Below are 55906 nucleotides of genomic sequence, written 5' to 3' on the forward strand. Positions count from 1 at the left end.
GTGCACTGTCGCCCCGGCGAGCCCACTGCCGTCCTCGGCGTCGAGAACCATCCCGGTCACGGTGGTTGTCGTGCCACCTTCCGGATCGGGCATCGGATCCGGTGGCGGGATGGCCGCACTGGGGGTGCTGGTGAGCGCGAGGCTCAGGGTGACTATGACCGCGGCGAAGGCGGCGATCAGCTTCGAGTTCCGGCGTCCGTTGACGGAATGCGTGTGCATGGGCGTCGACGCTAGCAACGCAAGTCCCAGATCGCAAGCATCGATTTTTTCGTTGTACGTCCCGGCTTGGAACCTTCTATCGTTGCTATATCAACGCTTGTGGGCATTAACCCGTGAAGTACGTACAACGTTACGCAACTTCTGGTTCGCCGGGGTGGAACAATGAGGCGGTGAGATCGTCAAGGCCGTCGCAGATCGGCGTGCGAGAGGTCGCGAACCTGGCCCGCGTATCGCCGACCACCGTGTCGAACGTGCTCTCCGGGAACCGGCCGGTGAGCGCGATCACGAAGGATCGCGTCCAGTGGGCTATCGAGGAGCTCGACTACCGCCCCAACCACTCCGCCCGCAACCTGCGGCTGCAGCGGTCGGGAATCATCGCCCTCGCGCTTCCTGAGGTGCGTGTGCCCTACTTTGCCGAGCTCGTGCACGACCTCGCCCGGGCCGCGCGTGACCGCGGCTATCGGGTGCTGGTCGAGCAGACGGAGGGCCACACGGAGTCGGAGAACGCCGTCATGCACGGACTAGATCGCGGCATGGTGGATGGCATCATCTTCAGCCCGCTCGGGATCACGCGCGAGACCTTCGAGCGACGCCGGGGCAGCACACCGATCGTGCTGCTCGGAGAGCGCATCCTTGGCGCCGACGTCGACTACGTCGGGACCGACAACGTGGCCGCGGCCGCGGATGCAACGACCCACCTGGTGGCACGCGGACGCCGGCGCATCGCCGCGATCGGAGACCAACGCGGCACCGGTGGTACCGGACCGCAGCGCACCCGCGGCTACCGCCGAGCGCTGCGGCAAGCGGGGATCCGCTACGACGCCCGGCTCGTGGTCCGCACGAGTACCTATCACCACCGCGACGGTGCGAAGGCGATGGCCGAGCTGCTGGACCGCGGTGTCGAACTCGACGCTGTCTACTGCTACACCGATCTGCTCGCCATCGGCGCGATGCACACGCTGCGCTCGCGGGGTCTGCGGATCCCGGACGACGTCGCCGTCATCGGCGCCGACAATATTGACGAGGGCCGCTACGCCGCTCCCCCGCTGACCACGGTGACCCCGGACAAAGCGGCGATCACGACCTCAGCCCTCGACCTCCTGATACGGAGGATCTCCGATCCCGAGGCACCGGTGAGCCAGGTGCTCGTCCCGCACACGATCGAGGTTCGCGACAGCACCTGAGCACGGCGGCGCTGAGCTACCCGAGATCGACGGCGGCTTCCCGCGCAGCGGTCGTCAGCGCCTGACGTTCGCTGTTCTCGATCACGCCTTCGCGTCGTAGCTGCTGGGCCACTCGGGCCACGTGGGCCGGGAACCGGGGGCCCCAGTCGCGGTCCTCGTCAAACTGCTCCGACAGGCACGTACGGTCCGGCAGGGCGCGGTCGGGCACCCCAGAGTCCACCAGCACCTCCGGGATGCCCAGCCACACCGTGTTCTGGCAGATCACGTCGTCGGCCACCTCGCCATTGATCACGGTGTCGGTCAGGCGCAATCCCTGAACGTTCTCCAGCAGCATCGGGGTCTCGACCCCGTTCATCGTCGAATCACTGATGTTGATGTTGGTGATCGGCGAGCGCTCGTATCCGCGCAGGTAGAGGCCGTACGACCCGCCTGCACTGGTGACGTTCTCGACGTAGATATTGCGCACCGTCGGCGTGAAGTCCCCCACGTCTCCTTCTTCGTAGTAGAAGTCCACCCACACGACTTCACCACCGAGCTCGTGGACCTCGTTATTTCGCACATAGATGTTCTCCACGACGCCGCCGCGGACCGAGTTCGTCTTCACTCGCACGATGCGGTCCAGGTCCGGACTGTCCATGACGTTGTTCTGCGCGAAGACGTTGCGCACGCCGCCGGACATCTCGCTGCCGATCACGATCGCGCCATGACCGGCTTCCATGAAGTTGTTCTCGATGAGGATGTTCTCGCTGGGCACGCCGATCCGTCGACCTTCGGCGTTCCGGCCGGACTTGATCGCGACATTGTCGTCACCGGTGTTGAAGAACGTGTTCTTGATGACCACGTCCCTGCTGGACTCTGGGTTCACTCCATCGTTGTTCGGCCCGAGGCTCTCCAGGTGCACACCGTCGATCGTCACGTTCTCGCACAGCACCGGGTGCAGGAGCCACATCGGTGAGTTGTTCAGCGTGACACCCTGCACGAGAACGTTCCTGCTCTCGTAGAACTCGATGAAGTTGGTGCGGAGCATGTGGCCATCACCGAACACCCGCTCCTCGACCGGGACGCCCTCCTCGCCCATCTGGAACAGCGCTTGGCGATCCTCCTCCTCCAGGGCGGGCCGCGGGTTCTTCCAGTTCCACCAGTTGTCCGCATCGGCGTTGCCGTCGATGGTGCCGTTCCCGGTCACGGCGACGTTCTCCACCTGGTAGCCGTAGATGAACGGGGAGTAGTTGTAGAGCTCGACGCCCTCGAACCGGGTCTTCACCACCGGCAGGTAGTCATTCTTGTCCTGACTGAACAGGATCGTGGCGTCATCGGCGAGATGCAGATCGACGTTGTCCTGGAGGTGGATCGCCCCGGTCAGAAAGGTGCCGTCGGGGACCAGCACGCGGCCACCACCGCCCTCGCTCACCGCACTGATCGCGGCGTCAAATGCCGCCGTGCTCTTCTCACTACCCGACGGGTCGGCGCCGAAGTCGATGATGCTCACCTCGACGTCCGGAAACGCCGGCGGCTGAACCCGTTCGCGGATCGCGTCGGCCTCGGCCCAGGCGGCCGAGGTGTCTGTGGGGTGATCGAGCGTGCCGGGAGCCGATGGGCCGCCTCCGCCTGCGGCAGCAGGAACTGTGGACAAAGCCATCATGGCAGCGCTCACGCAGGCCGCTAGATACCATCGTGCCCGCTTCGTCACGCCGATCATCTCCCTCGAAGTCGGAGGCCGGCGTCCAGTCCTTGCACACGGGCCTCCCCGCCAGTGTGAGCGTTCACATTAGTGGTGCACGGGTGCGGGCTGTCAAGGCTGCGGCCGTACACCATGCGCCCCGGACCGTCGGGTGCCACGCTCGTGGCAGAGGCACACCATGGCTGAGGACAAGCTCACCGACTACCGCACCAAGCGCTCCGGCTCTCGCACCAGCGAGCCGTCCGGTTCCGGCACGGCGTCCGGCAGGAGGAGCTCCGGCAAGCGCGTGGGCACAGGTGGACACGCGGACACAGGCCATCAGCCACGCTTCGTCGTCCAACGGCACGCCGCCACCAACCTGCACTTCGACTTCCGGCTGGAGATCGGCGAAGTCCTGGTCTCCTGGGCGGTGCCGAAGGGGCCCTCGGTCAATCCTGCGGACAAGCGGCTGGCGCACCGCACCGAGGACCACCCGCTGGACTACGTCGACTATGAGGGCCGGATCGAGGCGGGTTACGGCGCGGGAACGGTGATCGTCTGGGACGCCGGCACGTTTGAGAACCTCACCGAGCGCGACGGCGATCGGATCAGCGCCGAGGAGTCGCTCGCGGCCGGGCACCTCAAGGTGGAGCTGCATGGCGAGAAGCTCACCGGCGCGTTCGCGCTCACCCACACGAAGATGGGCGGAGACGAGGCGAACTGGATGCTGGTGAAGGTCGACGACCACGGTGCGGACCGCCGTCGAAAGCCGACCTCCACCCAGAACGAATCGGTACTGACCGAGCGCACCAACACCGACCTGGAGGAGTGAGCCGGCTCACCACCCGAAGGCGACAGAACGGCTATCCTGGCGGGCGAAAGGGAGCGGACGGGACGACCCGTTTCGCCACACCCGCGAACGGGGACGGCCTCGTAGAACTCAGGCATCAGCGATGTCCGCTCTACTTCGATCGATCCTCACCCCCGCCGCGATCACCCGCCTCGCCATCGGCTGGGGCACCTTCCTCGCGGCACTCGCCACTGGCTCCCTGCTGCAGCCGCCAGTGCCGGCGCCGCTGCTGATCGGCGCGCTGGTGGTGATCATCGCCGTCATCCTGCTCTGCGCCTTCGGCGTGGTGCACGAGGCGGAACAGCTCGCCCGCCGGCTCGGCGACCCGTACGGCTCGCTGGTGCTCACCCTCTCCATCGTGGCCATCGAGGTGATCCTGATCTCCGCGGTGATGCTCGGCCCCGGGGAGCACGCCACAATCGCCCGAGACTCAGTGATGGCTGTCTCGATGATCATCCTCAACCTGGTGATCGGGCTCGCGCTGCTCGTCGGCGGAATCAAGCACGGCGGTATGCGGCACAACCGCACCGGTACCTCGGCCTACCTGACGATGATCGTGGTGCTCGCCGCGCTCGCCTTCGCGCTACCGGCAGTGATCGGTAGCTCCGGCTCGTACACGCCCAGTCAGGAGCTACCGATCGTGGTCCTCACCGTGGCGGTGTACGTGTTCTTCCTCTATCGGCAGATGGGGGCGCAGGCCAGCGACTTCCGCGAGGTGGACCCGCGCCTGACCACGCCGACGGCGGACCTCACCGGGACGGCGCAGCCCGCCGGGGCAACACAGTCCACCGGGGCAACACAGTCCACCGGGGCAACACAGTCCACCGGGGCAACAGGGCCCGTTCGGCCCAACCAGAACGCGGAACGCACCCGCGCGGTCGACGTCGCCGAGCACGCGCTCCCCGCCCCGGCCATCACCCAGGTGCTCGCTGAGCACAAGCACGAGGTGCTGCTGCGGATCGGGCTACTGGTCGCCACCGTTCTCCCGATCGTGCTGCTCTCCCACCACATGGCCACCCTGCTCGACGACGGTCTCGGCCGCCTGGGCGCGCCGGTCGCCCTCTCCGGGATCCTGATCGCGATGATCGTCTTCCTGCCCGAGTCGATCACCTCGCTGCGCGCGGCTCTGAGCGGTGAGATCCAGCGAGTGAGCAACCTGTGCCATGGCGCCCAGGTGTCCACCGTGGGTCTGACCATTCCGTCGGTGCTGGTGATCGGACTGCTCACCGATCAGCAGGTGGTGCTGGCCGAGTCGCCACTGAATCTGCTGCTGCTCGGGGTCACCCTGCTCCTCTCGGTCACCACGTTCGCCGCGAAGCGGGTCACAGCCATGCACGGAGCGGCACATCTGGTGGTGTTCGCGGTGTATGGACTGGCCGTCTTCTCCTGACCGCCAGGGACAGCGGGATAGATGAACGTTCTCTCATCCTCCTGTCCTGTTCGTCTCATCGACGCCTCGCAGTATTAATCATGAACGGCCCCGCACCGAGCGGGTTCCCTCGAACTTAGGAGATGACATGAACGCGCGTACCAAGTGGATCGTGACCGGCACCCTCGGCGTTCTCGGCGTGACGGGTGTGGCTGCCGCTGCTTCCGCTGACACCACCGATGCGCCCGCGGACCGCTCCCCGGTGACCGTGCAGACGACCACCGCCGGGAACGAGACGGTGCGCGATGCAGGCGGCAACGAAGCGACGGCAGACCCGGCGAACGTTGCGTCGCAGAGCGCCACGTCTGCGGTCACCGCGCACAGCGCCCAGTCAGCTCAGTCGGCTCAGAGCGCGCAGACGGCTCAGTCCGCTCACTCGGCACAGTCAGCCCAGTCGGCACAGTCAGCCCAGAGCGCGCAGACGGCGCAGTCCGCCCAGTCGGCACAGTCGGCCCAGTCGGCACAGAGCGCCCAGACAGCGCAGAGCGCACCTTCGGCTCAGAGCGCCCAGTCGGCCCAGTCCGCACAGTCGGCACAGAGCGCCCAGTCCGCGCCCTCGGCCAACTCCGCTGACTGACCCCGCTCCCCAGCCTGGGGATCGCCGCAACCACCCACCGTCGGAATCCGCTGGCGAGCCAGGCGTCCGCTTGCACGTGGATGCCTGGCTGGCCACCTGGATGCCGGGGACGGGCCAACGCGCCCGCAACCGGGCGGTGGGTGCGGCCCGCGGCAGCCGGTGGCACTCGGGTCGATCCCGCCGTTCTGCGGCTGCGACTGAGGCCGCTGGTCAGGCGAGTGCGTCGCAGACGACGTCGGAGTTGTTCGCCAGCCATTGCTGGGCAGCATCGGGGTCGGCCCGACCGTCGCCACCGACCACCGTGTTCACCATCGAGTTCATCTGCTCTGCCGTGAGGGAGATCTCGGTCAGACAGTCGGCGAGCTCGGGATGGTCCGCGGAGAAGCCGGCCGTGCCATAGGCATGAATGGACGCGGGTTCGCCATAGGCACCCTCCGGGTCCTCCAGGAGGCGCATCGGCAGCTCGTCGAGTGCCCAGTGCGGGGACCAGAACGTCGCAGCCACGTTCTCACCGGCGTCGATCGCCTCAGCAACACTGAGCAACATGTCCTCAGTCGAACCGGTCTGGACGGTCATGCTCTCCAAGCCGTAGGCCGGCACCGCCTCCTGGTTCGTCCACTGCACCACACCTGCGCCTTCTTCGATGCCGACGATCTCGCCGTTGAACTCGTCAGCATGGTCGGCCAGCTCGGTCAGCGAGGTGATCGGAGCATCCTCGTTCACCGCGATTCCCAATCGGGCCTCATCGAACCAGCTGCCCAGGTCTTCCAGGTCGGCACTGTTCTGGTCGATGTAGTTCTGACTCTCCTCGCCCCATGCACCGAGGGTCATGTCCAGGTCTCCGTTGGCCAACGCCATGTAGACAGCGGCGATATCCGCAACCTCCTGCACCTCGACCTGATAGCCGAGCTCCTCCAGGACCTGCGCCCACACGTGGGAAGCGGCCACGGTCTCCTGCCAGCCGGCGGGCACCCCGATCCGCACCGGTGCGCCACCGGCATCACCCGCGTCACCGGCGTCGTCACCGCCGCCTCCGCCAGCTGCCAGCTCCTCCTCGAGGTCGGTGACCTGGCGCTCCAGCTCGACGATGCGGTCCCCCATGGCCTCGACCTCGGACCCGGTGACCCCACCGCCAAGACCGTAGAACCCACCAGCGAACCCGCCGATGCCACCGAGCACCAGAGCGACGACCGCGGCCACGACCACGTGCCAGGTACGCAGTCCTGTCCGGGGTGACGCCGGACCGCGCTGTGGTGCGCTCTGCGCTGGCTGGCCGGGCGGCGGCTGGCCGGACGTCGGGGCGCTTTGAGCTGGCCACGATCCCGGTGCTGGCTGAGCCGGGTACGGCCCCGGCTGGCCAGCGCCGTACGGGCGAGAAGGATCGGAAGAATACGTCATCACGGAGTCCAAGCATGAGCAGGTATCAAGGCATGGGGACTCCGTGTACGCGCGGGGCCCCCCGGCCGCTTGCGAACAATCGGTGCATCGTAGCGCCTAGACCCGGGTAGGACACAAGCCACGGTCCGTAGCCGCCGCCCGCCGGCGAGCGGGATGATAGATGTCGATGGGCGCACTGGAATGGTTCGTAGAGGTGGTCGGCGCCGCCGGCGACGTCCTGGCGCTCCGCGTGCCGTCAGCCCTCGAGATCGGGCCGCGCGCGATGGTCCCGGTCGCGGCGGGAGTGGCGATACTCGCCGGTCTGGCCACGATGCTCGGGCACACCGTGGTGTTCGCAATCAACCGGGTCACTGGGCTGCGGATGGCGGCCGGGATGGCTCTCGGCGGGCTCTACCTGGCAGTGCTGCGGGCGCTCACCGGCGTGGTGATCGGCCTGCTCGCTCTCGCGGTCACCCGCGGCGCAGTCGACGGCGAACTGCTCGCCGTGGTCTATCTGCTGGCGATGGCACCGCATCTGCTGGGTGTGCTGGTGTTCATCCCGCACTTCGGGCTGATGATCGGGCGGCTGCTCGAAGTCTGGACGCTGGTGAGTCTGGCCGCCCTGCTGGTGCACGTGCTCGGTATCGGCCGGCTCCCGGCGGCGGCGATCGCCCTCGCGGCGTGGGTAGTCAGCCAGCTGCTCTCTCACCTGCTCGCGAAACCGCTGGCGGTCGTCTCCTCCCGGGCATGGTCACTGGCCACAGGACACGCCACGTTCATCACCACCCAGGACATTCTCGCCGGCGCTCCGTTCGTGCCGCTGGAGCAGCGGGAGCAGCGGGAGCACACAGCATGATCGAACTCGTCCTGATCGTGGTGCTGGCGCTCCTCCTCCTGCTCGCCTTCCTGGCCCCGATGGAGTCGCTGCGTTGGTGGACCCAGCGCCCGGATACGCCCACGATCGCCTCGCTCGCCCATGATTCCGATGACGACGGCGTAGCCCCCGTGGCGAGCCAGGCTCGCCTTTTCGTGGTGTACCTCTCCGGAATCGGCACTGTCGACGGGCTGAGCGGCTCCCGCCGGGAGCGGGCCGTGCTGGACGGGCTGGAGGAGCGGCTGCCCGGCGCCGTGGTCGCCGCTGATGTGTTTCCCTACGCGGTGGACAACCGTGGGCTGACTCAGCGGGCCACCACCTGGTTCTGGGGCCGGCTGCACCGTTGGCAGCGAGTGCCGGTAGCGTCCTGGGCCTCGAATCTGATCAACCTTCGCAATGCCTTGCGAGTGCTGGTCTCCGCCGACCCGCGGTACGGACCGACGTTCAACCTTGCGGTCGCTCAGGAGATCACCCGCTCCCTGTCCCGGCACGGCTATGACTGGCGTACGCGGCCGCCGGTGGCCGTGATCGGCTACAGCGGCGGTGGGCAGATCGCCCTCGGTGCGAGCTGGTACCTGGGCTCGCTGGACATCCCGACCTCAGTGGTCTCCATCGGCGGGGTGCTCAGCGGCGATCCTGCGCTGAACCGGGTGGAGCACCTGTGGCACTTCTACGGTGGTCGCGACCGGCTGCAGCTTCTCGGCGCCGCGGTGTTCCCGAGCAGGTGGTGGCTCTCCCCGTTGTCCGCATGGAACCGCGCCGACCGGGAGGGACGGATCACCCGGCGCCGGATCGGGCCGATGCGGCATATGGGCAACGGGGATTACTTCGACCGGCACTCCCGCACCAGCGACGGCACCAGCTACCGGAACCTCACCATCGATGCGTTGACCGACGTGCTCGGCCCTTCACGGTGAACGGTGTGGACCTCCGTCACCCGGTGGAGGGCCGCAGCACCCGGCCTGCGCCCGGCTGGAGCCGGAGTTAGGCTGCAGGAACCGCTCGCGGAAGGGCAGATTCACGGTGCAGCCTGACCAACCGCAGAACCTCACATCGCCTCGACGAGTACAACGCAACGGCGGACGGCCAGGCCCAGGTGAGTTGCGCCGTCGGCGATAGCGACCAGATGGTGCCAGGCGACCACACCGTGGCCACGCACCATCGGAAATGAGGACCGATGGTGCCAGGGACGGACAAGGTGGCCGTGGTGACCGGCGGTACGGCAGGGGTGGGCCGGGCAGCGGTGCACGCATTCGCCGACGCAGGCTATGACGTCGCGATTCTGGCCCGCGGGAAAGCCGGGTTGGACGCAGCGGTGGCCGCGGTACGCGAGCGTGGCCGCCGAGGTTTGGGTATCCCGACCGACGTCGCCGACGCGGCCGCAGTGCACCGCGCCGCGGCGAAGGTGGCCGGGGAGCTCGGGGTGATCGACGTGTGGGTGAACGTGGCCTTCGTCGGCTCGCTCGCCTACTCCTGGGACACCACCGATGCGGAGCTGCGACGGATCACCGAGGTCACCTACCTCGGGCAGGCCCACGGCACCCAGGCCGCGCTGGCACATATGCGGCCGAGGGACCGCGGCGTGATCGTCAACGTCGGGTCGGCACTGGCGTACCGGTCCATCCCATTGCAGGCGGCCTACTGCGGCGCCAAGCACGCCGTGATCGGCTACACCCGCTCGGTGATCACCGAGCTCGCCAGTGAGAACAGCAACGTGAAGCTGTGCACGATCCAGCTGCCTGGGCTGAACACACCTCAGTTCAACTGGAATCTGAACAAGATGCCCGGCCACCCGATGCCGGTGCCGCCGATCTTCTCCCCCGAGGTGGCCGCACGCGGGATCGTGCATATCGCCGAGCATCCGCGGCGGAACATGTGGGTGGGCCTGTCCACCGCGTACACGATCCTCGGCGACCGGCTGGTGCCGAAGCTGGCCGACCTCTACCTCGGCCGCACCGGTATCGCCGCCCAACAGACCGACCCGGAGCTGCCGGCCTGGGGATCGAACCTGTTCGAGGCCCAGGACGCCGACGTCGACCGCGGCCCGGACGGGCCGTTTCCTCGGCAGGCCCACCGGCGCGACCCGTGGCTGTGGTTGTCCATGCGCCGCGACTTGGTGCTCGCTGGGGTGCTCGCCGTGGCCGGCGGGGCGGTGGCGGCGGCGATTCGTGGCAGGGGGAGCGGGACTGCGCCGGGTGGGGGTGGGTTGCGGACGCGCTGAGGGTGGCGAGCGCGGCGGACGTAGCGAACGCGGCGGGCTCGCGCCGACTGGCGCCAGTGGGACGACGCCGCTGGATGGCTGCGTACTGAGCGGTTCGGTAGCGTGACGTCGGTGAGCAGAGGCAGCGTTCCCGGCGGCGTGGTGCACGAGCTGCCCGCCGACCTGCACGATGCGCTCAGCGGGAACGCCGTGGCATTGGCCGCCTGGCAGGACATCACACCGTTGGCGCGCAACGAGTTCATCTGCTGGGTCGACGACGCCAAACAGACCGGCACTCGCGAGCGTCGGATCCGGCGCACCCAGGAAGAGCTCGAGGAGGGACAGCGCCGCCCGTGCTGCTGGCCCGGCTGCACCCACCGCGAACGCAGTGGGCATTAGGTAGGCGACCGCGACTGCTCGGCGCGCATCGGCATCGGCATCGGCATCGGCATCGGCATCGGCATCGGCATCGGCATCGGCATCGGCTAATTATTCAACTCAGACGATTCCGCCATCTCTCACCCATGCGAATACATCGCATTCCTCACCCCAAACGAACGTTTGCGGGTGGATGGGCGCATACCATGCTGCACCGACATTCTGCGGATGAAAGGGGGATATCACCGCGATTTTGTGGATAAGTCGTGGACGGTCCACAGATTCAACACGCACGCGTGTCCACCCCACACAACACCAACTTTCTCGTAGAATGGATGTACGAGCACAGGTCACAAGATCGACGGGAGGTGAGCAACGGTGAGCGACTCGACGATCAGTGCCGACGTCCTGCATGGCACACCCCTGGGCGAGCTCCTCGAGGCCGATCTGCCCACTCGTCTCGCGGCCCTGGAAGCCCTGGGCAGCGCGATCGCCGCTGGCGATCTCCAGGATGAGCGTGACCTGCACACCGGGCCCGAGCTCGGCGTGGCGAGCGTGCGAGTGCACCGCCTGTGCACCCGGTTGACCGGCAAGCGCTACCAATGGCTGACCGTGGAAGAAGCAGACGGGCGGTGGGCCACCACCGCGTTCCACCCCCGCACCTATGCCTCGCACGTGGCCCACACCCATGGCATCTCCTACGCCAACGCGCGCCGCAGTGTGCGCCTGGCCCGCCAACTACGCGATGACATCCCCCGCTTCGGCGCCGCGCTCCGGGCAGGGCAGATCGGGCCGGACCAGGTCGACGCCCTGGCAACCACCGCCCTGACCTCACCAACCCGCATCGCAGCCCTCGCCGAACCCATCACCACGGATGCCACGACCGCGGAGAGTCCGGGGGCAGGTGAATCGGATCTCGACGAGACCGCTGCCGGCGACGTGCAGGGGGAGGCGACGAACTGCGACGAGGCAGCCACCGACAACACTGCTCAGACGGTGGAGGACTTTCTCCTCGCGCAGGCCCAGGACATGCGGGTGGACCAGATCCGCCGACTCGGTAAGCACTTCGCCCAGGTCGCCGATCCCGAGGCCGATGAGCGCGGTTACCGCCAGGCCAAGGAACGCGAGTACGTCGAGCTGGTCCGCACCCTGGACGGGTGGCACCTGTCCGGCTTCCTCACCGAGGAGAACGGCCGGCTGGTGCGCGCCGCCATGGACGCCGTGATCACCCCACCCGCGCCCGACGATCAGCGCACCGCCGATCAGCGCCGCGCACAAGCCCTCGCCGACCTCGCCCACCTCGTCCTCGACCAAGGCCTAGCCGGAACCCACGCCTCCGTCCGACCCCACCTCGGCGTCCTGATCAACCCCACCGACCTCGACCGACTCCTGCGCGAAGCACGCGAAGGCACCACCGCGCCGACAGAACAAACCCCCTGCTCCACTCCCGCCCCCGGCAGCAGCCGCTGGGACACCATCCCGCTACACAACCTGATCGGCATCGACTGGGCCACCCAACTCAACAACCAGCCACCAACTTTCGACGACGGCACCGGCCCCGTCCCACCAGCACTACTACGCCGACTCGCCACCTGCGGAGACCTCTACCGCGTCCTGTTCTCCCCCGAAGGCGAAGTCATCAACCTCGGCCGCACCCGCCGACTGTTCACACCAGCACAACGACGCGCGCTCATCGCACGCGACCAAGGCTGCACCTGGCCCGGCTGCACCGCACCACCAGCAATCTGCGAATCCCACCACGCCCGCATCCACTGGGCCAACGGCGGACCCACCAACACCACCAACGGAGCCCTGCTCTGCTATCACCACCACACCGTGGTCGACGCCCGCACCATCACCATGACCCGCACCGCCGGAGTATGGATCTTCACCCGCACCGACGGCACCATCATCAACACCAACCTGGATCCACCAACCAAACACCACGGCTGGCCGGACACCGGCTAGCTGAGATGTCCACGCAGGTGGCTGAGTCAGTCGATGGACGCGTGCCGGAGAGGACACGCAGCCACCCTCCGCTACCGCTGATGCACGGTGTACCTGAGATGCGTCGCCCGCGGCAAAGTCTCTGCATGGACCAGTTCGAGAGCCACGCGGTCGGTTTCCACACCCTCGAACAATCGGGCCCCTGAGCCGAACAGCACGGGCGAGAGCGCGATATGGAACTCGTCGATCAAGCCTGCATTGAGATACTGCACAAGCGTCGCTCCGCCACCGGCAATGCGGACATCTTGTGCGCCGGTACTCTCACGGGCGCGAGCGAGAGCGGACTCGATGCCGTCAGTTACGAAATGGAACACGGTCCCGCCCAGGCGCTCCCAACTCTCCCGCTCCTCGTGAGTCACGACGAATACCGGCGTATGGAACGGCGGGTCTTCCGGCCACATCTGCTCGCCCGCGGCAAACATTCGCTTGCCCATCCCTGTAGTCGGTGCCGTCTGGCCCATGCATCACGAAGGTGTGCAGCTCCAGTACTTGTTCTTCCACGTAGGCGTGACCCGGCGGCGACTCGTTCGGGCTGTCTGCGCCCGGTGCCGCGCGCCGCGCGAGTACCCGTGCGGCAAAACGCTCCACGGTATCGATCACGACACTGAACCGTGGCGTGTGGAAGAAGTCGAAGTTGTGGTGCATTCCCGGAACCTCCGCGTAGGCAACCGGCTGCCCGGACACCGAGCGTAGGTTCTCGGCGAAAGCACGAGCGTCCTCGGGTAGCACCAGCGTGTCCACCCCACCGTGCACGATCAGGAACGGCGGTGCGTCCGGGGTGAGACACTCCAGCGGCGACCGCGGACCCGGTCCGGGACCGACGCTGCCGTAGTACCCGTACAGCCCGATCACACCGGCGACCTCCTCGCCGGCGAGCGCAGCTGTGGCCGCGAGGTGCGCTCCTGCGGAGCCGCCGGCCAGGAACAGCTTCTCCGGGTCCCCGCCGTGGACGCCAGCGTGCTCGCGCAGCCAGGCCAGCGCGGCGCGGGTATCGGCGAGCTGGTCGGCGTAGTCAGAGCGCAGCCGGTAGTTCGCGCTGGCGACCACCCACCCCTGTGCGGCGAGCCGGTAGAGCATGGGCTTGGCACCGAGGGCCTTGCTGCCGATTCGGAAGCCACCGGGGTGTAGGTAGAGCAGCACTGGCGCATCGAGGCGCGGCTGCGGGGCCCGGCCAGGGTGCCGAGACCAGCCGCGCCTCCGGGACCGGCGGGAGACGTACAGGTCGAGCCGCTGCCCGCGCTGAGTGCCGTACTTGCGGTCAACGATCCGGCGCACATCTGGGCGCCAGGAGATGAAGGGGACCAGGAGCACACGCCACCACACCGGACGGGAGTGACGAGGGGCAGCATCCGGGCCAAAGGCGTCGTCCAGCGCCGCGGACAGCACTGGCCGGGCGAACCGCATCCGCAGCCCGAGCTGCGCCAGCACGGCCAGATCGAGCAGGGCGATCACGACGACCACCCACCACACCAGAGACTGCGTACGCAGCTGGAGCACCGCCGTCGTGCCGGAGAGGAGCCAGTACAGCCCGAGGACCGGAATCTCGTTGATCCACCAGCCGAACGCGAACTGCAGGTTGAACGGGGTGCTGTGCCGCGGGCGCGGCGGGCGGATCGCCAGCAGCGCGTGCAATCCCACGATCAAGACTGTGGTCAAGGCACCGGTCACGGTCGACTCCTCGGGCAGTTCGGTATCGGACCAGCCCAGACTGGCGAACCAGTCACGCCGCGCACGTCAGCCCTGCGTCGAGCGCGGCACCATCCTTAGTAGGGGGTCCTGCACCCGGCGTCAGTGGGCGCGGGCGAGCCACTCCGGGCGGGTGATCCGGTAGAGCACGTCGCCGTGCTCGGTACCGGGCAGCGGGTCGTCGAAGTCGACCTCGAACGTCCGCACGTAGCTAAGCCCGCAGTTGGTCATCACCCGGCGCGAGGCCTGGTTCACCGCCATCGTGTCTGCCTCCACCGCATCCGCACCGATACTGCCGAAGGCGTAGTCGATCAGCGCCCGGGAACCCTCGGTAGCGAGCCCCTGGCCCCAGAACCGGCGATGCAGGCGGTAGCCGAGGTCAGGCACCTGCGGCCGATCGCGCGCCGTCAGGGCGAACCAGCCGAGGAACTCACCCGCCGGCGACTCTGCAGCGAAGCATCCGTGTCCTGGCCACCGCTCGTCTTGGCGCAGACGCTCCGTCACAATCGCGCGCTGCCCGGCCCGGCTGGGTGGTTCCCAGTCGAGGAACTGCATCACGCCTTCGTCGCGGTCAAGCGTATCGAGCAGGTCGGCGTCGCCAGGCCGGAGGCGGCGGAAGACGATCCGCGGCGTCGGCGGGGGGACCTCGACCATGGACCGATTCTGCCCCAGCTCTCTGCGGCCGTCGACCGCGCCTCGTGGGTGGACCTGCCACGCCCACCCTCCTCACTACTACGCACCGCTAGATTGATCGGCATGTCTGACGCTATTGGCTACAGTTCGACGACGTTGGCCTGCCCCGATCCGGCGGCGCTCGCCGCGTTTTACGCAGACCTCACCGGTGGAACCGTCACGTTCGCCTACCATGACGAGTGGGCGAGCGTCTCCTGCGAGGGAGGTCGGCTGGAGTTCATGGGCGTGGCCGGCTACCGCCGGCCCGACTGGCCCGAGGAATCTGCGCTGGTGCATATCGACTTCTTCGTCGACAACCTCGAGGAGGCCGGCGCGCGGGCCGAGCGCGCCGGTGCCCGGAGGTTCGAGCACCAGCCCAACGCCGCCCACTGCCTCGTCCTCGCCGATCCGGCCGGGCACCCGTTCTGCCTGTCGCTGATCGACGAGGTCGGCTGATCCGCTAGCTGCGACCTGGCTGGGCGGGAATACCTTCGGGGCCATCGCGCCTTGCACGACTATGGCATTCGACAATGTGGTGAAAACGCTGGATGAGACCCAGGTGGTGGCGATCGTGACGACGCGAGCCGCTGGGCAGACGATCGCGACGCCGATCTGGTCAATGGTGGTCGACGGCGTCCCCTACGTGCGCTCCGCGTTCGGGGAGGACTCCTGGTGGTACCGGCACATCAACGCGGGGCGGCCGGTGGCCTTCGTCGACGGTGACGGCTCGCTGGCCGAACGGGACCGGGAAGCAGCGTTGGCGCTACCGCGCGATCCGGTGGCGACAACCTACGTCCCGGCAGACGACCCCGTGCAGAGCCGGATCGACGAGGAGATCGTCCGCAAGTACGCCGGCGCGCGGCAGGCCTCCGTCGATGCCATGCTCAGCCCGCAGGCTCGAGAATGCACCCTGAAGGTCGAGGCACCGGCCGCGACCTGAATCACTCGGTGGGCCGGCGCCCTTAGGTGATCGCGTGCACGGCTCAAGCTGTCGCTCTTCGCCTCGGTACCGCGGGTGGCGACCTGAGGTCTGGCGTCGGACCTGCGGCCGCGCCCCGCCTGGACCGTGACGCGGCGCCTAACAGCCCCGACCGGGCCTGTGCCCACGGTCTGACCCGTGCCCATGCCCGTGTCCGGGCCGGCAGTCCTCGTCCGGATTCACCGGCACGCCGTCCCGGCCGAGCTGGACCTGAACCACGTCGTCATACACGCGCCGTTCGGTCCGCACGAACTGATAGTTCTCGTCCAGGACCGGGAAGGCGTACACCGGACTCAAGGTCAGCTCCGCGCCGTGGCGGGTGTTCTGCAGGTCCATCTGCAGATGTCCGTAGTGCAGACCGCCGTCGACGAGCTGCGGGATGCCGTTCTCGTCCAGCCGCCAAGTCTCGGGCTCATCGGCCGAAGCCGACCACTGCGAGCGGCTGTTGAAGTCCACCGGCACCAGCTCGCCGCCCTCATCCCTGGTCAGCTGCTCACCACGCAGACCGTCTGCGGCCACGCCGACGTCGTAGACGTGGAAGCCCACGCCGTCACCGTTCTCGTCCACCCAGGAGCGTTCGAACATCTCGTCATGGCCGGAGATCACCGCCGCTACCCCGTACTCCTCCAGCATCGGCGTGTACGCGCGCATCGCCACACCGGACTGGTTGTCGGCGAACTCCTCGTGGTTCGGCGGGGTGCCGTGCACACCGGAGGAATAGGCGGCGTGGTGGAACTGCACCAGCACGATCTGGCCCTGCTCACGCGCATCGGCGAGCTCGCGCTGTGCCCACTCCCACTGCTCGGTGCCGGGATTCATGTTCGGGAGGTCGGTATCGGCCGGCGAGGCGTCGAAGAGCTCCGCATAGGCCGAGCCATACTCCTCGGCGGTGAAGCTGCCCTGGGTGTCCGTACTGAGCCGGTCAGGAGTGAGATTCGTGTCGTCCCCGGAGAACGGCTCGCCGGAGAGGATGCCCTCCTCGGTGTTCTCGTCCGGCAGCCCGTTCGTCGAGTCGAGGGTGATCACCGTGAGCGGACCGTAGTCGAGCCGGTAGTAGGAGTTGCGGAACTGTGGGTTGCTCGGATCTCCCGGTGTGCTGAAGTAGTCGTGGTAACGATTCCGGGCGATGACGGCGGGACTGCGATCTTCCGGTGTGCCGTACCCGCCGTTCATCGCGGCAAACGTCTCCCAGTTGCCGATCGCGGTCACCAGTGGCGTATGCGTGGCTACGCGGCCGTACTCACCGGCGAAGTGCCGCCAGAACTCGTCCCAGGCCGGCTGGTAGCCCGAGCCCTGGACGAGATCTCCGGTCACCAGCATCAGGTCCGGGTCCGCCTCCTCGATCACCCCGAGGTTCTCGATCAGCGCGCTCTGCTGGTCCAGGGGATAGCGGAGGGTGAACTCGTCATTGCGGATGGTGGAGCCGTGGGTCTGGTCCCAGAGCGAACCCTCGCCGGGCCGGGCCACGGAGTCGGCGGTGTAGCCGTCCGGGTGCAGCTCCCACTCCCGCTGCTCCACTGCGCCATAAGGCTCGGTCTCGGAGTCGGAGAACGCCACCAGGCGCAGGTGCCGCCACCGCTCGGCAGTGGGTGCGGTACTGAACGTCCCTTCGAACGTCTCTCCGCTCTGTTCCACCGAGTACCGGTAGGTGTGGTCCGCCTTCAGACCGTCGAGGGTGACCGTGTGCCGGTAGTTGTCGTTCGAGCGCAACCAGGAGCCCTGCTCCAGGCCGGGAATCTCCTGAGCGAGCTCGGCATCGCTGTACTGCATCAGGTCCAGGTACTCCGGATCCGAGATCACCTCGGTACGCCCCCGCAGGCCGGGGCCGGTTACCGTGAGCGTGCCGGGCTCATCGAGTTCGGAGATCCAGTTCAGCGTCATCGAGTCGCTGCCCGGGCTCTGCAGATAGGGCAGGACCCGAAATCCGTCCGTCGGGTCCGGCGCCCCGCCCCCACCCGGCGCAGCCATTGCGGTACTCGCTGCGAGTGGCAGCACAGCGAGTCCTGCCACCGCCACGATACGTGCCCACGTCTTCATGGTTACTCCCGTTTCTCCGCCCACGGAACCAGGCTCCGTCCGAGCACCTCGGACCGGGTCCGGCGCGTCTTCCCGCGACGATGGACCGCCGTCGCCCTGGCAACCTAGCAGCGTGATGCAACCGCCGTCATCTGTGCGCGCCGATGGCGCGTCCGTCACGCCGGCTGGTGCGCGGACAGCCGGAAGCGGCGCTGCGTCACCCGGATCGGCACCCGGGCGGCGAGGTGGTGGAGCTGATCGGCGTGGTCGTCCACGCGGAAGTCCGCCACATCCCAGGGCACCAGGCCCAAGTACGTCACCAGAGCCTCGACGTCGGCGAACTCCATCACCCCGGACCACTCCTCGGCCACGTCCACGACCAGGCCGGCATCGATGGCCGCCTGCCGATCGACGTCGACGCGCACGTGCGGGTACTGCGGCTCGCCGCCGAACCAGTCACGCAGTTCCTGCGCGTCACGACCATCGACCTGCTGGTCCAGGAACACTCCGCCGGGAGCGAGCACCCTGGCCACCTCAGTGAAGTCGACCGCCTCGTGGCGACACATGATCAGGTCCAGGCTGGCGCTGGAGAACGGCAGCCGGTCACCTTGCTCGGCGTCGTAGGCCACGACCGGAACCCCGACGGTCGCGAGGTTCTCGGCCGCGACCGGCAGATTCGGCGCCCAGCCCTCGGTGGCAGTCAGCTCCGGCCGCTCGCCGGCAGGCAGGTCGGCCAGGAGGCGGAGCACCCGTTCGCCGCCGCCGGTCCCTAGGTCAGCAGCCCGCCCGGGCCCGCCGGAGCGCCCTGCCCGGCCGGCGCGGCGCAGCGCGGCGAGACAGTCCCCCTCGAAGTCCCACGGCGGATCCTCGGCCTGCAGCCGACCATCGAGCATCGAGAAGTCCCAGCCGCGCATCTCGGCCTGCGTGTACGCGCGGTGCAGGCGGGGCAGCAGATCCTCAGCTGCCATCGACCCGCCTCACCCCTCCGCCTGGACCGGTGCACCGCCCACGCCGATCTCGTTCCCGTCCGGATCGCGGTAGATCGCCTTACGCACCCCGTTCTCGTAGCTCTCCCGCTGCTCGGGGTGGATCCCGTGCCCGGCCGCCGCCGCGGTGAAGACGTCCAGATCCGCCACGAACAATGTCACCATTGAGTGGCCGGCATGGTCGGGGGCCACCTCGACGTACACGTGCCGGTTCTCGGCAAGGGTCCAGACCCGCTCGGTGTCGTTCGGGTCGAAGGCCTCCGCGCCGTCGAAGAAGTGGTCGTACCACGCGGTGGCGCGCGCCAGGTCCCGCACGGCGATACCGGCGAACAGGTCAAGCTCCATTGATCGTCCTCCCTCTGTGGGCGGCACACTACGCCAGACTGTCCCCATGACCGTGACGATCCGCCCCGCTCAGGAGTCCGATGCCGAGGACCTCAGCGCTCTGGTCACCCGCAACCGTGCGTATTTCAGCACCGGCGAGCCGGAGCTCCCCGACGAGTACTATCTCCCGGCGTTCCAGGCCCGGGCCATCTACCAGGACCAAGTCAATCGCGCGGCGGGCACGGGTGCTATGTTCCTCATCGAGGAGGACAGCCAGCTGGTCGGACGGATCAATCTGAACTCGATCGTCCGGGGTGTGCTGCAGTCCGGCAACGTCGGCTACCTGGTCGACGAAGCCAGCACCGGGCGCGGCATCGCCACCGCCGCACTGCGCCATCTGGTGGACTACGCGTTCACCGACCTGCGCCTGCATCGGTTGCAGGCCTCGGTGCTTCCGGAGAACGCGGGCTCCCAGAAGGTGCTGAAGAACCTCGGCTTCAGTCATTTCGGGACGGCGCCGGAGTACCTGTTCATCCAGGGGCGATGGCGCACTCACGACCTGTTCCAGCTGATCAACCGCGCCTACGGCAACTGATCGCGACGCCGGCGCAATGGCCGGCAGCAGCACGCGCGATGGCGGTCAGACGCGGGCTCCGGCCATCGACCGGCGATCGCGACGCCTGCCGGCGCCGAGCAGTCAGCGCACCTCGTCCTGGTGCAACGGCAGCACCCACGCTCGGCGCTCCGCGATCAGCCCGCCGCGCAGGACGAAGACTTCCGCCATCGAGAGCCGTTGCACCGATCCGTCCTGCTGCGGCACGCGCCCGTGCAGCTCAGCCATGATCGTGTCCCCCTCCTCAACCATCCGCACGACCTCGAGCTCGGGGTTGCCGGCGAAACCGGGACCCTCGATGGCGGCGTCATAGGCCTCCTTGCCGCTGAGCTGGAAAGCGCCGAAAACCGTCCAGGTGATGTCGTCGGTCAAGCAGCTGAGGATCTGTGCGTGGTCGGTGCGACGGAATCCGTCCAAGTAGCGCTCGACGGTGTCTCGGTTCCTGCTCGCCATGATGCTCCCTGTGGTCAGTCGTCATTGCCTGCCCTAGCCGCCTGCCATCCGCGTCGGCATGGCGACCCGCGCACCAGCGCCCTGGGCACCTCTGACTATGACCGCCATCGGTGCCGCGAGGCAACGGAAAATACGTCGACCGGAACGCCTCACCACCGGCACACTCCGTGGCGATGATGCACGCCGACCAGCTCCCCCTCACTGCCGACATCGTCGCGCACCTCGTCGAGGAGCAGTTCCCCCAGTTCGCCGACCTGCCCGTGCGGGCGGTCCCGTCCGCAGGCACCGTCAACGCACTGTTCCGGCTGGGCGAGGAGCTGGTGGTTCGACTCCGCCTGCAGCCCAGCGAGGATGCCGCCGACCTCGTCCAGCAGGAGGCGCAGGCGGCCCGCCGCCTGCTGGACGTCTCGCCGGTACCGACTCCGGTGCCGGTCGCCGTCGGGCAGCCAGGACCCGACTATCCGATGCCCTGGCAGATCTACCAGTGGCTGCCCGGCAGCACAGCGGACACCGTGGCGGTGACCGGCTGGCGGGGCATCGCGGGCGGCCTAGCCGCGTTCGTCCAGGCGGTCTGGGCGATGCCCACGAACGGCAAGATTTTCGACGGCGAAGGTCGCGGTGGCGAGATCGCGAGCCATGATCGTTCGGTCACCGAGTCCCTGGCGCGCAGCCGACATCTGGTGGACGTCGATACCCTCGCCCCGCTGTGGCAGCGACTGCGTGTTCTCCCTCGCACCCGAGCCGACACCTGGGCGCACAACGATCTGATGCCGGGCAACCTGCTCGTGGCACCTCGGGCGACGGCACCGGGAGAAGATGACACCGACGGGACACCGGACGGACGCCGGGGCTGGGCGTTGTCCGGCGTCCTCGATGTCGGCACGCTGGCGGTCGCGGACCCGGCGATGGACCTGCAACCGGCGTGGAACTGCCTGGACCGGCCCGGCCGCGAGCTCTTCCGCACGCAGCTCGCGGTGGACGATGTCACCTGGGAACGCGGCAAGGCCTGGGCATTCATCCAAGCCCTCCCCTGCCTCTGGTACTACGAAGAGACCAACCCCGTGATGTCCCGGACGGCGCAGCACACGCTGGCAGCGATCCTCGATGCTGAGCATGATCCGCCGCTGCGGTCCTCGCAGCACTGAACGTCCGGGGGCCCGGCCGCCGGGCAGCGCCTCATCGGTTCAGCATCAGCACGCTGGACTGCCATGGGTCGACCCTCGGGGAAGGACCCGGGCGTCGACCGGCTCGGCGATGACCTGCTCCGTACCGGAGACTCCGCCACCATCGGTAGGCCCGAGCCGGACGCGTCCCAGCGATGACTTCTTCTGTTCGACCCATAGCAGGTAGACGCACGGCCGGGACCGAATGTGAGCCGGGCTGGGGTGCAGAGGGGCCGCCAGATGCACCCGGGAACGCAGCGCCTCAGCCGCGCCGGCGAACCTTGCCCCACGGCTTGAACACCGCCAGCACGGTAGCGAAGGACAGCGAGACCAGCGAGACCGCCGGCGGGAAGAACAGATTGCTCATGTCCGCGGTGCTACCCGCACCGGCCGCGAGTGCCTCCCCGTGAGCGACCACCTCCGGCATACCCGGCGCCAGTGCCGCCACGATCAGCACGCAGAGGACCACGGTGATGACGAGCTTGACCAGCACCCAGCGATACCGGACCAGACCCCACCGGGTCCCCCAGCCCAGCAGCAGGCCCGTGCCCAGGCACGTCAGCCCGGAGGTCAGCATCGGGATCAGAGCGAACGTGCCGAGCGCATGGTAGGCCAACCCGGCAGTGCCCGGACTGTTGCTGAACCGGCCGACGAGCACCAGGACGGCGACGATCACATCGACGCCGATCCAGGTGCCCCCGGCCAGCACATGCACCACCAGCACGGTCTTGCGCAGCTTCGGCCCCAGGAAGGGCGCCGAGGAGTGCGCGACCTGCCGGCGCGAGGTGTGGGCGGCTGCGGCTTCGCTCACCGGTCGTCCTCCTTGACGACGTAGCGGGCTCCGAGCGCCCAGGCGGCAACCACGGCGGCAGCGGCAACGAGGATGAGGTCCTTGAGCACGTACTGCGCGGTGAGCGTGGGCAGACCGCCCGGGAACAGGTCGGCGGCGAAGAGCACCACCGGGGACAGGATGCCGACCAGCCAGCCGGCCATCGCCACGAGGCCGATGCGTAGGCCGACGCCGGTGAGCAGGGTCAGACCGACGACGGTCTCGACCACCGCTGTGGCCACCACGGCGGTGGTGCCGCTGACGAGCCCGAAGCTGAGCACCTCGACGGTCCGCGCCGCCAGCTCTGCAGCGGGTGAGGCACCAGGGAAGTACTTCAAAGCGCCGAACCCGACGATGACGAGACCGAGACTGATCCGCAGTGCCGCGATGCTGTACCGCGCCAGGGCGTTCACCAGCGTGTGCTGCATCGACAGCAGCCTTCCCCGAGGAGACGGCAGCCTTCCCTGTGGAGACACCGGAGGGCGGCTGCTGCCCGGCCCGGACGTCATGACGTCAGTACTCATCGTGTGTTCCTTCCGAACAGGTCGCCCCGGGTGGGCAACCCGTGGCAGACCACGATTCCCGGATCGATCCTCGGCGGGATCAGCCCCCGATCGACACCTGGGCTACGCCGTCGACCGACAGGTACGCCTCCCGGCGACGTACCAGGCCGCCCCGGCCTACGTCACCGGACGTACCGCGAGTGTCGCTCCTGGTCGGACTCGTGCCGGCGGGCAGCGCCGCATCCTGGTGACGCACTGACCGAAGCACTCCCGAAGGAGACCACCATGCTCGAGACGATGGCCATGATGACCGCCGATGGCCCCTGGCACGATATGGCCGGCGGCCCGCCGTTCCCGTTCTTCCTGATCCCGCTGCTGTGGTTCCTGCTCCTCGCCGGCATCGTGCTGACCGTGGTGCTGAGCCGGCGCCGGCACGAGCACCGCGCCGGCCTGCGCGCCGGTGAGGCCGTGCTCGCGGAGCGGTTCGCCCGCGGGAAGATCGAGGCCGCAGACTACGCGGCCCGCCTGCAGGTCCTGCGCCAGCGGTGAGGTGATCGCGACCAGTGCCAGGCCACGGGGTCTACGTTGGCTGACATAGCACTCAGACCCGCGGAGGGGGTGCGGTACCCGTGAAGAGTCGGGGCAGCCGGCGCCGGCCGGACCGGCCGATGTTCGGTCCGGTGCTGGACGCCGTCCTGGTAGCGGCGTGGACCGTCCTGGCCCTCCTCACCCTGCCGGTGCTGCATTTCGGCCCGAGAGCGGACACCACGATCGACGCCGGTGCGGTGGCCCTGGTCATCGTTGCCGGGGCGGCCACTGCCGTGCGCCGGCGGTGGCCACTAGTCGCGATGCTCGTGGTCGTCTCCGCGACCTCACTCTACCTCGTGCTCGGCTACCCGTACGGACCGATCTTCGTGTTCGTGCTGGTCACCGTGTACGCCATGGCCAGGCGGTTGCCGCTGGGCCCTGCCGGTGGCTGGGCCGCGGCCGCACTGGTGCTGCTGTCGCTCCACCTGCTCACCGACGGCTCGACCGGCATCACCGGGCTCGTGCCGGCGACCGCCTGGATCGCGATCCCGTTCTCGATCGGAGCGGCTCGACGCGCGGTGGACGGTGCGGCAGTGCGCGAACGGGAGGCGGCCGACCAGCGGTTGGTCGATGCCGAGCGCCTGCGACTCTCCCAAGAGGTGCATGACGTCGTCGGCCATGGTCTTGCTGCGATCCAGATGCAGGCCGACATCGCGCTGCACGTCCAAGAGAACCGCCCGGAGCAGGCCCGGGAGGCACTCGCGAACATCAGCCGGGCCAGCGGCGAAGCTCTCGACGAGCTCCGGGTCGTGCTCGCCGCCGTCCATCCGGACTCTGACCAGACGTCGCATGCACCCACGCCGGGGCTCGCGCGGCTCGATGACCTGCTCGACCGGGTGCAACAGGCCGGTGTGGACGTCTCGCTCGAGACCGCCGGCAACGAGCGAGGTCTGCGCTCGGCTGCCGACGTCGCCGCCTACCGGGTGCTGCAGGAAGCCCTCACCAACGTGGTCAGGCACTCACCACATCCGCGGGCGATCGTCCGGATCGAGCATTCCCGGGATGCGGTCACCGTGAGCGTGACCAACCAAGCCTTATCCGCCGCCGACGCTGAAGGCATCGGTATCTCCGGGATGCGCCGCCGCGTCACTCAGGTGGGCGGCCGATTCCGTGCCGGCCCGGACCCGGAGGCCGGTACATTCACTGTCTTCGCCCGAATTCCCCGCACTCCTGAGGAGGAGGCGTGATCTCGGTACTGCTGGTCGACGATCAGGACCTGGTCCGGATGGGCCTGCGCACCCTGTTCGAGTACGAGGAAGACCTCACCGTGGTCGGCGAAGCCGCCGACGGGATCGCTGCAGTGCAGCAGGCCGCCGCCCATCGGCCGACGGTCGTGCTGATGGACATCCGGATGCCCGGGATCGATGGTCTGGAGGCAACCCGCAGGATCGTCGCGGACCCAGCGCTGGCCGAGACCCGGATCATCGTGCTCACCACCTTCGAACGGGACCAGTACGTGTTCGAGGCGCTGCGGGCCGGCGCGAGCGGCTTCCTGCTGAAGAACACCCCGCCCGCCGGTCTGCTGGAGGCGGTTCGTACGGTCGCCGACGGTGGAGCTCTCCTCTCCCCGTCCGTCACCCGGACGTTGATCCAGGAGTTCACCCAGGTGGCGCCGCGGGACCTCACTCCGCACCCGCAGCTGGACGCACTCACCGGCCGGGAGCGGGAGATCGTCTCGTTGGTGGCGCAGGGACTGAACAATCAGGAGATCGCGGAACGTCTGGTGCTCAGCCCGGCGACCGCCCGCACGCACGTCAGCCGCGCGATGATCAAGCTCGGTGCCCGGGACCGGGCCCAGCTGGTGGTGTTCGCCTTTCAGTCCGGGCTGGCGTAGTCCGGGCTGGCGTGGTCCGGGCTGGCGTGGTCCGGGCTGGCGTGGTCCCGACTGGCCGAGCGCCATCGGCGTTCGGCACGGGCACCCCCACGGCGGGGTTGGCCGCAGGCTTCAGCAGTCGAACACCGACCAGCAGAGCTCGTTCCGCAGCCGCTGGTCGTCGAGGACGAGTGCGCAGACCTCGTCCGGTAGCTGGTCCCGCTGCCACTGGCACTCGAGCCGTCCCGCGGCCTCCTCCTCGCCCCGAGCCGCAGCAGCGCGAGCGGCCTTGATCGCATAGGCCGCGGCACCAAGATCGTGGGCGGCGACATGCGCGACCGCACCGGCCTGGCCGGCGGCGTAGGCGGCATGGCGCGCAGCGCCGCTCAGGTCTCGGGCGGCACCCATCGCGTGACCACCCGCTGCGCGGGCCTCCATCATCCGCACCTCGCCGCGGGTCCACGCGCGGGCGCGGGCGATCGCTTCCCGGGGCCGCCGGTCGTGCGGGCGCTCGGACTCGAACAGCGGCAGGACGTGCTCGGCGCAGGTGGCCGCCCAGAGCGCGAGCAGGTGGTGATCGGCGTTCGTGAGGGTCCCGCCGCGGCGGATCGTCACCAGGCGCGGGTCGCGAGTCTTGGACAGGATCACGATGAGGTCACCACGCGACAGTAGCGGGCCTGGCGCACTAGGACGCCGCGGACCGCTTCCCCAACGGGCCACTGGGAGTGCCCGTTCGCACGAGCGGACTGCCCTTACCGATCAGATACCCGGTGGGCACGCTGGAGACATGCCCGAGCGAGTACCCGCGCAGCGGTCACCTCGAAGCGCTGCGCCGCAACGAGCCCCTCGCACACCTCAGGGTGAAAGCGTGACCGGTCCCCAGGCCCGAACACCGGCGACCCCGGCTGCCGGCAGGGTGCTGAAGCTGCAGTCATCGGCCGGGAACGCTGTGACTGCTGCCGCCCTCCAGCGAGTGCATCCCGCGTTCGAGGAGCACAACTTCTGGGCCCCGACCCGGCCAACACTCACCGATGATGACGAATTCGACTGGAGCCAGCCCGCTCCCCGGACACCGGCAGGTACTCTCGCCCGGCTGGAGCAGTCCTTCCCCAAGAGCATCGCCAGTCTGTTGCTGCTGACGGACGCGAGCGGGCAGGATGCCCTCGACCGCGAGCCGATGACGCGGGGGTTCCTGGACGGGGTGGGCACTGTCGCGCAAGCCCAGGAGATCCTGAGCGCCCACCCAGCGGACAACGCCTCGCTCACCGCCGCGTACGACGAGCGAACAGCCGACAATCGCGCGGCAGTGGCACAGTACCTTCGGGACGGCGGCACGCAGGAGCGAGCGGCTGCGATCATGAACCGCGAACACCTGACGGATGTGTGGGCGGCCCTCGACAAGGACCTGGTTGCTCTGATGGACGACGATCTGGTCGCTCTGATGCGAGAGGAGACCCAGGCGGTGCTGACCCGGCTGGACGCTCTCGACCAGGTTCGAGCGGTGATGCAGAGCCGCGCCTCCGCGAGGGGCGCCGGCTGGCTGACAGTGCGCAACGACCTGATCGATGCGAAGTCAGCGTTGCGCGTCGGCAAGCCGGCGTCCCGTATGGCCTGGCGTACGAAGTTCGAGACGGCCACCGAGTGGTGCTCGGTCCGAGAGGCGGCCCTCGCTCCCATTCCGCAGGAGGTGCGGGAGGTCACCGGCAGAGAGCTACGCGAGATATACCCGATCCTGGCCAAGGTCGACGCACTGCTCTTCGGCGACGTCGAGTTCGATGTTGCGTCCTTTGACCGGAAGTGGGACAAGTGGTCGGAGATGGTTCCGGTCAAGCGGCTTTCGCTCAAGAGCCCAGCCGAGCTGCACAGCGACCTGAAGGCGGAGATCGGGAAGCTCTGGCCGACCGTGGACCCTCGAGAGGCGGGCCAACTCGCCACGCTGCTCCTCTCCCGAGGGAAGGCCAAGCTGCTCACAGTGTTGAGGAACGGCGGCGTGAGGCTTGCCACGTGGTCTGCCCTCAATGCGTCGCTCCAGGGGACCGAAGTCTTCGAGGCCGTCGAAGAGTTGCGCACCGAGGAGAAACTTCGCGCCCTGATCCACCGGTTGCGCCTCACCACACACTCGGCGGCCCATCTCACCCGGATCACCATGGCTGAGGACCTTGCTGAGGTTAACCGGGGCCGGTGGTTCCCCTACATGGGTAGTGGTGTACCGACGATCGAGACTGAGCTCTCGATCACCTGGAAGCGGCCCCTGTGGATGCCCTCGAGATTCAAGCACTGGGGCGAGGTACATATTCACTACAGCGGCGACGTAGCGGATCAGAGCCAGATCACCTATGTGCACATCAAGACCGACCGAGCGATCGCGGGTGGCACCCCGATCAACAAGGCGCATCCGCTGATTGCCCAGGCCTACACCGACGGCAAGCTCTCTGCGGAGTGGAAGCTCTGAGGCGACGGCACGGAGGGCATGGCGTGGAGGGCGACCGGACAACACCCGGTCACCCCTACGCCGGGCGCCACGTCAACGCTACTGAGTATCGCCGTCGAGAGCCGCCACGAGCCGACCCATGGTCTCCCGCGCGGCCCGGAGCTCCTCCGCCCCGACGCTCGCGCCGATGCGCTCCGCCCACGGCGCCTGAGCGAGGCTGATCTGCCGGATCGCCCAGTAACCGGCCTCGGTGCAGGCGAGCAGCTGGGCGCGGCGGTGGGCCGGGTTCGGGCGGTACTCCGCGAGTCCGCGCTCGACCAGTAGCTCGGCGATCCGGCGTACCGCCTGTCGGCTCACCCCCATCCGCCGGCCGATCTCGGGCAGGGTGCGCGGTTCGTCCAGGACTCCGCCGAGCACCTGCCACCAGGCGGCGGTGATGTCGCCCTCGGCGGCCAGACGCTGCGCGGCGTCCATCAAGTGGGCATTGAGCCGGAACGTCTCCAGCACCAGCTCGGTCATCTCCGTGCCCGTTGCCGAGACCGGCGGATGCGCGGGCCAGGTCTCGCGCCGTGGGGTGCTCATGACGCCATCAGTACCGGGTAACCGGTGGCGTCACCGCGACCGAAGACCCCCTCGTACGCCGCCAGCCGCTCCTGCGACATCAGGCCGAGCATGCCGAGCGCTGCGCAGGCGAACTGCACCGGCGACTGCGGGCCGGCGGTAATGAGGCCGTCCTGGGCGACAGCACGCTGGTCCAGATAGTGGCCTTCTCCGGCGTAGCCGGTGGCCTGGAGTGCCTCGCGGGCGGCGCCGGTATGCGCCCGGTTATCGAGCAGGCCGGCCCGGGCGAGCCCCTCAGTGGCGCCGCAGATTGCCGCCACCGGCACTCCGGCGTCGAGGAATCGGGACGCAACCTGGACGTAAGGCACCTCCTGTCCCGGCTCCCAGCCCGCTCCGCCGGGGAGAATCAGCAGGTCGCTCTCAGCGGGGTCCAGCGCGTCGAGGGTGAGATCGGGCAGCCAGTGCATGCCACCCATCGTCGGTACCGGATCGTGCGCGGCCGCCACGGCGACGACGTTCCACGGCTCCTGGGTGAAGCGTCCGGTGTTGAGCTCGGTCAGCAGATAGCCGGGCTCCCAGTCGGCCAGGTGGTCGACCAGCAGGATATGTGCAGTAGGTGTCATGACAACATGTTCCCATCATTGGGAACATGTTGTCAATCGGGCATATGGTTGCGCGACAGATCGCCGTCGAGCAGTTCGAGCTGCTGCCGAGCGAGGAACCCTTCGACCTCGCTTTCGCCGTTCGGGTGGGCGCACTCGATGGCAGGCACCCGATGGCCGGCCAGATCGCCCGCCCACGGATCGCGGCGGCACTCGCCCCGCACGGACGGCTGTTCATCGACGGCGGGAGTCCCCTCCGGGAGGTCGAGCTACCGCCACGCAGGTAGTAGAACCACGAGCTGCTGGTGCGGTGGGGACCCGTCCTGGTCAGGTGGCCGCCAGCCGGGGGATGCCGGGGAAGCCGAGCGCGTCCATCACCTCGAGGAAGTTCTCCGCGTCGTCCGAGCCGGACACGTCTCCGCTCGGGCTGTAGCAGTAGTGCGTCCAGACGGTGGCCGCGTCGCAGTAGTGATCGATCAGGTGCTCCACATACGGATGGTCGGCCTCGCCGAAGGCAAACCCGTACGAGTCGATCCGGCGCAGTGTCCGGCAGTGCCGCAGGAAGCTGCCGATCAGCTCAAGTCTCGGGTTCTTGGTCAGCCCATCCAGCAACGCGTCCAGTGTCACCTCGCGCACGGAGTTGCTGAGGGAGTTCGATCCTGTGGTCCGCCACTTGGTTTTCATCGGTGGCGCGCATCCGAAGTACAGCGGGCTAGAACCGTGCACTTCGCCATGGATAGGCAGGATCTTGCTTTCGTCCACGTGCAAGACCGTGCGCAACGTGTCGGTGTAGTTGAACGTGATGACGCCGTCGCTGTTCTCGACCAGAGCGCGTGCAGGTGGTCGCGGGTCCAGGGTGGGGCCAGGCAGTTGCGCGATCCAGTCGGTGAACGTGTCCGACAGACCGGTCCGGAAATCGTGGCTGTAGTCGTGGCCGTCGGCGGTGAGTTGATCCAGCTCGCTCAGGTCGCCGGAGTCCGGGTAGTCCAGTTCGGCAACCTCGCCGGGAAGGTTCAGGTCTGCCAACCCGGCCTCGAAGTCCCGCCACCCAGGGCCTGCGATCTCTTCGACCTGTTCGAAGATCCGGATCAGCACGTCATTGCCTCCCGCGAGATCCTCCATCGATACTGTGTGGAAGTACTCCCGGAAGTCCGCGAAGCTCGACCTGCAGCCGAGGGCGAGATCCCAACCGTTGCCGAGGAGCGCCAACGAAGTGAACGGCCTGGGCGGCGGATCGGGCACCAACTTCTTGATCTGGTCCAGCAGCCAGTCGGAGCCCTCCATCGGATAGGGCATAGGTCGTTCCCCTCTCACTCCCGATCTCAGCGACGCCACCGCCTCCGGCATCCTATGGCGCCGCGCACAGTCGCGCCGGCACGTCCGCGAGCTGACGGCCCTCGGCTACCACGTCACCCTCGAACCCGCTGCCTGACCCCACAAGGGCACCTAATTGTCGGACTAGGCTGACCGTGATGGACTGCAGAAGTACACCTCGATGACCGGTGCGCAGTGGTCGGTGCTCGCCGGCGCCTTCCTCGGCGGTGCGCTCCCCTGGCTGGAGGCGATCGTGGTGATCCCGATCGGGATCCTCGCCGGCGCGCCCGCGCCCCTCGTGGTGCTGGCCGCCGTGGTCGGCAATCTGCTCACCGTCGCACTGGCGGCGGTCTTCGGTGAACGCATCCGCGACTGGTGGGTGGCCCGGCGACACCGCCGTCGATCCGCTGACGGCGACGACGACCCAGCCGCTGCCGAACGGCGCGGCCGGCGGCAGGACCGGATCACCCGCGTGATGTCGCGCTGGGGTATGCCTGGCCTGGCGCTGCTCGGGCCGATCGGTCTCGGCACGCAGTTCTCCGCGATCGCGGCGGTGGCACTCGGGGTGACCGCCCGGTCCGCGTTTCTCTGGGTCGGCGCCGGCACGGTGGCCTGGAGCATCGTCGCAGCAGCGCTGACCCTCACCGGAGTCTCCGTAGCCGGCATCGGGGCCTGATGATCCGCTCCGCGCCGAGACCGCCCATCGACACCGTGCCAGCGCGCCGCTGGCCTGCGACGATCCCGGCATGAACACCCTGGCCCGCAGCCTCACCACCCGCGACGCGGTGGCAGTCGGCCTCAGCTCGATGATCGGGGCTGGGGTGTTCGCGGCCTTCGGTCCGGCGGCGCAGGCCGTCCTGCCCACCGGCACCGGGGCGGCGCTGCTCATCGCGCTGGCCCTGGCGGCGCTCGTCGCCTATGCGAATGCCACCTCTTCGGCCCAGCTCGCCGCCCAGTACCCCACCTCCGGGGGAACGTATCTCTACGGCCGCGAGCGCCTCGGGCCCTGGTGGGGCTACCTTGCCGGCTGGGGCTTCGTCGTCGGGAAGACCGCGAGCTGTGCCGCGATGGCCCTGACCTTCGCTACCTACGCCGCGCCGCCCGGGTGGGAGCGCCCGGTTGCCGCGGCTGCCGTGATCGCGCTGGCAGCGGTCAACTACTGCGGCGTGACCCGCACCGCACGGCTCGCCCGCTGGATTGTGAGCCTGGTGCTGCTCGCACTGGCGATCACGGTCACCGTGGCGCTGGGTAGTGGCAAACCGGACTGGTCGCAGGTGGGGCATGGCGACGGCGGTGCGGGCCTTCTGGGCGGACCGGCCGGGTGGTACGGGGTGCTCCAGGCAGCGGGTCTGCTCTTCTTCGCGTTCGCCGGGTACGCCCGGATCGCCACGATGGGTGAGGAGGTGCGTGATCCGCAGCGCGCGATTCCGCGTGCGATCGTGCTCGCGCTCGGTGGGGTGGTGGCTCTGTACGCGGTGATCGCCGTGTCGTTGCTCGCCGTGCTGGGGCTGCCCGGTATCGCCGGAGCATCCGCTCCAGTGGCCGACGCAGTCGCCGCGACGCCATGGGCCAGTGCCGTGGTCCGGATGGGCGCAGCGGCAGCCTCGCTCGGCGCGCTCCTCGCCCTGGTGGCCGGGATCGGCCGGACCAGTCTGGCGATGGCCCGGGAGGGCGATCTGCCCCGTGGGCTGGCGGCGGTGCACCCGCGCTTCGGAGTTCCCCATCGGGCGGAGGTCGCGGTGGCGATCGTGCTGATCCTGCTGGTGCTGACCGTCGATCTGCGCGGTGCCATCGGCTTCTCCTCCTTCGGCGTGCTCGTGTACTACGCCGTCGCCAACCTGTCTGCATGGACGCAGTCGGGGGTGCACCGGCGCTTCCCGCGGGTTCTCCAGGCCGTAGGTCAGATCGGCTGCGTCATCCTCTGCACGACCCTGCCGGCGACGGCGGTGCTCGCCGGGATCGTCGTGTTCGCCGTGGGATTGGGGTTACGAGCAGTTCGCGTGCGAGCCGGATAGGTGGTGGGCAGCGGGCCCGAGCCGGCGGTGTGATGGTGGACGGTCGGCATCCGGAGAGCGGCATTGGTATTTTCCCAACGCCGACGGAGACTCCCGGCATGGACAAGCAGGTCCTCGAGGTGGGTGAGCGGATCCGCGCCAGTCTGGCGCCGGGGATGTCGCAGCGTGCACTCGCGGACCACGTCGAGATGACCCCCGACGCTCTGTCGCGAGCGTTGAACGGTCAGCGCGGGTTCTCAATCCTTGAGCTGACCAGGATCGCCGAGAGCCTCCGGGTCGATCTCAACTGGCTGATCACCGGTAGGCCAGACCCACACCGGCTGAGTATCGCGGCTCGACAGCAGTGGGACGCTCAACAACGCACCCGGTCCAATCCCAGCGAGGAGCGTGACCAGGACATCCTGCAGCAGGTCGCGCACACCTACCGCGCTGCCTATCCGGACGGTCCGCCCGCCAGCGAGCCCCTACCCGGGTCACCGGGAGCAGTACGCGAGGTACTGGGCCGCGAATTCGTCACGCAGTTCGCGGAGACGATCGAGGAGCGTCTCGCCGTTGACGTGGTGCGCATCCCTGGACCGGGGCACCGACTACTCCCTCACTGTCGGTCAACGCGGAATCATCGTGCTGAACGCGATCCCGAACTGGTTCCGCAGCAACTGGTCCTTGGCGCACGAGCTGGGGCATCTCGCGCTGGGGCACCACGTGCGGGGTGACTCCCCCACGACTGCGCAGGAGAACGCGGCGGACCAGTTCGCCGCCGGCATGCTGCTGCCGGAGTCGGTCGTGCGCGCCATGGACTGGACCGGGGCCGACGAGTCTCAGCTCGCATCGTTCCTCTGGGAGTCGGGTGTGTCCACTCTGGCGATCCTGCAGCAGTTCACCTGCACCAGTGAGCGGCCCAGGACTCTCGCGGCACAACGGATGGCCGAGCGGTGTCGACAGGAACCAGTCGGGCTATCGTCCGGTGAGCTCCAGACCGGGATCCGGCGAGGACAGGTCAGCTAGGGCCTCCCCACGAGGCTTTCCGCGCCCGCCTGGAGTCAGGCGACGCCACCTGGGAACGCGGAACGGTCTGGGCACTGCGTGTGTAGACACGCCCGGAACTACCTGGATAGTCTCGTCGCCGGCGACGACGCCACCGGAGGGACTTCGATGCACAGCAGCAGGATTCGTCTCGGGACCCGGGCGCTGGCCGCCCTGGCCACCAGCACCGCCATGGTCACCGCGCTCCTGGTAGCGCCCGCGAGCGCGGATGAACCCACCGCTCCCGCGGCGCCGGCCGACGAGGCGCCGGTGACCGTCCCGGCGCTGCAGCAGTGGGAACCCGGCGGGGAGAACTTCGCGCTCGGCCGCGGGGCGATCCAGCTGCGCGTCGACCCCCAGTACGCCGACGAACTCACCGACGATGCCACCACCTTCGCCACGGACCTGGAGGCGCTCACCGGCCGTCACGTCGTCGTGCAGGTCAAGGGCACCAGCCCCGGCCGTGGACCGGGCGTCATCCAGTTGACGCTCGATCCGGACTGGACCGAGCATGGCGCCGAGTCGAGCCGAATCACCGTGGATCACGACGTCACGATCGCCGGACCGACGGACGACGGCGTCTTCCTCGGCACCCGGAGCGTCCTGCAGATGCTCTCCCACGACCGCACCATCCCCGGCGGCGTCGCGACCGACTGGCCGGGCTATGCCGAACGAAGCTTCATGGTGGACAACGGCCGCCAGTACTTCACGCCCGAGTGGGCGCGCCGGCAGATCCGGGAGCTCGCCTCCCTGAAGTACAACGAGTTCCACTGGCACATCGCGGACAATGCCGGCTTCCGGATCGAGTCCAGGACCCACCCGGAGATCGTCTCGCCTGAGCACTGGACCCAGGAGCAGGTCACCGAGCTGGTGGAGTACGCCGCCCGGTACCACATCGAGATCATTCCCGAGATCGACATGCCCGGGCACATGCAGTACGCGCTCCGCGAGCACCCCGAACTGCAGGTCGTCGATGCCGACGGCAACCGCAACACCCGCAACCTCGACCCCACCAATCCCGAAGCACGGCAGTTCGTGCAGGAGATCCTCGACGAGTTGATCCCCCTCTTCCCGGGCCGGTACGTGCACACCGGAGGGGATGAGTTCACCGGCGACTGGGACGCGTACCCGGTGCTGACCAACTGGGCACAGGAGAAGTACGGCCCGGAGGCCAACGCCCACGACGCGGTGCTCGACTTCACCAATTTCGTCAACGACGTCGTCCAGGCGCACGGCAAGACCATGCGGATGTGGAACGACGGCGCCCAGGGCGGCGCCGTACTCCAGGCCGACACAGACATCGTGCTGGAGTACTGGTCCGACCAGCACGGCGATGTCACCGCGCAGGAGTTCCTCGATCGGGGCTACCAACTGATCAACGCCAATCGCAACGTGCTCTACGGCGTACCGGGGGCGACGCCGACCTGGAACAACCTCGATCCCCGCAAGATCACCGAGGACTGGGATATGGGTCAGTGGCACGACGCCGTGGCCCCCAACACCACCGATCCACACGCCGAGGGCATCCTCGGGGGGCAGATCCACCTCTGGAACGACTCCCCCGGCACCGCCACCGAAGAACAGATCTCCGGACGGCTGCATATGCCGCTCCGGGCGATGGCACAGCAGCTCTGGGACTCCGACCTCGACGGCGGGTGGGACGCGCTGGCCGGGCGAGTCTTCGCCGTCGGGCAGGAACCTCAGTGGGCGCTGCTGGACGGACCCGATCCGAACCTCGCACACGGAGCTCTCGTCTGGTCCACCGGCCGGGAACGGCCGGACTGCCACGAATCGATGCTCACCGATGGCGACCCCAGCACCCGCTGGTGCGGGCCGAAGGTCACTCCACAGTCGGTGGTGCTCGACCTCGGCCACCAGGTCGATCTCGGCACGGTGATCCTGGACTGGGAGTCAGCCTATGCGGGCGCGTACTCCGTGGAGGCGTCCACAGATCTGAGCACGTGGACCACGCTGGCCACCACCGAGGACGGCGACGGCGGGCTGGATCGCCATGCGATCAGCGGCGAGGGCCGTTACCTCCGGCTGACGATGACCGAGCGCGGCACTCAGTGGGGGCTGTCCCTGTATGAGATCGAGGTCTACGAGACTGGGGCGCTCATCCCGCGCGACTTCTCGCTGACCGTCGATCCCGCCGTGCTGCTGGCGTCGGCGGAGCAGCCCGGCGCCGCGACCCTCACCGTGGACAACGCCGGTGACCAGGCGGCGACCCTGAACTGGACTGCCGAGCCGCCCGACGGCGTCACGATCGTCCCCGCCTCGGGCACCGTGCGCCTCGGGGCGGGCGAGAGCGCCGAGGTGGCGGTAGAGGTCACCGGCCCGGCAGAGCCCGGAACCCTCCGAGTGCCGCTCACGGTCACCGCGGGTTCGGGCGGTGAGGCGATCCCGGTGGCCGAGGCGGAGCTGGGGGTGTCGGTGCCGCACGCCGCCCTGGCCGATGCATTCTCCGGTGTGTCGGTCACCGACGATGACGAGGTGAACCCGCCCGGACTCGGTGTCGGCATCGACGGCGCAGGTTCGTCGTATTCGGCGCAGGCGCTGGCCGACCACGGCGTACAGCCGGGAACCGAGCTCAGCCGTGAGGGTGTCACTCTGACCTGGCCGGACGTAGATCCGGGGACCGCGAACAACGTGCTCGCGAACGGCCAGAGCGTGCGGCTTGATGCCTCCGGTAGCCGGATCGGGCTGCTGGCCGCGGGCACCTACGGCACAGTGACCGGCGACTGGGTGGTGCACTACACCGACGGCAGCTCCGAAACCGTCGAACTGAGCACACCGGACTGGAGCCAGTCGAACCCCGGTGACTCAGCCATCGTCTCGATGCCGTATCGGAACACCCCGACCGGGCCGACCGACCGGGCGACCCAGGTGCACTTCCAGTCGATCCCGATCGACCCGGAGCGAACCGTGGCGGCGCTGACCCTGCCGACCGTCTCCGCAACGGCGGTGCGGGGCACGCCCGCGTTGCACGTGTTCGCCATCGGGATCGGGTCGTCGTGACGGCGCAGGAGTTCGGGGCCGCCGACGGAGTTGGAGATTGGCGGGTGCTCGGCGAGGTGGCGAGCGCATGGTTCTCGGCGCCGTCCCATGCCGCGGGGGCCGCGCTGGCCCGGCCGCTGGCCGACCTCGACGTACCGGTGGACCTGAGCGTGCGCGCCACCGGGGTGCGCGCCGACATCGTGCCCACTGGCGGCATGCTCGGGACCACTGAGATGAGTGCGGCACGTGAGGTATCGGCTGCTGCGCGGGCGCTGGACCTGGCGGCCGACCCGGCCGTGCTGCAGTCGCTCCGGCTGACGTTCGACGTTCTCGACCGGGCTGCGGTGCAGCCGTTCTGGGAGACGGTCCTGGGGTACGTGCCCCGCGGTGTGGCGGACATCGCGGACCCGCTGCGCCGGGGGCCCACGATCAGTTTCCAGGACCAGGGTGAGCCCCGACCGCTGCGCAATCGGCTGCACCTCGATGCGGTCACCCCGCAACCCGTGGCGCAGGCCGCGCTGGAGGCGGTGCGGGAGCGGAGCGCCGGGTCGATCGCCGAGCACGGGTTCTACGCCACCGTGGCCGATGCGGAGGGCAACGAGGCCGATCTCCTGCCACTGCAGGACGGCGCCGATGGTTGGGGCGAGCCGGAGACCGAGGACTGGCGGCTCGTGTTCTCGGCGATGGCCTGGTACCGGGTGGACTCGACCGGGCAGGCCGCCGATCTCATCTCCGCTGCCGCGGAGCTGGCCGACGAGGCGAAACTCGCGCTGGGCATCGACCTGCGCCCCGGGTTCGTGGTCCTCGACACGGGTAAGGACCTGTGGGAACAGGATGACGGCTACGAGGTGCTCGCCACGCGGATCCAGGAGCGCGCCCGAGCGCTCGGGCTCACCGCGGACGTCACGAAGCCCCGGTTCGTGCAGGTGGGCATAGACGCCGCGGACATCCCGGCAGTGCGGCGGTTCTGGTGCGCGGTGCTCGGCTACCAGGAGGACCCACGCGCCGAGGTCACCGACATCATCGATCCGCGTCAGCTCACCATGCCGCTGTTCTTTCAGGCCGTCGACGCCACGGAGACCGGGCGGCTCGCGCAGCGCAACCGGATCCACCTTGACGCATTCGTTCCGGGCGACCAGGCGCGGGCTCGGGTGGCGGCCGGGCTGGCCGCCGGTGGATCGCTGCTCTCCGACGAGCACGCACCGGCCTGGTGGACGCTGGCCGACCCGGAGGGCAACGAGGTGGACATCAGTGTGGCCTCGGGGCGTCGGCACCACCGGACTGGATAGCGTCGACCCCAGCACGCACCCCGCACGCGACGCGGCGCACTTCCGCCGCGTCGTCCGGGCCGGCCTGCGTGAGCGTTGTTGCTGGTGGTGGTTCAGAACGTGCCCTTGGATGTCACCCGGCGTTGGCTACTGCGCCATGTCGAAGAACCGGGCGTAGTGCCCCTGGAAGGCGACCACGATCGTGTCCGTGGGACCGTTCCGATGCTTGGCCACGATGATGTCCGCCTCGCCGGCACGGGCCGACTCCTTCTCGTACATGTCCTCACGGTGCAGCAGCACCACGACGTCGGCATCCTGTTCGATGCTGTTGTGAACCGCTATCCCGTTGGCGATGAAGTTGTGGCTTCCGGCCACAGTGGCGTCGTAGACCGCTTCTTCACCCTCGTACTCGATGCCGGTGACGGCGTCCCACAGGACATCGTTAGCCGCCATCATGTCAAGTCCCTCATGGTCGAGGACTGCGGCCACCTTTCCTAACCGCTGGCGTGACGGCGCATGCTTCCACATCGTTGAGCCGCAGAACTGAGTCCCCATCGCCTTCGCGAACTCGCGGTGCGTGACGTGCTTCTCTGCCAGTACTTCGCGAACGTCAGCCCACACCTCCTGGGGCACTGTGTCGACGTTAGTGTTCGCCTGCGTCTCACGGATGACTGCGAGCAACTGTTTCGCCTGCTCGCCGCGGGCTCCATGGACACCAATTTCCTGGAAGAACCTGCGCTGGTCATCGCAACCGCTCAGGTCCAGGCTGTAGTTCGGGCGGTAGTTGCCCTTGGTCACGGATCGCAGGCGTGTCGAGATTCCGAACCGCAGCAGAAGGCGGCTCAACCCGTCAATCAGCTGGCGCGACGTCGACGCGTAGTAGACACGACCCGACCGCCCGCTCTTGTTCACGGTGACCGAACCGTCGGTACTCCAAAGGTGCTTGATGAATAGGGCAATCTGGCGCTTGGGCAGGTGGAAGACAGGCTCGGGAATGAACTTCTCGTGGCTGCGCTTGCCGAACAGCTTGTACTCGTCGAGCCACTGGGCGATCGGGTTCCGCCGCCCATGAGTCAGCCGGTAGGGAGCGCGGAGACGCAGCGTGGTGCATCTCGCTGCGGCGTAGTCGTCCCGGACCGGCTCGATTCCGAATACTGTTGCCGCGTCCGTGACAGCCGCTAGGTTCGCTTCATCGATAGATGCGTACCGGATCGGCTGCCTCGCGACGAATGAGCCGTCACCAAGAAGGTGGGCGAGCATGATGACCTTGCGGTCATCCCACTCCGCCTCGAACTCCGGTGCCGGGACATGGCGCGGTACGCCGATCCGGGAACCGACCCTGAGCTCTCCGAGCGGTGTCCAGCCGCCGTAGGTGAGGAACGGGTGGTTCGCCGTGGCGCGCACTTCTTTGCCGGAGGCGAGCTTCAACCGGTAGACGGGCTTGGTGCCGGTGCTGAAGACATGCGTCAGGTGTCGGCGGACATACTTGAGCCGGTCATCCAGCGCCCACACCGGAACGTCGCGGGAGCCGTTGGCGAGGAGCTCACCCATCGTCACCTCGGCGCCGGTATCGGCACGCAGCACCTTGGTGTCGGCAGTCAAGCAGCCCGATTCGCGAAGGTCGCTCATCTGTGGCTTCTTGTCCGTGCGGCCCTCAGAACCACGGTTCAGCTGCGAGATCGCGATCACCGGGACCTCGAGCTCCTTGGCGAGCAGCTTGATCGCGCGGGAGAACTCCGAGACCTCCTGCTGGCGGGACTCCACTCGCTTGCCGGAGCTCATCAGCTGCAGGTAGTCGATCACCACGAGCTTCAGGTCGTGCCGCTGCTTCAGGCGACGACACTTGGCCCGGATCTCCATCAGCGACATGTTCGGGCTGTCGTCGATGAACAGCGGCGCCTCGCTCACCCTGCCCATGGTGCGGGCCAGGCGGGTCCAGTCCTCGTCCCGCATGGTGCCCTTACGCATGTTCTGCAACGGCACCTGGGACTCGGCGGAGAGCATACGCATCGAGATCTCGTTGCGGCTCATCTCCAGCGAGAAGATCACCGAGGTCATACCGTTCCTGATCGACGCAGACCGGGCGATATCCAGTCCCAGCGTCGAGTTGTGGGTCGGGATCATCGACCGCGAGGCCAGATACAGGTGTGACGGATGCCCGATCTCAACGCAGCGCACGGGCACTGACTCCACTCGGCGCACATCGGCGACAAACCTCGCGAGGCGACGCGGAGTCGGACGGTGCGCCCGTTCCTTGTGCACCAACTGCTTGCGGGCCAGCCCGAACACTTCGTCCGCCGTGGTAAACGTCAGTGTGAACGCCGTGCTCGATGCAGCGGACCGTCCTTTGACGCCTCGACGGGTCATGCCGGTGCGATAGCCCAGCGAATGGATCAACTCGCGAACCCCGAGTACCAACTGCTCGCTGGTCACGGTAAATTGGACCGCGCCAGTAGGCGACACTGTGCCGTCGGTGTCCAGCAACCCAGCAAGCATTTCCCGCCGTTGACGCTCGCTCGCGCGCAGGTAGCACTCGGGGATGTGCTTGTTGTTCAACAGGTCGAGGCCTCGGAGTATCGCCTGCACGGTGCCGTGATCAGCCCGGCACTCCGCACAGAGCCGAAGCCCGCTGCTCGGCTTCCCGCAGTCCGGGCAGGTCGGCACCAGATTCAGACCGCCACGGCCTTTAGCCTTGCCGCCGCACGACCGACCGCAGGTCTTTACCTGAGATGTTCGGGGGGTGAAGGCGGCCCCGCAGACGACGCACGTCTGTGCCGCCACCAGTTCGGCCGACCGAGTGATCGTGTAGGTGCGACGCGCCCCAGGATGCACCTCATAACCGAGCCCCTCGATGCGCATCGCGATCTCAGGGTCGTTCGAGGTATAGCGAGCGGCAGCGCTGTGACCATCCCCGAGCCAGACACCTAGCACGTAGGGATCGAGTGGAAGCTGCGCGTCGGGCAGCTCTAGCGGCTTTGCATTCCGTACGCAGTGGTTCAGCCGCTTGTCGATCGTCGCGCACCGCACCGTCTCAGCGATCTGTGCAGTGGTACGCACTTCAGCGAAGGTCTGCTGGTTGCGGTATCCGTTGTACCCGACAGCGGCAGCCTGGGCAGACTTGCGGGAGGCTCGGGTATCGGTCAACCACTGGTGCTGCGCATCGGCGACGATCGTGGTGCCGTCGTCGAACGTCACCTCGAAGCACGGCCGGTCGGTCAGCACCTCGGTCGCGGCGACGACCTCGGTAGGAGTGCCGTCAGCGGCGAGGAGCTCATCACCGACCTGGACCTCTCCCATGGTGGTCCACCCGGTCGGGGTCGGCAATGGCGTATCCAGCGCCAACGCTTTTCCGACGGCCGGCCTCGCCGCCACCACGATCATCTGCCCGGGATGCAGACCGTTGGTGAGCAGATCGAAGTCGGTGAACCCCGTGGGCACGCCGACCATGCCCTCGCCACGGTGCGAGGCGGCGTCGATCTCCTCCATCGTGGAGTTGATGACGTCCTTCAGCGGCACATAGTCCTCGGCAGTGCGCCGCTCGGTGACGGCGTACACCTCGGCCTGGGCGGTGTTCACCAGGTCATCGACGTCGCCGCCGTCGGTCGCGTAGCCCAGCTGCACGATCCGGGTGCCGGCGTCCACCAGCCGGCGCAGCACCGCCCGCTCGCGCACGATCCGGGCGTAGTAGCCGGCGTTCGCGGCGGTGGGCACTGAGGACAGCAGCGTGTGGAGATAGGGCGCGCCGCCGATCCGGGCGAGCTCGCCGCGTTTGGTCAGCTCGGCCGAGACTGTGACCGCGTCGGCCGGTTCTCCGCGGCCGTACAAGTCCAGCACCGCGTCGTAGATCGCCTCGTGCGCGGGTCGATAAAAGTCGTTGCCCCGCAGGGTCTCCACCACATCGGCGATGGCGTCCTTGGACATCAGCATGCCGCCGAGGACGCTCTGCTCCGCCGCCACATCCTGCGGAGGCGTCTTGTCGAAGCTCTCCGGGGCGTCCGAGATCTCGGTGATGCTCATCGTCGCCCCACTGCCATCGCCAATTCCTCCACTGCTCGCCTACGCCGAACCGTCCGTCAAGACCTATCACCGCCCGCCGACACCGGGCCGGCCCGCTTCCTCGCGCGCGGACCGCGTTGACGCTACGCACCCGCGACTGCTCCAGCAAACCACTGCCTGGGGACAACTCGCCGGGCCCTGTGGATAGCCTGCGGATGAACCTGTGGATCGCTGTGCACAGGCTGTGGCTAAACGTGTGGATATATCCGTAGGATCCGCAGCAGGACAGGCTTGCGATCACCCACAGCCTGTGGACAAAAACTACTCGGAGGATTGGTGGACGACACGCCGACCGGCCGCGCCCTCGACCGGCGGATCCTCGACCTCGCCGTCCCCGCACTCGGTGCTCTGATCGCCGAGCCGCTGTTCATCCTGATCGACTCGGCGGTGGTCGGGCACCTCGGCACCGCCCAGCTCGCCGGCCTCACCCTGGCCTCCACCCTTCTGGTCACCACGGTCGCCCTGTTCGTCTTCCTCGCCTATGCCACCACCGGCGCCGTCGCCCGCAAGCTCGGCGCCGGGGACGAGCGCGGCGCCTTATCGCTCGGCCTGGACGGCATCTGGCTGGCCCTCCTGCTCGGTGGCGTGCTGCTGGTGCTCGGCCTGACCGGTGCCGAGCACCTCGTTGCCTGGATGGGCGCATCCCCGGAGGTGGCTCCGCACGCCGTCGCCTACCTGCGCTCCTCCATGCCCGGAATCCCGGCGATGCTCGTGGTGCTCGCCGCCACCGGAGCCCTGCGCGGGCTGCAGGACACCAAGACCCCGCTGCGGGTCGCCGTGATCGGCGCGATCGGCAACGCGATCGGGTCCATCGCCCTGGTCTACGGCCTGCAGATGGGCATCGCCGGTTCCGGACTGGCGACGGCGCTCGCCCAGATCGGCATGGCCGTCGCCCTGGTGTGGGTGGTCGTCCGGGGCGCGCGGGAGCGCTCGGTCTCGCTGCGTCCAGCGGTCGGCGGGATCATGAGCAACGCCCGTGCCGGACTGCCGTTGCTGATCCGCACCCTCACCCTGCGGGTAGCGATCCTGCTCACCGTGGCGTGCGCGACGGCGCTCGGTCAGGTTCCGCTCGCCGCTCACCAGATCGTCAACTCGGTCTGGGGGCTGGCGGCGTTCGCCCTGGATGCGCTCGCGATCGCAGCCCAAGCGCTGGTGGGTCACGGGCTCGGCGCACGGGACCCGGACACGGTGCGGCGGGTGGTGCGGCGCTGCCTGCGCTGGGGCACCCTCGCCGGAGCCGGGCTCGGCGCGGTGATCGCTGGGCTGGGCTGGCTGATCACCCCCCTGTTTACCTCGGACCCGGAGGTCCAGCACGCCGCCGCACTGGGGCTGGTGGTGATCGGCGTCCTGCTACCGATCGCGTCCTGGCCGTACGTGCTCGACGGTGTACTGATGGGCGCCGGCGACGGCCGCTACCTGGCCTGGGCCGGCGGGATCGCCCTGGCCATGTACCTGCCGCTGCTGCTCGCGGTCTGGGTGTGGGCCCCGGGCGGCGCGCTCGGGCTGGTCTGGCTCTGGGTCTCGTTCGCCGGCGGCTACATGCTCGCCCGGGCGCTGACCACCTGGCTGCGGGCGCGCGGGGGCCGCTGGATGGTGCTCGGCGCGGACTGACCTGTGCCGAACGTGCCGGTGCCGAACTGACGGGTGTGAGGCGGACTGACCGGGTCGCGGCTGGTTGCCGCAGGAGCCGGGCGTCGGCCGAGTCACCGGGCGACCGGGTGGCGCAGAGTGCTCACCCTGATCAGCCCGCCGAGCCCAGTCAGCTCATCGGCGTTTCGGCCACCTGAATATCGAAGTTGACGTTGTTGCCATCCACCGAGGTCACGGTCAGCGTCACGCCGTAGGTCTCTTCCATGCCTTCGGCGGTCAGCTCGCACTCGATCGAGGCGTCCACCTCTGCGGGGAGATCCTCCGGGCAGGTGACCTCCGGGCGCTGCCCGACCTGCTCCTCCAGTTGGTCCTCAGCGAGCGTCGCCGCCTCGTCGGCAGACACGGAGCCCGCCGAACATCCGGCCAGCAGGGCGGTCAGGGCGATGGCGCCGCCGGCGGCAGCGAGGGTCTTGCGCATGAGTTCGTCTCTCCTTGCAGATTGAATACGGTTCCAGCCTCGCAGCCACCGACCGGTGGCGCGATGGGCAGGACTACCTGGGTAGGACTCCCCAGGCAGGCGAAGGGCCCCGGCGCAGAGCGCACCGGGGCCCTTCAGCAGATGTTCGCGGGTCAGGCCGAGGCCACGACCTGCACGTCCACAGTGGCGGACACGTCCTGGTGCAGGCGGATCTGCACCTGGTGGTCGCCCAGGGACTTGATCGCGTGTCCGACCTCGATCTTGCGACGGTCCACCGTCTGACCACCGGCGGCGATCGCCTCGGCGATGTCCTTGGTGGTCACGGCACCGAACAGGCGCCCGTTCGCACCGGCGCGCACCGGTACAACGACCGGCTTCGCCTGCAGCGAGTCACGCACGGCGTGCGCGTCCTCGATGGTGGCGATGGAGTGCTTGCGCCGCGCCGCGGTGATCTGGTCGATCTGCTTCTGTCCGCCCTTGGTCCACGGGGTGGCCAAGTTGCGCGGAAGCAGGTAGTTGCGGGCGTAGCCGTCCTTGACGTCGACGACGTCACCGGCGGTACCGAGGCCGGTGACCTCGTGGGTGAGGATGAGCTTGGTCGCCATGGCTGTTCCTCCTTGCCTCAGCGAGCCGAGCTCGAGTACGGCAGCAGAGCCATCTCGCGGGCGTTCTTCACGGCCTTCGCGATCTGACGCTGCTCCTGGGTGGAGACACCGGTCACCCGACGCGCACGGATCTTGCCGCGGTCGGAGATGAACTTGCGCAGCAGCGCGGTGTCCTTGTAGTCGATCGGCTCCTCAAGCTTGATGCTCTTGAGCGGATTGGCCTTCTTCTTGATGATCGGCTTGCGAGACTCTCGCTTCGCCATAGTGGTACTCCTTCGATGCACGCACGTCCCTGCTCAGGGGTGCGATCAGGTGATGGTTTAGAAAGGGGGCTCGTCGCCGAAGTTGGAGCCACCCGTTGCCCAGGGGTCGTCGCTCTGGCCGGCGTTGTTACCGCCACCGCCATAGCCGCCGCCACCCTGGTTGCCTCCGCCGCCGCCGGTGCCACCGCCACTGAAGCCGCCGCCTCCGCCGCCGCCGCCGGAGAAGCCACCGCCGCCCCCACGCTGGGAGCGGGTGACCTTCGCCGTGGCATAGCGCATGGACGGGCCGACCTCGTCGACCTGCAGCTCGACGACGTTGCGCTTCTCGCCCTCGCGGGTCTCGAAGGAACGCTGGACCAGACGACCCTGCGCGATCACTCGCATCCCCTTGGTGAGGGACTCGGCGACGTTCTCTGCAGCCTCGCGCCAGATGGAGCAACGCATGAAGAGGGTCTCACCGTCCTTCCACTCACCCGACTGGCGGTCGAACTGCCGCGGGGTGGACGCGATGGTGAAGTTGGCCACGGCCGCACCCGAAGGGGTGAACCGAAGCTCCGGGTCCGCCGTGAGGTTTCCGATCACGGTGATGACGGTGTCGCCTGCCATGACGCTCCTTAGGTCGCGCTCAGCGCGCGTCGGGTCGGATCAGCTTGGTGCGGATGACGGACTCGTTCAGGCCGAGCTGGCGGTCGAGCTCCTTGGCGAGCTCGGGCGTCGCGTGCATGTCGACGACGGCGTAGATGCCCTCGGTCTGCTTCGCGATCTCGTAGGCCAGCCGGCGCTTGCCCCAGACGTCCGTCTTGTCGACGGTCCCACCACCTGCGGTGATAACTCCCAGGAACTTCTCAAGCGCGGTCGGAACGGTGCGCTCGTCAAGCTCGGGGTCGAGGATGACCATCATTTCGTAGTGACGCATGCGTAAACCCACCTCCTTTGGACTCGGCGGTCACGGTCCTTCCGTGACAGGAGGGTGATGCGTGCTCTCACACCTGCGCCGGCCACGGCAGTCACCGAGGTCGGCGCAGAAAGAGATACCGGGCAAGTCTAACGGACTCCTCGCCGCCGGCGGAACGTGATGTGGACGACGGCGCAGCTCGCCTCGGTCCGGACCGTCACCGCCCGCTGTTTCAACCAGCCACGCCCGCCGCACGGGCACCCATCACACCGGCACCAAACACCCCGGCATCCATCACACCGTCCCGAACGCCCGCCCTCCTCGGAATCCACTTGCGTCCTCGGAATCCAGAAGGAACTGGATTGCGAGGGTCAACGTGGACTCCGGTGGTGGTGCGGGTCGGGTGGGGCGCGGGCGCGGGCGCGGGCGGAGTCTGACCGAGCGTGGGTGCGACCGAGATGGCTAGCGGCCGCCGCCGAAGAGGTCCTCGAGGAAGTTGTCGGCCTCGCGGCTGGCGTTCTGACGGCCGGCGTTGGTGCCGTCGCCGTTGCCACCACTGCCGCCGGCGTTGTCGTTGCTGCCATCGGCATCGGCATCGGGATCCCCATTCTCGCCACCTGAGCCGTCGTCTGCCCCGTCATCAGCGTTGTCGTCGGTCGGCGACTCGCTCTCGCTCGGCGATGGGTCAGGGGTAGTGGGGTCCTCCGTGGGCTCCTCGGTGGTCTCCTCCTCCGTGGGCTCCTCAGTCGGCTCCTCGGTGGTCTCCTCCTCTGTGGGCTCCTCGGACGGCTCCTCGGTGGTCTCCTCCTCGCTGGACCCGCTGTCGGAGCCATTGTTCGACGGCGGAACGTAGGTGTACTCCGGCGCAGACCGCTCCGGGAACTCCTCCACCGGGAGGTCCTCGACCGCTGTGGACATGTACTCGGTCCAGATGTCGGTCGGGTAGCTACCACCGGAGATGGGTGCGACACCGCCCCAGCCCTCGGTCATCGAGACTTCCTCGCCGTCCTCACCCACCTGGTACATCGCCACCGACGTGGTGACCTGTGGGACGAAGCCGACGAACCACGCCGACCGGTAGTCGTTGGAGGAACCGGTCTTGCCGGCGGCCGGCCGGCCGATCTCCGCCGCTGTGGCACCGGTACCGCCCTGCACCACCTGCTGCATGGCGTAGGTGGCATCGGCCATCACTTCCTCGTCCACCACTCGATCACCGTCGTCACCGCCGGTGTAGAGGGTCTCCTCGTCGGCGTTGGTCACCGACTCCACGATGAACCGGTCATGGTGCACCCCACCGGAGGCGATCGTGGAGTAGGCCTCGGCCATGTCCGCCGGGTGCGGAGACGCGGTACCGAGCACGTTGGACAGGTACGGCTCCATGCCGGCGGTGTCCTCGGGCAGGCCGAGCCGCTGCGCCACGTCCACCAGCTGTTCCGGGCCGGTCTGTTCGTTGAGCTGCACGTACACCGAGTTCACCGAGTACTTGGTCGCGGTGATCAGGTCGATATATCCGCGGTTGAGGGAGTCGAAGTTGTTCACCGTGTACCCGTCCACGTCCATCGGCGAGTAGCTGGGGAACCGGCTGTCCAGGGTGGCCTCGTTCTCCAGTGCGGCGATCAGCCCGAACACCTTGAACGTCGACCCGCCTTGCGCAGTGTCCTGGGTGGCGTTGTTGCGCTGCCGCTCCAGATAGTCGTGACCGCCGTAGAGGGCAAGGACCCCCCCGGTCTCGTTGTCGATCGAGGTCAGCGCCACCCGCACGTTCTCCGGTGTGTCGTCCGGCATGTCCTCGGCCGAGGCCACGGCGTGCTCCTGCAGGTCCTCGTCGATCGTGGAGGTGATCGTCAGCCCGCCGCCGTCGATCTCATCCTCGGTGAAGCCCTCGGCGAGCAACTCGTTGCGGATCATCGCCAGCAGATAGCCGTTCGACCCGCCGTAGACGTCGGTGCGGCCGGGCTCCTGGATCTCCGGGAAGGTCTGCTCGTCCGCCTCGGCTTGGGTGATGTACTCGTTCGCCACCATGTAGTCGAGGGTCCGCTGCCAGCGCGACTCGGCCATCTCCGGGTTGGTGGCCGGGTCCCAGTTGCCCGGTGAGGGAATGATGCCGGCGATCAGTGCCGACTCGGAGAGGGTCAGCTCGGTGGCCGAGTGCCCGAAGAACTCCTGGGAGGCGCGTTCGATCCCGTAGGCACCCCGGCCGAAGTAGATCGTGTTCATGTAGTTGCCGAGAATCTCGGTCTTGCTCTGCTGCTGGTCGATCTTGATCGCCAGGATCGCCTCGCGGAACTTGTCCATGTACCCGTCGGTCTGACCGGTGTAGTACCGCTCCACGTACTGCATCGTCAGCGTCGAACCACCCTGGGTGTCGTTGCCACGCAGGTTGTTCCACAAAGCGCGCACGATGCCGACCGGGTCCACACCCACATTGGAGTAGAACCGGCGGTCCTCGCTGGCCACGATCGCCTCACCGATGTGGTCGGGCAGCTCAGCAGGATCGATGATCTCGCGGTCCACATCGGCGAACGTGCCCATCGGGGTCTCGCCGTCGGCGTAGTAGACGGTCGATCCTTCGGCGAGGGCGAAGTCGTCCGGCTCCGGGACGTCGGTGGTGAGATAAGCGACGAAGAACAGCCCCACGCCGAGCAGCCCGACGGTGATGAACGACCCGAGCACGAACCGCCAGCTCGGCAGCCAGCGGTGGATCGGGCCCTTGTTCGGCCTCGGGTAGTTCCAGAACCGGTTCGGTTCCTGGTAGGGCCGGCCCTTGTACCCCTTCTTCGCCCCGTTCTTCCCACTCTTCGCAGCGCTAGCACCAGCTGCGGTACGGGACGCGCCCCCTGACCGGGTGCCGCTACCGGACCGGGAGGCTGCGCCGTCGCTCTTCGCGGAAGCGGTGCGCTTCCAGGTCGGCCCAGCAGACGAGCCGGCCGAACCGGCACCCGATCCCTTGGCGGAAGAGCCCGACCCACCGCTGGCGGCGTCGGCGGAACGGTCGCGCACGCTGCGGCGGGTGGGCTTGTCCTCACCCCGGCCGCCGGTTCCCGATCCGCGTCCTTCTGCCACTGCCAGGCCCTCTCTCCTCCGTGGTTGTGCCCCACCCTCGAGGGATGCCCGAGCCCGGGACCCCACCGGCGTCTCGACTGACGGACACCACATCGTCGCCCCTAGTATGCGCAAAGTGCCTGGGAATCTGCCCGTTCAGGGCAGTCTTCACCGAGTCCGCACAGAATCCGCCACCGTCGGGTGAGTGCGGCCACAGCCAGATTCCCACCTCTCGGACGACCAAACATTTGACCCGCTTGTTCGTTTTCATGTATCAATGCGATACATCGGAGGTGAGCAGTGTCCACACGCGCTGAGGTTCTCGAGCTAGCGATCCTGGGCCAGCTGCAGCATGCTCCGATGCACGGCTATGAGCTGCGGAAGCGGTTGAACACCACCCTGGGCACCATCCGCACCCTGTCCTACGGCTCGCTCTATCCCTGCCTGAAGGCACTGGTCGGTGGCGGCTGGATCGAAGAGGCCGAGACCGGGGCGCTGCCGCACGCCCTGGCCGGGCGGCGGGCACGGATCGTCTACCGGCTCACCACGCCGGGGAAACAGCGCCTCGCCGATTCCCTGGCCCAGGCCGGTCCGGCAGCGTGGGAGGACGAGTCGTTCACCGTGCGGTTCTCGCTGTTCACCGAGACCGACAGCCAGACCCGGCTGCAGATCCTCGAGGGCCGCCGCGCCCGGATGCTGCAGCGCAAGGCGGCGATGCGCCAACAGGTGCAGGCCGGGCGGGAGCGCCGCGACCACTACACCCAGGAGCTGCAACGCCACGGCCTGGACCTGATCGACCGCGAGATCGGGTGGTTGGAGGACCTGATCGTGGCCGAACGCACTGAAGACCCCACCGAAGAAACCCCTGAGGAGAGTTCATGAGCAGCATCCGCGTAGCGATCGCAGGAGTCGGCAACTGCGCCGCATCCCTGGTCCAAGGCGTGCACTTCTACGCCGGCGCCGACCCGGCGGCCACTGTGCCCGGGCTGATGCACGTGCAGTTCGGCCCGTACCACGTGCGGGATATCGAGTTCGTCACCGCGTTCGACGTGGACGCCAAGAAGGTCGGCGTCGATCTCTCCGACGCGATCGGTGCCAGCGAGAACAACACCATCAAGATCACTGACGTGCCTCCGCTAGGGGTGAGCGTGCAGCGCGGCCCGACCATGGACGGCCTGGGCAAGTACTACCTGGAGACGATCGAGGAATCCTCTCGTCCCGCCGTCGATGTGGCCCAGGCGCTGCGCGAGGCCAAGGTGGACGTGCTGATCTGCTACCTGCCGGTGGGCTCGGAGGAGGCGGCGAAGCACTACGCCAAGGCGGCGCTGGACGCCGGAGTAGCGGTGGTGAACGCACTCCCGGTGTTCATCGCCAGCGATCCGGAGTGGGCGGCGAAGTTCACCGAGGCCGGGGTGCCGATCGTCGGCGACGACATCAAGTCCCAGGTGGGTGCCACGATCACCCACCGGGTGCTGGCCAAGCTGTTCGAGGACCGCGGCGTGGCCCTGGATCGCACCTACCAGCTGAACGTCGGCGGGAACATGGACTTCAAGAACATGCTCGAGCGTGAGCGGCTGGAGTCGAAGAAGGTGTCCAAGACGCAGTCGGTGACCTCGAACCTCACCGGATCGCTGGCGGGCAAGAAGGACGACCGGAACGTGCACATCGGCCCCTCGGACTACATCGCCTGGCTGGATGACCGGAAGTGGGCGTACGTGCGGCTCGAGGGCCGGGCGTTCGGTGAGGTGCCGCTGAACCTGGAGTACAAGCTCGAGGTGTGGGACTCGCCGAACTCCGCCGGGATCATCATCGATGCGCTGCGGGCCGCGAAGATCGCCAAGGATCGCGGGATCGGTGGGCCGATCCTGTCCGCGGCGAGCTACTTCATGAAGTCCCCGCCGGAGCAGTACGACGACGAGAGCGCCCGCGCCAAGGTGGACGCCTTCATCGCCGGTGACGCGGAGCGCTGACGGCCGGCTTCGAGCCGTCACTATGGTGCCGATCCACAGCACCACGTGCGGTGGATCTACACCGTAGTCCCGGAGCGGCGGTGCGCGGGATCCGCCGAGCTGCCGGCCGGCGAGCCGCGCGGCCAGAACGCCCAGGTGACCAGGGCGGCGGCGAGCACAGTGATCGCGCCCAGCACCAGCGGATCCTGCAGGCCAGAGATCAGGGTGGCCAGACCGGGCACGGAGAACAGCACCACGCGCACTGTGTCCGTGGTGTACGGGGCCGGGTCCGGGTCGGCGTTCGCGTCACCCTGCATGGTGAAAGTGACCTCGGCGCCGCTGGTGTCCAAGATCTCGGTGACCCGGTGGGTGATCGGCAGCGCGTTCGGCCGCTCGACGGTGACCACATCGCCGACGTCGATCTCGGTGGCGGGGACCTCTCGGACCACCGCCACCGAACCGGCCGGGATCGCGGGCGACATCGAGCCGGTCGAGAACATGATCAGGGTGATGTTGAAAACGAACGCGGCGATCACGGCGATGATGCACAGCGCGCCGGCGGCCGCGAGCGCAGTGAGGGCCCAGTCGCCGAGCCGGCGCAGGAGTGTGGGCCGGGTGGCGGGCGCGGCTTCGGTCACTGCCATGAGCACGTGCCGATGAGAACGAGCCCGAGGGCACCGAGGATCGTGGTGATCTGTGCCTCCTGCCACGGACTCTGCCAGTTCGCGGAGACCGTGCGCACCCGGAACGTGCTGGTGGTCAGCACACCGAGAAGCCCAGCTTCCACGTCATGCTGGGTCACGGTGGACGCGTAGGTTCCGCTCGACGTCACGGAGCCACCAGAGTTCAGCACCTGCCACTGGTAGCTGTAGGCAGCGGTCCCCGTTGCTGGCGCGGTCCAGCGGAGCGTTGCTGAGGTGGACAGCAACCCGGTCTGGCAGTCCCGCGCCTGCGGCGCCACCAGCTCCACCGCCTCCATGCTCACGCTCGCATGCTCCGCATCGGTGAACGCCGCGGAGGACTCCTCCACCGCTGGGATCACGACGGCGGAGGTCGCCAGGGCGAGCCCCGCACCTAAGCAGGCAAGCCGGGTTCGTAGCCTCATCTGTTCCCCTTCCTCCGCCGCACGGCCGCCAGCCGGGCAAGCAGGACCCCGACCACCAGTGCCCCCGCAGCGAGCCCGATCGGCAGCCACGGTGACGCACCCGTATCCGGCAGCTCCGCCTCGCCGTCGGTGGAGATCTCGTCCCCGTGGCCATGGGCGGTGAAGGTCAGCACGGTCCGGGCCGGCTCCTCGCCGGCGAGCTGCACGCTGATCCGGTACCAGAGCGTCTCCTCGGCCACCTGGCTGCCTACCTCTGTGGCCTCCGGCCCGATCTCTGCCGGGGCGAGGAGCTCCCGGCTGCAGCCCTCACCCTCGCCCGTGCACTCGTGCACACTCACTCGGAAGCCGGTGGCCTGATGGTCGGCCGCCAGCTCGAGTGCGATCTCACCCTCCGGTTCGCTCGCGCCGACCTCGACGTCCCAGGCAACGGTCTCGCCCGGGCTCATGCTGCCCATCGCCGCCGGATCCTGCACCGAGACCAAGCGGAGCACGTCACCAGTGATCACCTCCCGGACGGGCGCCGCCTGCGCCGGGACGGCAACCAGCAGCACCAACGCCAGGGCGGCGGTGGCGATGCGGGCCGGCTTCAGGCGGGACACGGTCAGGTCGACTCTGCGAGGAACTGCCAGGTGGCAGTGGCCGATTCGCCCTGCACATCGTTACCAGCGCCGGCCACCATGCTGATCCGCACGCAGTAGTCCACGGCGTTGCCTGCCTCCGGCGCCAGCTCGCTGGCGTTCTCCGGCACGGCAGCATCGAGCGCGGTGCCGTTCGGCACGATCACCGACGCGCCACCGTTCTCGAACAGGGCGGCGTCACAGGCCGAGCCGTCCGGGACCACTCGCACCGCGTACTCCAACGCCGCCTGCAACGCGGCAGACCCCGCCAGGCTCGGGGTCTGCAGACTGACCGCGCCACCGGCAGTGGCGTCGGCAGTGGTACGCACGGAGAACTGCAAGAACCCGCTCTGCCCGGGTGAGATCAGCGGCAGGGCAGGATCGAACTCCAGTTGAGCTGCGCCGTCGGCACTCTCGTGCTCAGACCAGCCACCGCCGTTCACGCTGCCCTCGATGCCGAACGTGGAAGCGGTCACGGTGCTGCTCGCGTACTCGCTGTCATTCCAGGCAGCGAGAGTGACCGCCCCACCGACGCCGAGGACCAACCCGCCGGCGAGTAACGCCCGGAGCCGGAGCCAGCGGCTCCGGCCCCGGCTGATCCCGAGGAGCAGTGTGATCAGACGTCACGGATTACTCGGAGTTCCGACGTGGCCGTGAACTGCCAGACCGCCGTGGTCTCACCGCCCTGGGCCAGGGTCTCCGACGCGGTCACCACGAAACACAGCTGGGCTGCCACACCCGGGTCACCTTCGGCCGCACCGACGCTGAGCGGAACGGTCTCGCCGGCTACGTCCTCGTTGGTCACCAGCGTGTCGCCTCTGCCGACCACTGTGCCGGTGGCGGTCTCATCGCAGGTGGCGCCGTCGGCGAGCGCGTACACGTCGTAGCCGAGCTCGGCGGTGTTGGCGCCGGTAGTGTCCGTACCGGTCACGGAGACCAGGTCCAGCGTGGCCGGGGTGGTGGTCGTCGCATCGAGGCGCACCCAGAACGGTGCGGCGACCACGTCGCCCGGGCTCATGTTGTCCACCGGCACGGAGAACTCCAGCGCCGCGGCGCCGTCGGAGCTCTCGTGGTCGGTGTAGGCGGCGTTGTCGATCGAGCCCTGCAGGTTGAACTCCCCGGAGGAGAACAGCCCGGACGCGAACTCACTGTCGTTCCAGGCGGCGAGGGTGACCGCGCCGCCGATACCGAGGACTAGACCGCCGGCAAGAACCGCGCGGAGCTTACGCGAGCGGGCCGGCCGCTGGCTGGACTGACTGGTCGTGGCGACCATCGGGACCTCCTGAAGACATCACGAGGTCGCCCCGGTGCCCGCGCCAGACATCGCACAGTAGGCATTCACACCACGCTCCCCCGCAGAATGAATAGTCCGGAGTTCGGCGCCCCTGCGCACCTCTCTCCGGTGGACGATTTCAGGCTAACCCGGGTTGCACAGCCCCACAACGGGAGCCGGGCCCGGCGATGGTGGCCCTGAGCACATGAGTAGCCTCGGACCTCGCCGTTCGCCAGCCGTGGTGACACGCCCAGGTGTCGAACCACGGGGGTCCTGGCGATGAGCACATAGGTGACGAACCCCGGAGCCAGCGGTAGCGACGAACCGCGGCGGTCAGTCGAACAGGTCGTCCAGCCAGCTCCGCCGGCGCCGCGGGTGGTGGCCGTAGCCGCCGCGGTAGTAGTCCTCCGGAGACGGAGCGGACGGGCCGGAACCGAAGAAGAAGCCACGCCGGGGTGGGTAGCCCGGCTGCGGCGTGTACCCGGGCTGCGGGGGTGGCGGCGGCACGGGCCCGTCGTCGAACGGGTCGCCGTACCGGGAGCGCTCCTGCGGCGAGGGGGGCGGCACCGGTGGCGCAGGCGGCGCCGCCGGCTCTCGGCGCTGGGCGGGTGGCTCCGGACGCGCGGGCGGCAGGTCCTGCGCCACGCGGTCGAGGATCTTGTCCAGCTCACCACGATCCAGCCAGACACCCCGGCAGGTGGGGCAGTAGTCGATCTCCACCCCGGAGCGTTCACTCATCACCAGTACGGCATCGTCCACCGGGCACTTCATCCGCCGCTCCTTCTCGCTCGGGATCATGGCCATTCTCCAGTCTCCAACGACTCGTGCGGCCGGAGTGTTCCGCACTGCCGTGGTGGTATTCCCGGGCCTCGGCGCCGACCACGACACGCGCCGCCACCGGCCCACTCGAATGCTGCACAGCCGCATATCGGTAACCTGTCGCCCCGACACGCAAGCCTCACGTAAGGATGCGACCCATGTCGGCACCCGCCGATCCCGAAACACGTCCCCGACTCGAGCTCTACGGCGGCCGCTGGGCCGCCCTGATCCCGGCCGTGGTGCTCATCGTGGTGATGTGCATCCTCTCCATCGCCGAACGTGCGGCGGTACCGGCCTTCTGGGTGGGCGGCTTCGCCGCCCTGGTGGTGGGCCTGATGCTCGCCCGGAACCGCACCAGGTACGCCGAGACCGTGGTGCGCGGCATGTCCGACCGGACCGGCGCCGTCGTCATTCTCGCGTTCATCTTCGCCGGCATCTTCGGTGAGATCATGAAGGCCGCCGGACTGGTGGACGGTCTGCTCTGGCTCGGGCTGCAGACCGGGCTCACCGGGGCCTGGTTCACCGTGCTCACCTTCATCCTGGCGTGCATCTTCGGCGCTGGCACCGGTACCAGTGTGGGCACAGTGCTGGCGATGGTGCCGGTGCTCTACCCCGCTGGAGTCTTTCTCGGGGCGGACCCGACGATGCTGGCGATCGCGCTGATTGCCGGTGGCGCCTTCGGGGACAACCTCGCCCCGGTCTCGGACACCACGATCACCTCCGCCTACACCCAGGACGCCGAGATGGGTGCGGTGGTGCGCGCCCGGCTGCCACTCGCACTGACCGCAGCGGCCGTGTCCATCGTGGTGTTCGCGTTCACCGGCGGTGGCGGCACCGTGCAGGAGTCCACGATCACCAACCAGGCGGCGCCGATCGGACTGCTGCAGATCCTCCCGTTCCTGCTCGTGATCGTGCTGGCGATGCGCGGTCGGCACATCATCACCTCGCTCACCTGGGGCATCATGGGCGCGATCGCGATCGGGCTGGCCACCAGCGGGATCTCTCCGGGGGAGGTGTTCTCCATCCCGCCGGACCGGGACACCTCCACCGGTCTGATCCAGGACGGGATGGCCAGCGTCACCGGAGTGGTGATGCTGGTGCTGCTGATCATGGCGCTGGCTCAGGTGCTCGCCGAGAGTGGCCTGATGGCGGCCGTGCTGGAACGGCTCGAACGCTCCGCAGCGCGCGGGGTGCGCAGTGCAGAGCTGACGATCATCGCGATCACCATCCTGTTCACCATCCCGCTGGGTGCGAACGCCCCGGCGATCCTGCTGGTCGGCACCACGATCGGCAAACCGCTCGGGCAGCAGTACAACCTCAGCGGGCCGCGGCGGGCGAATCTGCTGGACTGCAGCGCGTGCACGGTGTTCTACATGCTTCCCTGGCACAACGCAGTGATCGTCTGGTTCTCCACCGTGGCCGCAACCGCTACGCAGTTCGACCTGCCGTTCCCGGACATCACCGCGGCGTTCCTGAATCCGTACGCGTGGGCGCTGCTGGTGGTCATCATCATCTCGGCGATCACCGGTTGGAACCGTACCTACAGCAAGAGCTCCGAACCGGCGGTCACGCCGTGACCGGCCCGGCGCCTGCACCCGCCCCGGTGATCGGTGTGCTCGGCGG

Annotated in this window: 58 protein-coding genes and 1 pseudogene (2 of these 59 only partly in view); 29 read left to right on the plus strand and 30 right to left on the minus strand. The window is 68.3% G+C overall.

Annotated elements, in window-relative coordinates; all coding sequences use genetic code 11:
* On the minus strand, window positions 1-219 hold the start of the coding sequence (locus FU260_RS22965; RefSeq protein WP_147919166.1) for a glycoside hydrolase family 2 TIM barrel-domain containing protein. 3846 nt of this gene lie to the left of the window's left edge; the window shows 219 of its 4065 coding nt (coding positions 1-219); it begins with the start codon at window positions 217-219; its stop codon lies beyond the left edge, outside the window.
* Between the two features lie 170 nt (window positions 220-389).
* On the opposite strand from FU260_RS22965, the gene FU260_RS22970 reads away from it, so the two are divergent.
* Complete coding sequence (locus FU260_RS22970) at window positions 390-1403, plus strand: LacI family DNA-binding transcriptional regulator (RefSeq protein WP_147919167.1); 1014 nt, start codon at window positions 390-392, stop codon at window positions 1401-1403.
* Window positions 1404-1419: 16 nt separating this feature from the next.
* On the opposite strand, the gene FU260_RS22975 is transcribed toward FU260_RS22970, so the two are convergent.
* Window positions 1420-3042, minus strand: a complete 1623-nt coding sequence (locus FU260_RS22975; protein WP_147919168.1) for a glycoside hydrolase family 28 protein — start codon at window positions 3040-3042, stop codon at window positions 1420-1422.
* A 220-nt stretch (window positions 3043-3262) separates the two neighbouring features.
* On the opposite strand from FU260_RS22975, the gene FU260_RS22980 reads away from it, so the two are divergent.
* The 3 genes from FU260_RS22980 to FU260_RS22990 all read left to right on the plus strand — a co-directional run bounded on the left by FU260_RS22980 (window position 3263) and on the right by FU260_RS22990 (window position 5919).
* Window positions 3263-3895, plus strand: a complete 633-nt coding sequence (locus tag FU260_RS22980; RefSeq protein ID WP_147919169.1) for a DNA polymerase ligase N-terminal domain-containing protein — start codon at window positions 3263-3265, stop codon at window positions 3893-3895.
* A gap of 121 nt (window positions 3896-4016) precedes the next feature.
* Window positions 4017-5303, plus strand: a complete 1287-nt coding sequence (locus tag FU260_RS22985) for a calcium:cation antiporter (RefSeq protein WP_147919170.1) — start codon at window positions 4017-4019, stop codon at window positions 5301-5303.
* 127 nt (window positions 5304-5430) lie between these two features.
* Window positions 5431-5919, plus strand: coding sequence for a hypothetical protein (locus FU260_RS22990; RefSeq protein WP_147919171.1), 489 nt, complete (start codon window positions 5431-5433; stop codon window positions 5917-5919).
* Window positions 5920-6129: 210 nt separating this feature from the next.
* On the opposite strand, the gene FU260_RS22995 is transcribed toward FU260_RS22990, so the two are convergent.
* Window positions 6130-7119 (minus strand): glycine betaine ABC transporter substrate-binding protein, encoded by a 990-nt coding sequence (locus FU260_RS22995; RefSeq protein WP_168211916.1) that lies wholly within the window; start codon window positions 7117-7119, stop codon window positions 6130-6132.
* Between the two features lie 364 nt (window positions 7120-7483).
* Between FU260_RS22995 and FU260_RS23000 the strand changes: the two genes are divergently transcribed.
* The 5 genes from FU260_RS23000 to FU260_RS23020 all read left to right on the plus strand — a co-directional run bounded on the left by FU260_RS23000 (window position 7484) and on the right by FU260_RS23020 (window position 12716).
* Window positions 7484-8152 carry a hypothetical protein gene (locus FU260_RS23000; RefSeq protein WP_147919173.1) on the plus strand — a complete coding sequence of 223 codons (669 nt, stop codon included), beginning with the start codon at window positions 7484-7486 and terminating at the stop codon, window positions 8150-8152.
* On the plus strand, window positions 8149-9087 hold the full coding sequence (locus FU260_RS23005; RefSeq protein ID WP_147919174.1) for a hypothetical protein: 939 nt from the start codon (window positions 8149-8151) through the stop codon (window positions 9085-9087). Before FU260_RS23000 ends, FU260_RS23005 begins: the two co-directional genes overlap by 4 nt.
* A gap of 260 nt (window positions 9088-9347) precedes the next feature.
* Entirely contained in the window at window positions 9348-10391 is a 1044-nt protein-coding gene (locus tag FU260_RS23010; RefSeq protein ID WP_147919175.1) for an SDR family oxidoreductase, read from the plus strand.
* Window positions 10392-10502: 111 nt separating this feature from the next.
* Window positions 10503-10769, plus strand: a complete 267-nt coding sequence (locus FU260_RS23015) for a YdeI/OmpD-associated family protein (protein ID WP_147919176.1) — start codon at window positions 10503-10505, stop codon at window positions 10767-10769.
* Window positions 10770-11126: 357 nt separating this feature from the next.
* Window positions 11127-12716, plus strand: coding sequence for an HNH endonuclease signature motif containing protein (locus tag FU260_RS23020; protein WP_147919177.1), 1590 nt, complete (start codon window positions 11127-11129; stop codon window positions 12714-12716).
* A 71-nt stretch (window positions 12717-12787) separates the two neighbouring features.
* Here the strand turns inward: FU260_RS23020 and FU260_RS24675 are convergent, their stop codons facing one another.
* From FU260_RS24675 to FU260_RS23035, 3 genes are all read right to left on the minus strand, one after another.
* Window positions 12788-13156, minus strand: coding sequence for a dihydrofolate reductase family protein (locus tag FU260_RS24675; RefSeq protein WP_413038321.1), 369 nt, complete (start codon window positions 13154-13156; stop codon window positions 12788-12790).
* Window positions 13050-14423, minus strand: coding sequence for an alpha/beta hydrolase (locus FU260_RS23925; RefSeq protein ID WP_147919179.1), 1374 nt, complete (start codon window positions 14421-14423; stop codon window positions 13050-13052). The genes FU260_RS24675 and FU260_RS23925 overlap by 107 nt, the downstream gene beginning before the upstream one ends.
* Window positions 14424-14543: 120 nt before the next feature.
* Window positions 14544-15095 carry a GNAT family N-acetyltransferase gene (locus tag FU260_RS23035; protein ID WP_147919180.1) on the minus strand — a complete coding sequence of 184 codons (552 nt, stop codon included), beginning with the start codon at window positions 15093-15095 and terminating at the stop codon, window positions 14544-14546.
* Window positions 15096-15197: 102 nt separating this feature from the next.
* Between FU260_RS23035 and FU260_RS23040 the strand changes: the two genes are divergently transcribed.
* Window positions 15198-15569, plus strand: a complete 372-nt coding sequence (locus tag FU260_RS23040) for a VOC family protein (RefSeq protein ID WP_147919181.1) — start codon at window positions 15198-15200, stop codon at window positions 15567-15569.
* A 61-nt stretch (window positions 15570-15630) separates the two neighbouring features.
* Window positions 15631-16053 carry a DUF2255 family protein gene (locus tag FU260_RS23045; protein WP_147919182.1) on the plus strand — a complete coding sequence of 141 codons (423 nt, stop codon included), beginning with the start codon at window positions 15631-15633 and terminating at the stop codon, window positions 16051-16053.
* A 138-nt stretch (window positions 16054-16191) separates the two neighbouring features.
* Here the strand turns inward: FU260_RS23045 and FU260_RS23050 are convergent, their stop codons facing one another.
* From FU260_RS23050 to FU260_RS23060, 3 genes are all read right to left on the minus strand, one after another.
* On the minus strand, window positions 16192-18129 hold the full coding sequence (locus tag FU260_RS23050; protein ID WP_147919183.1) for a metallophosphoesterase family protein: 1938 nt from the start codon (window positions 18127-18129) through the stop codon (window positions 16192-16194).
* A 155-nt stretch (window positions 18130-18284) separates the two neighbouring features.
* Window positions 18285-19076, minus strand: coding sequence for a methyltransferase domain-containing protein (locus FU260_RS23055; protein WP_147919184.1), 792 nt, complete (start codon window positions 19074-19076; stop codon window positions 18285-18287).
* A gap of 9 nt (window positions 19077-19085) precedes the next feature.
* A complete protein-coding gene (locus FU260_RS23060; protein WP_147919185.1) occupies window positions 19086-19439 on the minus strand; it encodes a VOC family protein in 354 nt (117 codons plus the stop codon).
* 46 nt (window positions 19440-19485) lie between these two features.
* Here FU260_RS23060 and FU260_RS23065 point away from each other — a divergent pair, with 46 nt between their 5' ends.
* A complete protein-coding gene (locus FU260_RS23065) occupies window positions 19486-20013 on the plus strand; it encodes a GNAT family N-acetyltransferase (protein ID WP_147919186.1) in 528 nt (175 codons plus the stop codon).
* A 102-nt stretch (window positions 20014-20115) separates the two neighbouring features.
* Here the strand turns inward: FU260_RS23065 and FU260_RS23070 are convergent, their stop codons facing one another.
* The gene (locus tag FU260_RS23070; RefSeq protein WP_147919187.1) at window positions 20116-20484 is read right to left on the minus strand and encodes a nuclear transport factor 2 family protein; all 369 of its coding nucleotides are present in this window, start codon (window positions 20482-20484) and stop codon (window positions 20116-20118) included.
* Between the two features lie 173 nt (window positions 20485-20657).
* On the opposite strand from FU260_RS23070, the gene FU260_RS23075 reads away from it, so the two are divergent.
* Window positions 20658-21629 (plus strand): phosphotransferase, encoded by a 972-nt coding sequence (locus FU260_RS23075; protein WP_210418160.1) that lies wholly within the window; start codon window positions 20658-20660, stop codon window positions 21627-21629.
* Window positions 21630-21909: 280 nt separating this feature from the next.
* Here the strand turns inward: FU260_RS23075 and FU260_RS23080 are convergent, their stop codons facing one another.
* Together FU260_RS23080 and FU260_RS23085 are read right to left on the minus strand one after the other, a co-directional pair.
* Window positions 21910-22458: a hypothetical protein gene (locus tag FU260_RS23080; RefSeq protein ID WP_235912122.1), complete on the minus strand. Its 549-nt coding sequence runs from the start codon at window positions 22456-22458 to the stop codon at window positions 21910-21912.
* Entirely contained in the window at window positions 22455-22904 is a 450-nt protein-coding gene (locus FU260_RS23085; RefSeq protein ID WP_147919188.1) for a DoxX family protein, read from the minus strand. The genes FU260_RS23080 and FU260_RS23085 overlap by 4 nt, the downstream gene beginning before the upstream one ends.
* A gap of 360 nt (window positions 22905-23264) precedes the next feature.
* Here FU260_RS23085 and FU260_RS23090 point away from each other — a divergent pair, with 360 nt between their 5' ends.
* From FU260_RS23090 to FU260_RS23100, 3 genes are all read left to right on the plus strand, one after another.
* Entirely contained in the window at window positions 23265-23528 is a 264-nt protein-coding gene (locus tag FU260_RS23090; RefSeq protein WP_147919189.1) for an SHOCT domain-containing protein, read from the plus strand.
* A gap of 80 nt (window positions 23529-23608) precedes the next feature.
* Window positions 23609-24754, plus strand: coding sequence for a sensor histidine kinase (locus tag FU260_RS23095; protein WP_147919190.1), 1146 nt, complete (start codon window positions 23609-23611; stop codon window positions 24752-24754).
* Window positions 24751-25401: a response regulator transcription factor gene (locus FU260_RS23100; protein WP_147919191.1), complete on the plus strand. Its 651-nt coding sequence runs from the start codon at window positions 24751-24753 to the stop codon at window positions 25399-25401. The genes FU260_RS23095 and FU260_RS23100 overlap by 4 nt, the downstream gene beginning before the upstream one ends.
* A gap of 111 nt (window positions 25402-25512) precedes the next feature.
* Here the strand turns inward: FU260_RS23100 and FU260_RS23105 are convergent, their stop codons facing one another.
* Window positions 25513-26028: a putative immunity protein gene (locus FU260_RS23105; protein ID WP_147919192.1), complete on the minus strand. Its 516-nt coding sequence runs from the start codon at window positions 26026-26028 to the stop codon at window positions 25513-25515.
* Between the two features lie 220 nt (window positions 26029-26248).
* Here FU260_RS23105 and FU260_RS23110 point away from each other — a divergent pair, with 220 nt between their 5' ends.
* The gene (locus tag FU260_RS23110) at window positions 26249-27832 is read left to right on the plus strand and encodes a hypothetical protein (RefSeq protein ID WP_147919193.1); all 1584 of its coding nucleotides are present in this window, start codon (window positions 26249-26251) and stop codon (window positions 27830-27832) included.
* A gap of 78 nt (window positions 27833-27910) precedes the next feature.
* Here the strand turns inward: FU260_RS23110 and FU260_RS23115 are convergent, their stop codons facing one another.
* Together FU260_RS23115 and FU260_RS23120 are read right to left on the minus strand one after the other, a co-directional pair.
* On the minus strand, window positions 27911-28393 hold the full coding sequence (locus FU260_RS23115; protein ID WP_210418161.1) for a MarR family winged helix-turn-helix transcriptional regulator: 483 nt from the start codon (window positions 28391-28393) through the stop codon (window positions 27911-27913).
* Complete coding sequence (locus tag FU260_RS23120) at window positions 28390-28995, minus strand: DJ-1/PfpI family protein (RefSeq protein WP_147919194.1); 606 nt, start codon at window positions 28993-28995, stop codon at window positions 28390-28392. The genes FU260_RS23115 and FU260_RS23120 overlap by 4 nt, the downstream gene beginning before the upstream one ends.
* Window positions 28996-29039: 44 nt before the next feature.
* On the opposite strand from FU260_RS23120, the gene FU260_RS23125 reads away from it, so the two are divergent.
* On the plus strand, window positions 29040-29261 hold the full coding sequence (locus FU260_RS23125; RefSeq protein WP_210418162.1) for a hypothetical protein: 222 nt from the start codon (window positions 29040-29042) through the stop codon (window positions 29259-29261).
* A 40-nt stretch (window positions 29262-29301) separates the two neighbouring features.
* On the opposite strand, the gene FU260_RS23130 is transcribed toward FU260_RS23125, so the two are convergent.
* On the minus strand, window positions 29302-30270 hold the full coding sequence (locus tag FU260_RS23130) for an AbiH family protein (protein ID WP_168211917.1): 969 nt from the start codon (window positions 30268-30270) through the stop codon (window positions 29302-29304).
* 199 nt (window positions 30271-30469) lie between these two features.
* Between FU260_RS23130 and FU260_RS23135 the strand changes: the two genes are divergently transcribed.
* The 3 genes and pseudogenes from FU260_RS23135 to FU260_RS24680 all read left to right on the plus strand — a co-directional run.
* Entirely contained in the window at window positions 30470-30964 is a 495-nt protein-coding gene (locus FU260_RS23135; RefSeq protein WP_147919196.1) for a small multi-drug export protein, read from the plus strand.
* Between the two features lie 70 nt (window positions 30965-31034).
* Window positions 31035-32303, plus strand: coding sequence for an APC family permease (locus FU260_RS23140; RefSeq protein WP_147919197.1), 1269 nt, complete (start codon window positions 31035-31037; stop codon window positions 32301-32303).
* Between the two features lie 188 nt (window positions 32304-32491).
* A pseudogene (locus tag FU260_RS24680) lies at window positions 32492-32536 on the plus strand (hypothetical protein); the annotation flags it as partial.
* 3 nt (window positions 32537-32539) lie between these two features.
* On the opposite strand, the gene FU260_RS24300 reads toward FU260_RS24680, so the two are convergent.
* The gene (locus FU260_RS24300) at window positions 32540-32722 is read right to left on the minus strand and encodes a hypothetical protein (protein ID WP_235912123.1); all 183 of its coding nucleotides are present in this window, start codon (window positions 32720-32722) and stop codon (window positions 32540-32542) included.
* A 133-nt stretch (window positions 32723-32855) separates the two neighbouring features.
* Between FU260_RS24300 and FU260_RS23735 the strand changes: the two genes are divergently transcribed.
* The 3 genes from FU260_RS23735 (at window position 32856) to FU260_RS23160 (ending at window position 37612) form a co-directional block, all read left to right on the plus strand.
* The gene (locus FU260_RS23735) at window positions 32856-33308 is read left to right on the plus strand and encodes an ImmA/IrrE family metallo-endopeptidase (protein ID WP_235912124.1); all 453 of its coding nucleotides are present in this window, start codon (window positions 32856-32858) and stop codon (window positions 33306-33308) included.
* A gap of 147 nt (window positions 33309-33455) precedes the next feature.
* Window positions 33456-36344, plus strand: coding sequence for a family 20 glycosylhydrolase (locus FU260_RS23155; protein WP_147919200.1), 2889 nt, complete (start codon window positions 33456-33458; stop codon window positions 36342-36344).
* Window positions 36341-37612 carry a VOC family protein gene (locus tag FU260_RS23160; protein ID WP_210418163.1) on the plus strand — a complete coding sequence of 424 codons (1272 nt, stop codon included), beginning with the start codon at window positions 36341-36343 and terminating at the stop codon, window positions 37610-37612. Before FU260_RS23155 ends, FU260_RS23160 begins: the two co-directional genes overlap by 4 nt.
* 126 nt (window positions 37613-37738) lie before the next feature.
* On the opposite strand, the gene FU260_RS23165 is transcribed toward FU260_RS23160, so the two are convergent.
* Complete coding sequence (locus FU260_RS23165) at window positions 37739-41608, minus strand: replicative DNA helicase (RefSeq protein ID WP_147919201.1); 3870 nt, start codon at window positions 41606-41608, stop codon at window positions 37739-37741.
* Between the two features lie 315 nt (window positions 41609-41923).
* Between FU260_RS23165 and FU260_RS23170 the strand changes: the two genes are divergently transcribed.
* Entirely contained in the window at window positions 41924-43258 is a 1335-nt protein-coding gene (locus FU260_RS23170; RefSeq protein ID WP_235912125.1) for an MATE family efflux transporter, read from the plus strand.
* A gap of 148 nt (window positions 43259-43406) precedes the next feature.
* Here the strand turns inward: FU260_RS23170 and FU260_RS23175 are convergent, their stop codons facing one another.
* The 6 genes from FU260_RS23175 to FU260_RS23200 all read right to left on the minus strand — a co-directional run bounded on the left by FU260_RS23175 (window position 43407) and on the right by FU260_RS23200 (window position 48541).
* Entirely contained in the window at window positions 43407-43715 is a 309-nt protein-coding gene (locus FU260_RS23175) for a DUF4333 domain-containing protein (protein WP_147919203.1), read from the minus strand.
* A 152-nt stretch (window positions 43716-43867) separates the two neighbouring features.
* Window positions 43868-44320 (minus strand): 50S ribosomal protein L9, encoded by a 453-nt coding sequence (gene rplI, locus FU260_RS23180; RefSeq protein ID WP_147919204.1) that lies wholly within the window; start codon window positions 44318-44320, stop codon window positions 43868-43870.
* Window positions 44321-44337: 17 nt separating this feature from the next.
* The gene (rpsR, locus tag FU260_RS23185; protein ID WP_147919205.1) at window positions 44338-44583 is read right to left on the minus strand and encodes a 30S ribosomal protein S18; all 246 of its coding nucleotides are present in this window, start codon (window positions 44581-44583) and stop codon (window positions 44338-44340) included.
* Between the two features lie 57 nt (window positions 44584-44640).
* On the minus strand, window positions 44641-45189 hold the full coding sequence (locus tag FU260_RS23190) for a single-stranded DNA-binding protein (protein ID WP_147919206.1): 549 nt from the start codon (window positions 45187-45189) through the stop codon (window positions 44641-44643).
* A gap of 19 nt (window positions 45190-45208) precedes the next feature.
* On the minus strand, window positions 45209-45499 hold the full coding sequence (gene rpsF / locus FU260_RS23195) for a 30S ribosomal protein S6 (RefSeq protein ID WP_147919207.1): 291 nt from the start codon (window positions 45497-45499) through the stop codon (window positions 45209-45211).
* Window positions 45500-45940: 441 nt separating this feature from the next.
* Window positions 45941-48541: a transglycosylase domain-containing protein gene (locus FU260_RS23200; protein ID WP_168211920.1), complete on the minus strand. Its 2601-nt coding sequence runs from the start codon at window positions 48539-48541 to the stop codon at window positions 45941-45943.
* A 279-nt stretch (window positions 48542-48820) separates the two neighbouring features.
* Here FU260_RS23200 and FU260_RS23205 point away from each other — a divergent pair, with 279 nt between their 5' ends.
* Both FU260_RS23205 and FU260_RS23210 read left to right on the plus strand, forming a co-directional pair.
* Window positions 48821-49402, plus strand: a complete 582-nt coding sequence (locus tag FU260_RS23205) for a PadR family transcriptional regulator (protein WP_147919209.1) — start codon at window positions 48821-48823, stop codon at window positions 49400-49402.
* On the plus strand, window positions 49399-50490 hold the full coding sequence (locus FU260_RS23210) for an inositol-3-phosphate synthase (protein ID WP_147919210.1): 1092 nt from the start codon (window positions 49399-49401) through the stop codon (window positions 50488-50490). The genes FU260_RS23205 and FU260_RS23210 overlap by 4 nt, the downstream gene beginning before the upstream one ends.
* Window positions 50491-50546: 56 nt before the next feature.
* Here FU260_RS23210 and FU260_RS23215 read toward each other — a convergent pair whose 3' ends face one another.
* The 6 genes from FU260_RS23215 to FU260_RS23240 form a co-directional block, all read right to left on the minus strand.
* A complete protein-coding gene (locus FU260_RS23215; RefSeq protein WP_147919211.1) occupies window positions 50547-51113 on the minus strand; it encodes a signal peptidase I in 567 nt (188 codons plus the stop codon).
* Window positions 51104-51574: a fibronectin type III domain-containing protein gene (locus FU260_RS23220; protein WP_147919212.1), complete on the minus strand. Its 471-nt coding sequence runs from the start codon at window positions 51572-51574 to the stop codon at window positions 51104-51106. Before FU260_RS23220 ends, FU260_RS23215 begins: the two co-directional genes overlap by 10 nt.
* Window positions 51571-52173 carry a hypothetical protein gene (locus FU260_RS23225; protein WP_147919213.1) on the minus strand — a complete coding sequence of 201 codons (603 nt, stop codon included), beginning with the start codon at window positions 52171-52173 and terminating at the stop codon, window positions 51571-51573. The genes FU260_RS23220 and FU260_RS23225 overlap by 4 nt, the downstream gene beginning before the upstream one ends.
* A gap of 2 nt (window positions 52174-52175) precedes the next feature.
* A complete protein-coding gene (locus tag FU260_RS23230; RefSeq protein ID WP_244951291.1) occupies window positions 52176-52667 on the minus strand; it encodes a hypothetical protein in 492 nt (163 codons plus the stop codon).
* A 140-nt stretch (window positions 52668-52807) separates the two neighbouring features.
* Window positions 52808-53464: a SipW-dependent-type signal peptide-containing protein gene (locus FU260_RS23235; protein WP_147919214.1), complete on the minus strand. Its 657-nt coding sequence runs from the start codon at window positions 53462-53464 to the stop codon at window positions 52808-52810.
* Between the two features lie 333 nt (window positions 53465-53797).
* Window positions 53798-54262, minus strand: a complete 465-nt coding sequence (locus tag FU260_RS23240) for a TFIIB-type zinc ribbon-containing protein (RefSeq protein ID WP_413038322.1) — start codon at window positions 54260-54262, stop codon at window positions 53798-53800.
* A gap of 179 nt (window positions 54263-54441) precedes the next feature.
* On the opposite strand from FU260_RS23240, the gene FU260_RS23245 reads away from it, so the two are divergent.
* Window positions 54442-55860 (plus strand): Na+/H+ antiporter NhaC family protein, encoded by a 1419-nt coding sequence (locus FU260_RS23245; RefSeq protein ID WP_210418164.1) that lies wholly within the window; start codon window positions 54442-54444, stop codon window positions 55858-55860.
* Window positions 55857-55906: the beginning of a cysteate racemase gene (gene cuyB / locus FU260_RS23250; RefSeq protein ID WP_147919216.1), read on the plus strand. Its footprint extends 685 nt past the window's final position; only the first 50 of its 735 coding nucleotides appear in the window; the start codon lies at window positions 55857-55859; its stop codon lies beyond the right edge, outside the window. Before FU260_RS23245 ends, cuyB begins: the two co-directional genes overlap by 4 nt.

Origin of the sequence: Ruania zhangjianzhongii, from assembly GCF_008000995.1 — a bacterium.
GTDB classification, from domain to species: domain Bacteria; phylum Actinomycetota; class Actinomycetes; order Actinomycetales; family Beutenbergiaceae; genus Ruania; species Ruania zhangjianzhongii.

Excerpts from the sequence above, each read along its gene's own strand:
- FU260_RS22975 (WP_147919168.1), bottom strand. The coding sequence starts at position 3,042 with ATGGCTTTGTCCACAGTTCCTGCTGCCGCAGGCGGAGGCGGCCCATCG.
- FU260_RS22980 (WP_147919169.1), top strand. The coding sequence starts at position 3,263 with ATGGCTGAGGACAAGCTCACCGACTACCGCACCAAGCGCTCCGGCTCT.
- FU260_RS22985 (WP_147919170.1), top strand. The coding sequence starts at position 4,017 with ATGTCCGCTCTACTTCGATCGATCCTCACCCCCGCCGCGATCACCCGC.
- FU260_RS22990 (WP_147919171.1), top strand. The coding sequence starts at position 5,431 with ATGAACGCGCGTACCAAGTGGATCGTGACCGGCACCCTCGGCGTTCTC.
- FU260_RS23000 (WP_147919173.1), top strand. The coding sequence starts at position 7,484 with ATGGGCGCACTGGAATGGTTCGTAGAGGTGGTCGGCGCCGCCGGCGAC.
- FU260_RS23005 (WP_147919174.1), top strand. The coding sequence starts at position 8,149 with ATGATCGAACTCGTCCTGATCGTGGTGCTGGCGCTCCTCCTCCTGCTC.
- FU260_RS23010 (WP_147919175.1), top strand. The coding sequence starts at position 9,348 with ATGGTGCCAGGGACGGACAAGGTGGCCGTGGTGACCGGCGGTACGGCA.
- FU260_RS24675 (WP_413038321.1), bottom strand. The coding sequence starts at position 13,156 with ATGTGGCCGGAAGACCCGCCGTTCCATACGCCGGTATTCGTCGTGACT.
- FU260_RS23035 (WP_147919180.1), bottom strand. The coding sequence starts at position 15,095 with ATGGTCGAGGTCCCCCCGCCGACGCCGCGGATCGTCTTCCGCCGCCTC.
- FU260_RS23040 (WP_147919181.1), top strand. The coding sequence starts at position 15,198 with ATGTCTGACGCTATTGGCTACAGTTCGACGACGTTGGCCTGCCCCGAT.
- FU260_RS23045 (WP_147919182.1), top strand. The coding sequence starts at position 15,631 with ATGGCATTCGACAATGTGGTGAAAACGCTGGATGAGACCCAGGTGGTG.
- FU260_RS23050 (WP_147919183.1), bottom strand. The coding sequence starts at position 18,129 with ATGAAGACGTGGGCACGTATCGTGGCGGTGGCAGGACTCGCTGTGCTG.
- FU260_RS23055 (WP_147919184.1), bottom strand. The coding sequence starts at position 19,076 with ATGGCAGCTGAGGATCTGCTGCCCCGCCTGCACCGCGCGTACACGCAG.
- FU260_RS23060 (WP_147919185.1), bottom strand. The coding sequence starts at position 19,439 with ATGGAGCTTGACCTGTTCGCCGGTATCGCCGTGCGGGACCTGGCGCGC.
- FU260_RS23065 (WP_147919186.1), top strand. The coding sequence starts at position 19,486 with ATGACCGTGACGATCCGCCCCGCTCAGGAGTCCGATGCCGAGGACCTC.
- FU260_RS23070 (WP_147919187.1), bottom strand. The coding sequence starts at position 20,484 with ATGGCGAGCAGGAACCGAGACACCGTCGAGCGCTACTTGGACGGATTC.
- FU260_RS23075 (WP_210418160.1), top strand. The coding sequence starts at position 20,658 with ATGATGCACGCCGACCAGCTCCCCCTCACTGCCGACATCGTCGCGCAC.
- FU260_RS23085 (WP_147919188.1), bottom strand. The coding sequence starts at position 22,904 with ATGCAGCACACGCTGGTGAACGCCCTGGCGCGGTACAGCATCGCGGCA.
- FU260_RS23090 (WP_147919189.1), top strand. The coding sequence starts at position 23,265 with ATGCTCGAGACGATGGCCATGATGACCGCCGATGGCCCCTGGCACGAT.
- FU260_RS23115 (WP_210418161.1), bottom strand. The coding sequence starts at position 28,393 with ATGAGCACCCCACGGCGCGAGACCTGGCCCGCGCATCCGCCGGTCTCG.
- FU260_RS23120 (WP_147919194.1), bottom strand. The coding sequence starts at position 28,995 with ATGACACCTACTGCACATATCCTGCTGGTCGACCACCTGGCCGACTGG.
- FU260_RS23125 (WP_210418162.1), top strand. The coding sequence starts at position 29,040 with ATGGTTGCGCGACAGATCGCCGTCGAGCAGTTCGAGCTGCTGCCGAGC.
- FU260_RS23130 (WP_168211917.1), bottom strand. The coding sequence starts at position 30,270 with ATGCCCTATCCGATGGAGGGCTCCGACTGGCTGCTGGACCAGATCAAG.
- FU260_RS23135 (WP_147919196.1), top strand. The coding sequence starts at position 30,470 with ATGACCGGTGCGCAGTGGTCGGTGCTCGCCGGCGCCTTCCTCGGCGGT.
- FU260_RS23140 (WP_147919197.1), top strand. The coding sequence starts at position 31,035 with ATGAACACCCTGGCCCGCAGCCTCACCACCCGCGACGCGGTGGCAGTC.
- FU260_RS23155 (WP_147919200.1), top strand. The coding sequence starts at position 33,456 with ATGCACAGCAGCAGGATTCGTCTCGGGACCCGGGCGCTGGCCGCCCTG.
- FU260_RS23165 (WP_147919201.1), bottom strand. The coding sequence starts at position 41,608 with ATGAGCATCACCGAGATCTCGGACGCCCCGGAGAGCTTCGACAAGACG.
- FU260_RS23175 (WP_147919203.1), bottom strand. The coding sequence starts at position 43,715 with ATGCGCAAGACCCTCGCTGCCGCCGGCGGCGCCATCGCCCTGACCGCC.
- rplI (WP_147919204.1), bottom strand. The coding sequence starts at position 44,320 with ATGGCGACCAAGCTCATCCTCACCCACGAGGTCACCGGCCTCGGTACC.
- rpsR (WP_147919205.1), bottom strand. The coding sequence starts at position 44,583 with ATGGCGAAGCGAGAGTCTCGCAAGCCGATCATCAAGAAGAAGGCCAAT.
- FU260_RS23190 (WP_147919206.1), bottom strand. The coding sequence starts at position 45,189 with ATGGCAGGCGACACCGTCATCACCGTGATCGGAAACCTCACGGCGGAC.
- rpsF (WP_147919207.1), bottom strand. The coding sequence starts at position 45,499 with ATGCGTCACTACGAAATGATGGTCATCCTCGACCCCGAGCTTGACGAG.
- FU260_RS23210 (WP_147919210.1), top strand. The coding sequence starts at position 49,399 with ATGAGCAGCATCCGCGTAGCGATCGCAGGAGTCGGCAACTGCGCCGCA.
- FU260_RS23215 (WP_147919211.1), bottom strand. The coding sequence starts at position 51,113 with ATGGCAGTGACCGAAGCCGCGCCCGCCACCCGGCCCACACTCCTGCGC.
- FU260_RS23220 (WP_147919212.1), bottom strand. The coding sequence starts at position 51,574 with ATGAGGCTACGAACCCGGCTTGCCTGCTTAGGTGCGGGGCTCGCCCTG.
- FU260_RS23235 (WP_147919214.1), bottom strand. The coding sequence starts at position 53,464 with ATGGTCGCCACGACCAGTCAGTCCAGCCAGCGGCCGGCCCGCTCGCGT.
- FU260_RS23240 (WP_413038322.1), bottom strand. The coding sequence starts at position 54,262 with ATGATCCCGAGCGAGAAGGAGCGGCGGATGAAGTGCCCGGTGGACGAT.
- FU260_RS23245 (WP_210418164.1), top strand. The coding sequence starts at position 54,442 with ATGTCGGCACCCGCCGATCCCGAAACACGTCCCCGACTCGAGCTCTAC.